This is a genomic window from Streptomyces sp. AP-93 (assembly GCF_022808175.1).
GTDB lineage: Bacteria > Actinomycetota > Actinomycetes > Streptomycetales > Streptomycetaceae > Streptomyces.
The window spans coordinates 1-57,671 of record NZ_JALGBX010000033.1 but is presented as its reverse complement, the minus strand read 5'-3'; the positions used below and the strand labels follow the sequence as shown (position 1 = coordinate 57,671).

At 70.2% G+C, this 57,671-nt stretch carries 43 protein-coding genes and 6 pseudogenes (1 of these 49 running past the window's edge); 25 read left to right on the top strand and 24 right to left on the bottom strand.

What is annotated here, in order from left to right; genetic code table 11:
* The 6 genes from MTF69_RS37705 to MTF69_RS37680 all read right to left on the bottom strand — a co-directional run.
* Window positions 1–344 carry the 5' portion of a hypothetical protein gene (locus tag MTF69_RS37705; protein WP_243341088.1) on the bottom strand. It extends 313 nt beyond the left edge of the window, so 344 of the gene's 657 nt are visible here — the first part of the coding sequence; its start codon is at window positions 342–344; its stop codon lies beyond the left edge, outside the window.
* On the bottom strand, window positions 341–844 hold the full coding sequence (locus MTF69_RS37700; protein WP_243341086.1) for a DUF6114 domain-containing protein: 504 nt from the start codon (window positions 842–844) through the stop codon (window positions 341–343). The genes MTF69_RS37705 and MTF69_RS37700 overlap by 4 nt, the downstream gene beginning before the upstream one ends.
* Complete coding sequence (locus MTF69_RS37695; RefSeq protein WP_243341084.1) at window positions 835–1,464, bottom strand: DUF6230 family protein; 630 nt, start codon at window positions 1,462–1,464, stop codon at window positions 835–837. Before MTF69_RS37695 ends, MTF69_RS37700 begins: the two co-directional genes overlap by 10 nt.
* 119 nt (window positions 1,465–1,583) lie before the next feature.
* The gene (locus MTF69_RS37690; protein ID WP_243341081.1) at window positions 1,584–2,348 is read right to left on the bottom strand and encodes a MerR family transcriptional regulator; all 765 of its coding nucleotides are present in this window, start codon (window positions 2,346–2,348) and stop codon (window positions 1,584–1,586) included.
* Between the two features lie 98 nt (window positions 2,349–2,446).
* Entirely contained in the window at window positions 2,447–3,643 is a 1,197-nt protein-coding gene (locus tag MTF69_RS37685; RefSeq protein WP_374325236.1) for a methyltransferase, read from the bottom strand.
* A gap of 145 nt (window positions 3,644–3,788) precedes the next feature.
* On the bottom strand, window positions 3,789–4,148 hold the full coding sequence (locus MTF69_RS37680) for a tetratricopeptide repeat protein (protein WP_243341077.1): 360 nt from the start codon (window positions 4,146–4,148) through the stop codon (window positions 3,789–3,791).
* Window positions 4,149–4,344: 196 nt separating this feature from the next.
* Here MTF69_RS37680 and MTF69_RS37675 point away from each other — a divergent pair, with 196 nt between their 5' ends.
* Window positions 4,345–5,310, top strand: a complete 966-nt coding sequence (locus MTF69_RS37675; protein ID WP_243341076.1) for a pirin family protein — start codon at window positions 4,345–4,347, stop codon at window positions 5,308–5,310.
* Between the two features lie 579 nt (window positions 5,311–5,889).
* Here MTF69_RS37675 and MTF69_RS37670 read toward each other — a convergent pair.
* A complete protein-coding gene (locus MTF69_RS37670) occupies window positions 5,890–6,177 on the bottom strand; it encodes a hypothetical protein (protein WP_374325216.1) in 288 nt (95 codons plus the stop codon).
* Window positions 6,178–6,483: 306 nt separating this feature from the next.
* On the opposite strand from MTF69_RS37670, the pseudogene MTF69_RS37665 reads away from it, so the two are divergent.
* Window positions 6,484–7,110, top strand: a pseudogene (locus MTF69_RS37665) (TIGR02677 family protein); the annotation flags it as partial.
* Window positions 7,111–7,237: 127 nt separating this feature from the next.
* Window positions 7,238–7,990, top strand: a pseudogene (locus tag MTF69_RS37660) (class I SAM-dependent methyltransferase).
* On the opposite strand, the gene MTF69_RS37655 reads toward MTF69_RS37660, so the two are convergent.
* The 3 genes and pseudogenes from MTF69_RS37655 to MTF69_RS37650 form a co-directional block, all read right to left on the bottom strand.
* Window positions 7,983–8,585, bottom strand: coding sequence for a hypothetical protein (locus MTF69_RS37655; RefSeq protein ID WP_243341074.1), 603 nt, complete (start codon window positions 8,583–8,585; stop codon window positions 7,983–7,985). The pseudogene MTF69_RS37660 and the gene MTF69_RS37655 sit on opposite strands and share 8 nt — an antisense overlap.
* Before the next feature lie 100 nt (window positions 8,586–8,685).
* Window positions 8,686–8,940: pseudogene (locus MTF69_RS43940) on the bottom strand (Gfo/Idh/MocA family oxidoreductase); the annotation flags it as partial.
* 3 nt (window positions 8,941–8,943) lie between these two features.
* Window positions 8,944–9,741: an inositol monophosphatase family protein gene (locus tag MTF69_RS37650; RefSeq protein WP_243341071.1), complete on the bottom strand. Its 798-nt coding sequence runs from the start codon at window positions 9,739–9,741 to the stop codon at window positions 8,944–8,946.
* Window positions 9,742–9,972: 231 nt separating this feature from the next.
* On the opposite strand from MTF69_RS37650, the pseudogene MTF69_RS37645 reads away from it, so the two are divergent.
* From MTF69_RS37645 to MTF69_RS37630, 4 genes and pseudogenes are all read left to right on the top strand, one after another.
* Window positions 9,973–11,158 (top strand): annotated as a pseudogene (locus MTF69_RS37645) (IS1380 family transposase).
* Window positions 11,159–11,697: 539 nt separating this feature from the next.
* A complete protein-coding gene (locus MTF69_RS37640) occupies window positions 11,698–12,150 on the top strand; it encodes a VOC family protein (RefSeq protein WP_214934354.1) in 453 nt (150 codons plus the stop codon).
* Window positions 12,151–12,158: 8 nt separating this feature from the next.
* Window positions 12,159–12,914, top strand: a complete 756-nt coding sequence (locus tag MTF69_RS37635) for a thioesterase II family protein (RefSeq protein ID WP_243341069.1) — start codon at window positions 12,159–12,161, stop codon at window positions 12,912–12,914.
* A 29-nt stretch (window positions 12,915–12,943) separates the two neighbouring features.
* A complete protein-coding gene (locus tag MTF69_RS37630; RefSeq protein ID WP_243341068.1) occupies window positions 12,944–14,161 on the top strand; it encodes an aminotransferase class I/II-fold pyridoxal phosphate-dependent enzyme in 1,218 nt (405 codons plus the stop codon).
* Here the strand turns inward: MTF69_RS37630 and MTF69_RS37625 are convergent.
* The 4 genes from MTF69_RS37625 to MTF69_RS37610 all read right to left on the bottom strand — a co-directional run bounded on the left by MTF69_RS37625 (window position 14,148) and on the right by MTF69_RS37610 (window position 19,357).
* Complete coding sequence (locus MTF69_RS37625) at window positions 14,148–15,467, bottom strand: condensation domain-containing protein (RefSeq protein ID WP_243341066.1); 1,320 nt, start codon at window positions 15,465–15,467, stop codon at window positions 14,148–14,150. The two genes, MTF69_RS37630 and MTF69_RS37625, sit on opposite strands and share 14 nt — an antisense overlap.
* A complete protein-coding gene (locus MTF69_RS37620; RefSeq protein ID WP_243341064.1) occupies window positions 15,464–16,975 on the bottom strand; it encodes an amino acid adenylation domain-containing protein in 1,512 nt (503 codons plus the stop codon). Before MTF69_RS37620 ends, MTF69_RS37625 begins: the two co-directional genes overlap by 4 nt.
* 4 nt (window positions 16,976–16,979) lie before the next feature.
* A complete protein-coding gene (locus MTF69_RS37615; protein WP_243341063.1) occupies window positions 16,980–17,273 on the bottom strand; it encodes a phosphopantetheine-binding protein in 294 nt (97 codons plus the stop codon).
* 110 nt (window positions 17,274–17,383) lie between these two features.
* A complete protein-coding gene (locus MTF69_RS37610; RefSeq protein ID WP_243341061.1) occupies window positions 17,384–19,357 on the bottom strand; it encodes a prolyl oligopeptidase family serine peptidase in 1,974 nt (657 codons plus the stop codon).
* 465 nt (window positions 19,358–19,822) lie between these two features.
* Between MTF69_RS37610 and MTF69_RS37605 the strand changes: the two genes are divergently transcribed.
* The 7 genes from MTF69_RS37605 to MTF69_RS37575 are packed head-to-tail and all read left to right on the top strand — an operon-like array spanning window position 19,823 to window position 29,233.
* Window positions 19,823–21,679 carry a non-ribosomal peptide synthetase gene (locus MTF69_RS37605; RefSeq protein WP_243341116.1) on the top strand — a complete coding sequence of 619 codons (1,857 nt, stop codon included), beginning with the start codon at window positions 19,823–19,825 and terminating at the stop codon, window positions 21,677–21,679.
* Window positions 21,676–22,416, top strand: a complete 741-nt coding sequence (locus MTF69_RS37600) for a thioesterase II family protein (protein ID WP_243341059.1) — start codon at window positions 21,676–21,678, stop codon at window positions 22,414–22,416. The genes MTF69_RS37605 and MTF69_RS37600 overlap by 4 nt, the downstream gene beginning before the upstream one ends.
* The gene (locus MTF69_RS37595) at window positions 22,413–23,744 is read left to right on the top strand and encodes an aspartate aminotransferase family protein (protein ID WP_243341058.1); all 1,332 of its coding nucleotides are present in this window, start codon (window positions 22,413–22,415) and stop codon (window positions 23,742–23,744) included. Before MTF69_RS37600 ends, MTF69_RS37595 begins: the two co-directional genes overlap by 4 nt.
* Entirely contained in the window at window positions 23,741–25,096 is a 1,356-nt protein-coding gene (locus MTF69_RS37590; protein WP_243341056.1) for a thymidine phosphorylase, read from the top strand. The genes MTF69_RS37595 and MTF69_RS37590 overlap by 4 nt, the downstream gene beginning before the upstream one ends.
* A 23-nt stretch (window positions 25,097–25,119) precedes the next feature.
* The gene (locus MTF69_RS37585; RefSeq protein WP_243341055.1) at window positions 25,120–26,073 is read left to right on the top strand and encodes a TauD/TfdA family dioxygenase; all 954 of its coding nucleotides are present in this window, start codon (window positions 25,120–25,122) and stop codon (window positions 26,071–26,073) included.
* Window positions 26,070–27,896, top strand: coding sequence for an alpha/beta hydrolase fold domain-containing protein (locus MTF69_RS37580; RefSeq protein WP_243341052.1), 1,827 nt, complete (start codon window positions 26,070–26,072; stop codon window positions 27,894–27,896). Before MTF69_RS37585 ends, MTF69_RS37580 begins: the two co-directional genes overlap by 4 nt.
* A 17-nt stretch (window positions 27,897–27,913) precedes the next feature.
* On the top strand, window positions 27,914–29,233 hold the full coding sequence (locus tag MTF69_RS37575; RefSeq protein WP_243341051.1) for a condensation domain-containing protein: 1,320 nt from the start codon (window positions 27,914–27,916) through the stop codon (window positions 29,231–29,233).
* Between the two features lie 69 nt (window positions 29,234–29,302).
* Here the strand turns inward: MTF69_RS37575 and MTF69_RS37570 are convergent, their stop codons facing one another.
* Window positions 29,303–31,345: a translation factor GTPase family protein gene (locus MTF69_RS37570; protein WP_243341049.1), complete on the bottom strand. Its 2,043-nt coding sequence runs from the start codon at window positions 31,343–31,345 to the stop codon at window positions 29,303–29,305.
* A 177-nt stretch (window positions 31,346–31,522) separates the two neighbouring features.
* On the opposite strand from MTF69_RS37570, the gene MTF69_RS37565 reads away from it, so the two are divergent.
* Window positions 31,523–32,518: a BadF/BadG/BcrA/BcrD ATPase family protein gene (locus MTF69_RS37565; RefSeq protein ID WP_243341047.1), complete on the top strand. Its 996-nt coding sequence runs from the start codon at window positions 31,523–31,525 to the stop codon at window positions 32,516–32,518.
* Window positions 32,519–32,526: 8 nt separating this feature from the next.
* Here the strand turns inward: MTF69_RS37565 and MTF69_RS37560 are convergent, their stop codons facing one another.
* On the bottom strand, window positions 32,527–33,678 hold the full coding sequence (locus MTF69_RS37560; RefSeq protein WP_243341045.1) for a glycosyltransferase family 2 protein: 1,152 nt from the start codon (window positions 33,676–33,678) through the stop codon (window positions 32,527–32,529).
* A 102-nt stretch (window positions 33,679–33,780) separates the two neighbouring features.
* Here MTF69_RS37560 and MTF69_RS37555 point away from each other — a divergent pair, with 102 nt between their 5' ends.
* On the top strand, window positions 33,781–34,533 hold the full coding sequence (locus MTF69_RS37555) for a PIG-L deacetylase family protein (RefSeq protein ID WP_243341043.1): 753 nt from the start codon (window positions 33,781–33,783) through the stop codon (window positions 34,531–34,533).
* Between the two features lie 13 nt (window positions 34,534–34,546).
* Here the strand turns inward: MTF69_RS37555 and MTF69_RS37550 are convergent, their stop codons facing one another.
* The 4 genes from MTF69_RS37550 to MTF69_RS37535 form a co-directional block, all read right to left on the bottom strand.
* Window positions 34,547–35,473 (bottom strand): TauD/TfdA family dioxygenase, encoded by a 927-nt coding sequence (locus tag MTF69_RS37550; RefSeq protein ID WP_243341040.1) that lies wholly within the window; start codon window positions 35,471–35,473, stop codon window positions 34,547–34,549.
* Window positions 35,474–35,511: 38 nt separating this feature from the next.
* Complete coding sequence (locus MTF69_RS37545; protein WP_243341039.1) at window positions 35,512–36,174, bottom strand: HAD family hydrolase; 663 nt, start codon at window positions 36,172–36,174, stop codon at window positions 35,512–35,514.
* A gap of 12 nt (window positions 36,175–36,186) precedes the next feature.
* Entirely contained in the window at window positions 36,187–37,473 is a 1,287-nt protein-coding gene (locus tag MTF69_RS37540) for an MFS transporter (RefSeq protein ID WP_243341037.1), read from the bottom strand.
* 199 nt (window positions 37,474–37,672) lie between these two features.
* Window positions 37,673–40,606, bottom strand: a complete 2,934-nt coding sequence (locus MTF69_RS37535) for a type I polyketide synthase (protein ID WP_279346755.1) — start codon at window positions 40,604–40,606, stop codon at window positions 37,673–37,675.
* A gap of 99 nt (window positions 40,607–40,705) precedes the next feature.
* On the opposite strand from MTF69_RS37535, the gene MTF69_RS37530 reads away from it, so the two are divergent.
* From MTF69_RS37530 to MTF69_RS37495, 8 genes are all read left to right on the top strand, one after another.
* Window positions 40,706–43,864 carry an amino acid adenylation domain-containing protein gene (locus MTF69_RS37530; RefSeq protein ID WP_308401506.1) on the top strand — a complete coding sequence of 1,053 codons (3,159 nt, stop codon included), beginning with the start codon at window positions 40,706–40,708 and terminating at the stop codon, window positions 43,862–43,864.
* A gap of 6 nt (window positions 43,865–43,870) precedes the next feature.
* Window positions 43,871–45,055 carry a cytochrome P450 gene (locus MTF69_RS37525; RefSeq protein ID WP_243341034.1) on the top strand — a complete coding sequence of 395 codons (1,185 nt, stop codon included), beginning with the start codon at window positions 43,871–43,873 and terminating at the stop codon, window positions 45,053–45,055.
* A gap of 126 nt (window positions 45,056–45,181) precedes the next feature.
* A complete protein-coding gene (locus MTF69_RS37520; RefSeq protein WP_243341032.1) occupies window positions 45,182–46,435 on the top strand; it encodes a 6-phospho-beta-glucosidase in 1,254 nt (417 codons plus the stop codon).
* A gap of 77 nt (window positions 46,436–46,512) precedes the next feature.
* A complete protein-coding gene (locus tag MTF69_RS37515; protein WP_243341030.1) occupies window positions 46,513–47,409 on the top strand; it encodes an aminoglycoside phosphotransferase family protein in 897 nt (298 codons plus the stop codon).
* Window positions 47,410–47,446: 37 nt separating this feature from the next.
* Window positions 47,447–48,199, top strand: coding sequence for a phytanoyl-CoA dioxygenase family protein (locus MTF69_RS37510; RefSeq protein WP_243341028.1), 753 nt, complete (start codon window positions 47,447–47,449; stop codon window positions 48,197–48,199).
* Between the two features lie 590 nt (window positions 48,200–48,789).
* On the top strand, window positions 48,790–49,974 hold the full coding sequence (locus MTF69_RS37505) for a tyrosine-type recombinase/integrase (RefSeq protein WP_243341025.1): 1,185 nt from the start codon (window positions 48,790–48,792) through the stop codon (window positions 49,972–49,974).
* The gene (locus tag MTF69_RS37500; RefSeq protein WP_243341023.1) at window positions 49,964–52,120 is read left to right on the top strand and encodes a tyrosine-type recombinase/integrase; all 2,157 of its coding nucleotides are present in this window, start codon (window positions 49,964–49,966) and stop codon (window positions 52,118–52,120) included. The genes MTF69_RS37505 and MTF69_RS37500 overlap by 11 nt, the downstream gene beginning before the upstream one ends.
* Complete coding sequence (locus tag MTF69_RS37495; protein WP_243341021.1) at window positions 52,117–52,563, top strand: DUF6262 family protein; 447 nt, start codon at window positions 52,117–52,119, stop codon at window positions 52,561–52,563. The genes MTF69_RS37500 and MTF69_RS37495 overlap by 4 nt, the downstream gene beginning before the upstream one ends.
* Window positions 52,564–52,639: 76 nt before the next feature.
* On the opposite strand, the pseudogene MTF69_RS37490 reads toward MTF69_RS37495, so the two are convergent.
* The 3 genes and pseudogenes from MTF69_RS37490 to MTF69_RS37480 form a co-directional block, all read right to left on the bottom strand.
* Window positions 52,640–52,906, bottom strand: a pseudogene (locus MTF69_RS37490) (ATP-binding protein); the annotation flags it as partial.
* Window positions 52,903–54,141, bottom strand: a pseudogene (gene istA, locus MTF69_RS37485) (IS21 family transposase). The pseudogenes istA and MTF69_RS37490, both read right to left, overlap by 4 nt.
* Before the next feature lie 162 nt (window positions 54,142–54,303).
* A complete protein-coding gene (locus MTF69_RS37480) occupies window positions 54,304–55,884 on the bottom strand; it encodes an ISL3 family transposase (RefSeq protein WP_374325232.1) in 1,581 nt (526 codons plus the stop codon).
* 136 nt (window positions 55,885–56,020) lie between these two features.
* Here MTF69_RS37480 and MTF69_RS43200 point away from each other — a divergent pair, with 136 nt between their 5' ends.
* Complete coding sequence (locus MTF69_RS43200) at window positions 56,021–56,146, top strand: hypothetical protein (RefSeq protein WP_279346750.1); 126 nt, start codon at window positions 56,021–56,023, stop codon at window positions 56,144–56,146.
* A gap of 93 nt (window positions 56,147–56,239) precedes the next feature.
* Here MTF69_RS43200 and MTF69_RS37475 read toward each other — a convergent pair whose 3' ends face one another.
* Window positions 56,240–57,304, bottom strand: a complete 1,065-nt coding sequence (locus MTF69_RS37475; protein ID WP_243341015.1) for a GNAT family N-acetyltransferase — start codon at window positions 57,302–57,304, stop codon at window positions 56,240–56,242.
* Window positions 57,305–57,671 lie beyond the last annotated feature (367 nt).

Below are 57,671 nucleotides of genomic sequence, written 5' to 3'. Positions count from 1 at the left end.
CCGCTGGTGGTGACCGTGGGGGTGACGCCCCACATGCTGGAGGTGCAGGAGCTGTAGGTGGGCGGGGAGATCGGGGAGGAGACGGGACCCGCCGGGTTGTTGTTGCCGGGGGCGGCCGGTACCGCGCCGGTGGACACCGAGACCGTACAAGTGACGGTGACGGGACCGGCTTTGAGGGTGGCCTTCCCGCTGAGGGTGGCCTTGAAGGCGTGCCCGGCCGGGGTGACGGTGGTCGACCCGGCCACGGGTAAGGGCAGGGCGGTGGCGGAGACCGGGGCGAGGGACATGGCTGCTGCCGCGGCGGCCGCGGCGAGCGCGAGCGTGGTGGTGCGCGTACGGCTCATGGCTGTGCTCCTTGGGGATCGTGGTGCGGTGGGGGAGCGGAGGTGGGGGACGTGGCTGTGTGGGATGCGGCCGTGTGGGATCCGGCCGTGTGGGATGCGGCCCTGGAGGTGCCGGGCCCGGACGGCTCCGGGTCCCGGGCGGCGCCGGGGCGCGGAGCGGCGTACGGCTGCCAGGCGAACATCAGGCCGCCGCCGAGGATGCCGAGCAGGGTGCCGATCAGGAACCCGCCGAGGTTCGACAGGACCAGCGCGGCCGTGGCGATGAGGGTGGTGAGGACGCCGGCCAGGGCGCGCTGGGGCGGGGAGAACCAGGCGGTGAGGCCGAGCACGATCATGACGATGCCCATCAGGACCGACGGGATCCCCGCCACCCCTTGCTGGAGCATGATCTTCAAGGGCGCGAGCGGCAGGGCGCAGATCTCGGCCCCGGCCAGGATGGCGAACAGCCCGCCCCAGAAGGGCCGGCCGCGCCGCCAGCGCCGCCAGCGGCTCAGAAGCATTCCTTCTTGCCCTTGCTGATGTTCATGTTCAGCCCGGAGAGCTTGAAGGTGCCCGCATTGGTGGCCCAGGCCGTCTGGCGGAGATCGGTGATGCTGACGGTGTCGGCCTGCTGGGCGAAGAGGTCCTGCATGCCCACCGCGTCCGCCGGCCCCTTGTCCAGGGTGGAGGCGTCGCGGCCGATCTCGATGTTGGTGAAGACCGCGTCGCCGGAGAGCTGGGTGGCGTCCACGAAGAGGTTGCTCGCCTCGACGGGGGCCTTCTGGCCCGCGGTGAGGTTGAGCGAGATGTCGCCGATGATCGGGAGGGTGGTGACCACCGACTGGCAGAGGCTGTGGAGCTTCGCCTCCCTGATGGCGGTGACCGCCACCGGGATGAGCTCTTCGCGGGCGTTGACGTCCACGCTGCCGTACTGGGCGAAGCCCTCGCCCTCCAGGCTCTTCGCCGACACCTTGAACTGCTGGCCCGAGACGGCGAAGGAGGCGGCGAGCGCACCCTCGGCGAGGGCGATGCCGAGGCCGGCGGTCACGGCGACGGCGGGGAGGGTCAGTACGGCGAACCGGCGCCAGCGGACCCGGCCCGCATCGTCGGCCCTCTCGGATAACTTCGGGGAATCTGCCATGAGATCGTCCCTTGTGTTCGGCTGCGCACCGTTGTTACCGACGAGTTGAATGTAAGAGTGCCAATGGGGGTTGGCAAGGTTGCTCGGGCGTACCTTTTCGGCCGAGTCCTACTCGCCAGTCACGCCCCGGGAGACTCCGTGTGCAGCAGCTCGGCGACCTCGGCGTCCACCCGCCGGGCCATCGCCCGGGCGAACTCGGCGGCCACGACCTCGCCCGCCAGTGGACGCAGCGCCGCCACCGCCTCGGTGATCTGCCGCAGGCGCGTGGCCGAAAGCTGCTCCAGCCCGTCCGCTCCGATCACGTGCGCGCGGAACAGCGCGACGAACCGGTCCGCGACCGCGGCCGCCTGCGTCTGTACGAAGTCACCCGCGTCCAGGACCTCCGCGAGCGGAACCCCCGCACGCACCAGCGTCACCGTCGCCGCCAGCAGCCGCCTGCTGCGGTGCGTGACCAGGTCGCCGTCGATCGTCACGTAGCCCAGCTCGGCCGCCCGCCGGGTGTCCTCGGGGGAGGCCGTCGGGCCGAACAGCTTCCGCAGCTCGGCGCGGGACATGACGACCGGGTCCTCTTCCTCCCAGTCGCGGGTCATCTCCCGCTCGAGTCCCAGCAGTTGGGAGAGTCCGCCACCCTGTTCCCAGGCGGCCAGCAGCTCGGCTATGCCGTTGACCGTGTAGCCGCGCCCCAACAGGTCGTTGATCAGCCGCAGTCGGGTGAGGTGGTCGTCGGAGTACCAGGCGATCCGCCCCTCCCGGCGCGGCGGCGGGAGGAGCCCGCGCTCCTGGTAGTAGCGCAGGTTGCGCACCTTGACCCCGGCCGCACGGGCCAGTTCCTCCCGGCGGTAGTGCCCGCCGACGGCCGCGTCTTGATCCACCTGACTGCTCACGCGGCCGAGTGTAGGACGTGCTGACGGGCCTACCGGCGGGTTAGCCCGGGGCAGTTGGGGGCAGTTGGGGGGAGCGCCGCGCAGGGTGTAGGGGCAGGTCACGCGTCGCGGGGCTGCTCGCGCCGCTTGACCGCCCGCAGGACCACGAACTTCGGCTCGCTCGCGGCGACTTCGCTGTTGCCGAAGAGGCGGCGCAGGTGGGTGTGGTACCCCATGTGGCGGTTGGCCACCACCCACAGCTCGCCGCCCGGCCGCAGCACCTTGCGCGACTGCGCGAACATCCGCAGCGCCGTCGCGTCGGTCGTCGCCTGGTGGGAGTGGAAGGGGGGATTGCAGAGCACCAGGTCCACCGAACCGGGCGGCAGCATCGAGACGCCGTCCCCGACGATGAACTCGGCGCGGTCCAGACGTCCTTGGATGTTGGCGCGGTACGTCGCCTCCGCCGAGGCCACCGCCTGGTACGACTCGTCCGTGAAGACGACCTCGGCGTCCGGGTCGGCCACCGCGACGGCCGTGCCGACGATGCCGTTGCCGCAGCCCAGGTCGACGACGCGGGCCCCGTCCGTGTTGGTCGGAATGCTCTGCAGGAAGAAGCGGGTGCCGACGTCGAGGCGGTCCGCGCAGAAGATCCCCGCGTGGTTGACCACGGTCAGACCGGAGCCCGATCCCGCGTCCTGGTCGACGGTGTACGTCACCGGCCACGGACCGTCGGTCCTGGGGTGCGCGGCCCCGGGGTTCCCGGGCGTGCAGAAGATCAGCCGGGCCTTCTTCTCGGCCAGCGAGGTCTTCGTCGGACCGAGGATCTTCTCGAAGAGCCGCAGCGTGGAGGTGTGGATCTCCTTCACCATGCCGGTGCCGACGACCACGGTGCCCGCGTGCACGTGCGGGGCGACGCGGTAGAGCTGGTCCTCCAGGAGCGCCAGGCTCTTGGGCACCCGCACCAGCAGCACGTCGATCCGCTCCGGCGGCGCGTCCTGCGTCGTCAGGAGGGTCACGGTGCTCTTGGCGGTCCCGATGCCGTTGCGGTCCAGATTGGCCGCGGTGGCGGAGCGGGTCAGGCTGGAGTCGGTGATCTGCGTGGGGTGGTACGCGGCCAGCGCCGTCGTCAGCGCCCCCCAGCGGTCACCGATCACGGTGATCTGCCCGGCGCCGGCCAGATCCACCGGGCCGCGTTCACCCGTACCGGATTCGAGGTGGCGGAGCAGGTACTCGTCGGCGGCGTCCCATGCGAAGAGCCGGTCGCGCGGGTCCTCGGGGAAGCGGGCGAGCTCGTAGGAGCCGAAGGGCGTGGTCAGACGGTTCATATTGCCCCCAGGCTAACCGAGGGACCGCCCCGGTCCCGCACGGGCGGGGCCGGGAGAGTGGGCGACGCGGCACACGGCCGCGCCACAGGCCCGGCCCGGACCCGGTCCCGTACGCCCCTCCGGCCCTCCGGTACTGCTACTCCGGGAGGTCCCCGGCCATCGCGGCGGCGATCCGCAGATGCGGAGCCGCCTCGGCGGCCCGGCCCTGGCGCTGCAGGGTCCGCCCGAGCATCAGCTGCGCGTAGTCCTCCACGGGCCAGCGGTCCAGAACGGCACGGAGCTCGCGCTCGGCCTTGGAGAGCTGCGCGGAGTGGTAGTAGGCGCGGGCCAGCAGCAGCCGCGGAGCCAGCAGCTCGGGGGCCTCGGCCGCCACGCCGTGCAGGACGCGGGCGGCGTTCGCGTACTCCTTCGCGTCGAAGAAGAGCCGGCCACGGTCCCAGCGCTCGGCGGCGGTCCCGTGCTCCAGGTAGCCCTGCTGCGCGTCGATCGCGCTCATCGCGCCCATCATGTCCATCGGATCCCTTCCACCGCACAGGTGCTGTACCGAGCCGAGCCCCAATGCTCGGCCGGCCGGCCGAGCCCCAACGCTCGACCGGCCTGCTCCGCTCGTCTTCCGTCCGGCTGCTCAACACGTGGATCCGTACGCACATTCCCATGACCCTGGCGGCGGCGCCGGGACTAAGTTGTGCGGTATGAGCAATCTCGATCGCCAGCCCGCTCTCTCCACCTGCGGCGGCCGCGGGTTCGTCGTCGCCGAGCCCGTGCGCGAGCTCCTGAGCCCGCGCACCGTCAAACTCGGCGAGTCCACCGAGGTCCGCCGGCTCCTGCCGAACCTGGGCCGCCGCATGGTCGGCGCCTGGTGCTTCGTCGACCACTACGGCCCCGACGACATCGCCGACGAGCCCGGCATGCAGGTCGCGCCCCACCCGCACTCGGGGCTCCAGACCGTGAGCTGGCTCCACGAGGGCGAGGTGCTGCACCGCGACAGCGTCGGCAGCTTGGCGACGATCCGCCCGCGCGAGCTGGGCCTGATGACCTCCGGCCGGGGCATCAGCCACTCCGAGGAGAGCCCGCGCCCGCACGCCCGCTTCCTGCACGGCGCGCAGCTGTGGGTGGCCCTCCCGGACGCGCACCGCGACGTGGACCCGCACTTCCAGCACCACGCGGAGCTCCCGCAGGTCAGCGCCCCGGGCCTGACGGCGACGGTCATCCTGGGCACCCTGGACTCGGCGACCTCGCCCGGAACCGCGTACAGCCCGATCGTCGGCGCGGACCTGACCCTGGCGGCGGGCACGGAGACCCGGCTCCCGCTGAACCCGGACTTCGAGTACGCGGTCCTGTCGATGTCCGGCGAAGCCCACGTCGATGGCGTCCCGGTCCTCCCGGGCGCCATGCTCTACCTCGGCTGCGGCCGCACGGACCTCCCGCTGCGCGCGGTCTCGGACACCGGCCTGATGCTGCTGGGCGGCGAGCCGTTCGAGGAGGAGATCGTGATGTTCTGGAACTGGATCGGACGGTCACACGATGATATCGCGAGGGCTCGAGAAGACTGGATGAACGGGACGCGATTCGGTGAGGTGAAGGGCTATGACGGCCCTCCGATTCCGGCTCCCGAACTCCCGCCGACGCACCTGAAAGCGAGGGGAAGGGTGCGTTGACCTGCTGCTCTGTGTGAGGCGAGGGCCAGGGGAGGTGCTCGCTCCTGGCCTCCCGGTTTTGGCTTTGCAGGGGAGGCCGCCGGGCATGGTGCGAGAGCCTTCGACACCGGCGGTCGACTCTCATGTGTTGCAGGCTGTTACCAAGTTTGGTCGAACGAATGCTGACCTTTTGCTGACTTTACTGACGAGTAGTTAGATCTGGCCGCTGGCTGGTCGAGTTCTCTTGCCTGCCAAGGACAGTGGTGGTCGCCACTGCGCCGCCGGCTCCTACGATCGGGCCTTCGGGCTCGGCCGGGGCGTGTGATCCGTGGATGGAGTGTGCGTGGCGGATCTTGTGCACAAGTGACAGCGCCCTCGCCTGTTCAGTCCCCTCCGCCAGGCTGTGACGAACGTCGTGCGCGCGCCGGCGGCCTACGGCTCTGAGGTGACCGGATGCCTCAGGGGCGCCCTCGCTGAGGAATCGAGCGGCCGCGTCCAGAGGTCCTGGAGCCCACCAGGGTGCGGGTCGCCGTGAGAGGGCACCGCGCCCATGGGCTGCTGCTCCGGGGTGCAGAGGCATTCTCGTCCTGGTTGGCGTGGTCAAGATCGAAGGACGACGTCCAGATGTCGCTGGACCGGCTCGAAGAGTCCGTACGGGATGTACTGCGGGATTTCCGACAGGGTCGCCCATGCGACCTCGGCGATGTCGTCAGCGTCCGCCACGTGCGCGGCCCCGCCGACCACCTCGCTGGCCGTGTACGACACTTGCCGGCCGGTGATGGGATGGACCCGCTCGCCCAGCGGAACCACGGCCACCACGTCCAGTCCGGCCACTTCGAAGTGTCCGACGCGGTACGCCTCGGCGTACTGGACGCGTGCTTCTTCCATGGCGGCTTCCCAGCGGATGCGCTTCTGGCTTGCCGCTTCGATATCGCCGAGACGTCTGTGTTCGGCAGCTTCGCCGCGAAGAGTGACTCCTGCGCGATCTCGGCGACTGGTCTCCCATCCGTCGGCGGGACACCCCGCCGCCACCCACTCAAGTACCGCAAGCTGACGTTTGTTGACTGGCCGTTCCAATGGTCCGCCCGGGACCTATGACCTACCTGACGGGGACGGATGGTGTCAGTGATCGTGGGGCGCTAGTTCCGAGCCTGGGGTCCATTTCATGCCGAGTCGGTACGCGCGGGAGATCACGTCTTGGACTCCGGGGCCGAGTCCCGGCGCCGCCCCTCCAGCGCCGTGCAGGACTTCCGGGAGCTCGCGCGCTGGTTCGCTGCGGCTACCGGCGAGGAGGACCTGCACCGGCTGTGGTCGGCCGCCTTCGGCCTCGGCCCGGCCCGCCATGCCCACCTCGCCCACCCGGACCCGGAGCTGATCCCCTCGTCCCACTCCTGGTCCGAGGCGCCGCCGGTACAGGTGTCGGCCCTGCTGAGGACCAGTGGACGGGCCGAACGGTTCACTCGTACTGTCACCGTGCGGAACGCTGCGGGGGTCAGGGGGGAACGAGCGGAGCCGGCGCGCGCCTGGCCGGCGCTGGAGACGGACGGCCCCGTACGGCTCTGCTCCTTCAGTACCCTCGACCCCGCGGCCTTCGAACGTCTCCTCGATCTGCTGGGCCGCGCACCGGCCACCCGGCCGAACGCGGGTGGCCGGCGACGGGCCACGACCGGCGACGGCCGGGTGGAGGTGGCGCTGTCGCCGCCTCCCGGCGGGCGCGCCGGTTGTCGGCATCGTCCGGACGCGGTAGCCGTCGACGCCGGTGTGGCGGGCGAGGGACGCAGCTCCGGCGGAGCAGATCCGATGAGGTGGTGTTCAGCATGAGTCCGCCTCCGCCGAGGACCGCGCCCGCCCTCGCCCCGTGCCCCCTCGTCCTCCCGGGCGGGCTGCCACACCAACGGGCGTGCGTGTGGGCCTGGTTCGGTTGTCGTCGAGGCGATGCGGTCGGCTGATGATCGACGCGGACGGCTGCTTCTCGAAGCAGGTGGCGGAGCGGTACGACGATGGTCGTGGTCCCGAGTTTCAGGAGGAGGTCATCGGGCGGACCGTCGACATTCTGGCTGAACTCGCCGGGGACGGGCGGGCTTTGGAGTTCGGAGGCGGGACCGGGCGGATTGCCTTGCCTTTGGCGCGGCGGGGGGTGTCGGTGCACGGGATCGACATGTCCCGGGCCATGTCGATCGCATGCTCGCCAAGCCCGGGGGAGAGCGAATCGGGGTCTCGATCGGGGACTTCGCCACGACCTCGGTGGATATCGAGCGTGACGGCGGCTTCTCCCTCGCCTATCTCGTCTTCAACACCATCATGAACCTGACGAGCCAGGAGGCTCAGGTCGCCTGTTTCCGCAACGCCGCCGCGCATCTCGCGCCCGGCGGATGCTTCGTCGTCGAGGTGTTGGTGCTCGAGCTGCGGAAGATTCCCGCGGGGCAGAACTTCGTCCCGTTCCGGGCCGGGCCGAGGGAGCGGGCCTATACCGTCTACGACCGTCCCCCAGGGCGCGACCTGCCATTACATCGAGATCACGGAGGACGGGCGGGGCGAAGCCCGGAGCATTCCGTTTCGGTATGTCTGGCCCGCCGAGCTGGACCTGATGGCCCAGCTCGCCGGGCTGCGGCTGCGTGACCGCTGGGACGGCTGGACGCGTCGGCCCTTCACCGAGGACAGCGTCCAGCACGTCTCCGTCTGGGAGAAGCCGGTCAGCTGATCAGGTCCTGGGCGCGCTGGAGGACGTCCATGGCGGGGAGGATGGTGTCGGGGCTGATCGCCGCCGGGCGGTTGGCCCTCGTCGCCGCGAAGAACTCGCGGTTCTGCAGCACGCGGTCCTCCTCGTCCTCGGGGTGCTCGTCCGGCTCGTAGGCGACGCCGTCGCGGTCCCGGACGACGTTCATCTCCACGAAGACGGTCCGGCCCGCCCCCGCCAGGTAGTAGTCGCAGACCTGCGGGGTCTCGTTGGTGTACGAGCCGACGACCGTGCCCACGCGGCCGTCCTCCGTCGTCATCGTCAGCGTGATGTCCAGGGGTTTGCCCGATGTCGGGTCGGGGCGGGTGTGCGCCACCTGGACGTCGACGGTGGACGCGTCCGTGATGCCGAGCAGTCCCAGGGTCATGTCCGTCGAGTGGTTCATGTGGTGCCACAGCAGGTCGTCCGTCCACGAGCGGACGTAGCCGCTCGACCCGACGCGGTCCCGGCGCAGGATCAGATAGCGGGCGAGCACGCCGTCGAAGCGCCGGGTGCCCGCCGCCACGTCGCCGAGGAGGCCGCGCAGGCCGGTGAGGTAGCGGTGCGTGTGCGCGACCATGACGGTGACGCCGCGGGCCCGGGCGAGGTCCGCCAGCTCGTGTGCCCCCCGGCCGACATGGCGAGCGGGATCTCGACGAGTACCGGCTCCCGGCCAGGATGCAGCGGCGTGCCTGGTCGGCGTGCACGTCGTTCGGCGATCCGAGGATCACCGCGTCGACCGCGTCGTCTGTCAGCGCCTCGTCGAGTGAGGTCCCGTGGTGGGCGATGTCGAATTCCTTGGCGAAGGCGGCGGTCCGGTCGGGGTCGCGGCCCACTACGCGGTGGAGTATCTGGCTTTCCGCCAAGGTGATTTCGGCGTGGAGACGGGCCACCTGGCCGTACCCCACGACGGCGATCCGCAGTGCGTCGGGCATCTCTCAGAACTCCTCGGTGGTGATCAGTGCCCGCAGCTCGGCGGCTAAGGCCGGTCCGGCGCAGAGGACTCCGGTGCCCCAGGGGGTGCATTCCGCCCCCGCCTCGCGGGAGATGAGCGCTCCGGCGGCCCAGTCCCAGCGCTCCAGCTCGTCCTCCAGGAACGCGTCGAGGCGGCCCGCGGCCACCCACGCCAGGTTGAGGGCCGAGCTTCCTGTCGACCGCACGCTGCGGACGGCCGGCAGCAGTGCCGTGAGGGTGCGCGCCTGACGGGTTCGGCCCTCGGCGGTGTACGCGTATTCCGTGGCCACGACGGCATCGTCGGCGGGGCACGGGGGGCGTATCGACAGTCGTGTGTCCCCCAGCCAGGCCCCGCCGCCGTCCACGGCCCAGAACACCTCGTCGCGGTTCGGGTCGTGCACGACGCCGACGCGCGGTTCCCAGCCGTCCTCGACTCGCTCTTCGAGGGCGATGCTGACGACGAAGTGCGGGATGCCCAGGGCGAGATTGCCGGTCCCGTCGACGGCGTCGACGACCCATCGCAGCCCGGTGTCGCTCGGGCGGTCCGGGTGGTCCTCGCAAACCAGGCCGACCTGGGTGCCGGAGGCGTCGATGACTTTGAGGATCGCCTCGTTGGAGGCGACGTCGGCCGTGGTGACGAAGTCTCCCGGCGCGGACTTCGTCTCGATGATCCTGGCTTCCGCGTGGGCCGACCGGAGAGCGTCCGTCCCGGCTCTCGCCGCTTCCAACGCGCGTTCCAGCCAGGGATCCCAGTCGCTCACAGAGGCTCCCGGCGTGCTCATCGACTCTCCTAATCGGCCGTCCGGTGGCGACTGGCGTATTTAGATCAACTCGCCCGCGCAGACTAGGCGGAGGAACAGAACGGCACAAGCGCGTCAGTTAAGTCCCTAACCTCGCGCTTTCATGAAGCGGGCTGTCCGACGGGTGGTCCCGTAAGCGAGAAGTGTCTCTGACCAGCAAGAATGAGGATTGTCGAGGTCCTTGTTCCTGCCATCGCCGGAGGCATTTCTCAGGTGAAGAAGCGTATCGGGTCATATCCGCGTGTCCGCATCGAGGGCGGTGGCCGGGCCGTGGTGTCCCAGGCCGGGGCCGTGCTGCTGGTCGAGACGGTTCGCAAGGCCGGACTGGACCGGGCGGTATCGGCGGCGCTTGCGCCGTGGCGTCGTCCGAGGGCGGTGCACGAGCCGGGGAAGATCCTGCTGGACGTGGCGCTCGCGGTCGCGCTGGGCGGGGACTGCCTGCCGGAATGTCGGGATGCTGCGTGCCGAGCCGGCCGTGTTCGGGCCGGTAGCCTCCGACCCCACCGCGACCTGGAAGAAGACCTTCGGGCACCATCCGCTGATGGGATTCGTCGATCACGGAAGCGGCGGCAGCGGGGAGCCGGTGGCCGGCCTGCTCAGGCCCGGCAACGCAGGCAGCAACACCGCCGCCGACCACATCGCCACGGCCTGACTGGCCCTGGCCCAGCTGCCGAAGAAGTACCGGCGGGGCCGACGGACGCTGGTCCGTACCGACTCCGGGGGCGGCACCCACGAGTTCGTCGCCTGGCTGGCCCAGCGCGGCCGGTGGCTGTCGTACTCGGTCGGCATGACCATCACCGAGCAGACTCACCAGGCTGTACTCAAGGTCCCCGCCCCGGCCTGGACTGCGGCAGTTGAGCCCGGCGGCGCGATCCGGGACGGGGCCTGGGGCGCCGAGATCACCGGGGACTGCCTCAAGGGCTGGCCGAAGGGAATGCGGCTGATCGTCCGCAAGGAACGGCCCCATCCCGGCGCACAGTTGCGCATCACCGATGCCGACGGACTGCGGCTCACCGCCTTCGCCACCAACACCATCGACCTTCCGATCGCGTCACTGGAGCTGCGGCACCGCCAGCGAGCACGCGCAGAAGACCGTATCCGTGACGCCCGCGCCACCGGCCTGCGCAACCTGCCCCTGCACGACACCGCGCAGAGCCAGATCTGGCTGGAGATCGTCCAGATCGCCCTCGACCTGCTCGCATGGATGCCCATGCTCGCCCTGACCGGCGAAACCCGCAGGTGGGAGCCCCGCCGCCTCCGACGCCGCCTCTTCTCCGCCGCCGCCCAACTCGTCACCATCGCCCGCCGCCGGCACCTGAGGTTCGCCCGCCACTGGTCCTGGACCGACGTGATCACCAACGCCCTGGCACGGCTCGAAGCCCTCCCGAACCCCGGCTGACCAGCACGTTCCCGTCCCCGCAACCAGCACCACCCCGACCGGAGCCGTGGAACCCGGCGCCCACCCGACGCGACAGCCGGGCCACCGCCATACCCGCGATCAGGCCAGACAGCCGAAACGGCCCGCCGAAGAAACCGACGGACCGTCACGAAAGATCGAGGCCAATGATTTCGGATAGTTCGAGACGTGGGGGTGTGGGGGGACGATGGAGTGGTTGGGTGTGGGGTCTTGTAAGTGTCGTGAAAATGGACTCAGTTGTTGTTGTCGCTGGTCGAACCGGCGGTCGCAGGGCGGATGTTGTAGAAATTCGGGGGTCCGCGACCCAGCGTGGCAACCTCGCATGTCATATGATCGCGAACGTATACGCAGGGGGAGGGCGGTCCGAAAGCACACCCCTGTTCGGACGCGGGCGCAGTGACGTTCCTGTCCGAATCCGTGGCGCATCGCCCCCGGTCGCGGCAGTCCCGCTCCGTCGGTTCACGACGCGCGCAGGGCATTCCGTACGCGCCCGTGGTTCTTACAGCGCATGAAAGGTGGACATGACGGCGCTCAGTACTGGCAGTGCGGGACTCAACGTGACGAATCTCGAACGTTCCGTCGACTTCTATCGGCGGTCCCTGGGGTTCGACGTCATTCGGCAATCGACCGGACCAGTGAATCGCTATGCGCTCATGGGATCCGACGGCGTCGTCCTGCTGACTCTGTGGGAGCAGTCCTCCGGCGCGTTCCCGGTGAACCGGCCAGGTCTGCATCACCTCTCCTTCGAGGCGGCCACCCTCGACGACCTGCGGGCGGCGGAGAAGCGTCTCCGGACGGCCGGTGTGGCTCTTCGGGATGATGACGGCAGCAGTGAAGATGCCGCCTCTGCGGGGCAGTTGTTCTTTGCCGATCCCGACGGCATCCGGCTGGAGATCTACACCGACGATCCTGCCGTGCCGCACGGCCCCACCCCTGCCCTTCCCCGCTGCGGCTACTTCGACGACGGTGCGTGAGGGGGCCCATGCCGAGAAATCCCTGGTTCCCCTATCCCGTACGCGAGGGCGCGCTGCACATCCTCTGCCTTCCGCACGCGGGAGCCGGCGCCTCCTCCTACCGGTCCTGGGCCTCGACGGCCCCCGAGGGGCTGTCGGTCTGTCCGGTCCAGCCGCCCGGTCGGGAAGGGCGCGGTGCGGAGGCCGCGTACGACGACGTGGCCGCCTTCGTCCGTGACCTCGCGCCCGTCCTGCTCGACACCGTGCCCCGTCCCTTCGCGCTGTTCGGGCACAGCACCGGTGCCCTGACCGCGTACGAGCTGGCGCGCGAACTGCGCCGTCTCGGCGCGCCGATGCCCCGGCACCTCTTCGTCGCGGGCCGTCGCGCGCCGCACATCCCCATGCCCCGGACGAATCTCGGGAACGCGTCGGTCGACACCCTGCGCGAGACCCTCCGGAAACTGGGGGGAACCCCGGAGGCGGTGCTGGAGCAGGACGGGCTGCTACGGCACCTGCAGCCGCTGCTGGCCGCGGACTTCCATCTGAACGAGTCGTACGAGTTCCCCGGCGACGAGCCGCTGGACGTGCCCATCACCGCCTTCCCGGCCCTCCATGACAGCGGGGCGGGGGTCGCTGAGATGGGGCCGTGGAATCTGCACACCACGTCCGACTTCAATCAACTGGAGCTGGACGGCGGGCACTTCGCCGTGTTCGATCAGGCCGCTCGTGTCCAGGCCCACATGATGAAGCAAGCCGAACCGAGCCGAGAGCAGGTTGTGCGATGAGGTCGTCCATCGGGGACAAGATGTGTTCCATGTCGGGGCTGCGCGTCATCATGGACGACATCGCGGCGGTGACGAGCCATTCGCCCCACAACTGGCTGAACCTCGGCATCGGCAACCCCGCGCCCCTCCCCGAGCTGACCGCCTTCTGGCAGCGGCACGTGCGGCAGGCGCTGGACGCCGACTTCGAGGGGCTCAGCTGCAGCTACGGGCCGTCCCGGGGGCTTCCGGTGCTCCTCGACGCGGTCGTGGAGTACTTCAACCAGCGCCTCGGCTGGGACATCGACGCCTCCAACGTCATGGTCGGCCCCGGCAGCCAGATGCTCTGCTTCATCGCCGGAGCGCTCTACACCGGGCAGTCCACGGCCGGTGAACGGTCCCTGGTCCTACCCGCGCTGCCGGACTACACCGGCTACGAGGCGTCGAGCCTGCACAAGAGCCTGGTGGGCATACCCAGCGACGTCGTCCACTCCGGCGACCACCGCTTCCGCTACGTGCTGGACACGGCGGCGGTGGAGCAGACGCAGGGTGCCGGCGTCTTCCTCGCGTCGAATCCCAGCAACCCCACGGGCCGTTCGCTGACCCAGGCGGAACTCGACACGATCATCAAGGTCGCCGGTGCGCAGGACGCGCTGACCATCGTGGACAACGCCTACGGAGAGCCGTTCCCCGGCATCGCGGTCACCCACACGCCGCCGCCCCCGGAGAACGGTGTGCTCAACTGCTTCAGCTTCTCCAAGGCGGGGCTGCCCGGCGAGCGCCTCGGGATCGCGATCGGACCGGCCGAGGTCGTCAAGGACATGGTCGCGTTCCTCGGGAACACGGTCCTCCACGCCCCCCGGCTCGCCCAGTACGCGGTGGCGCAGGCCCTGAAGAGCGGCGACGAGCTGGGAGAGATCGTCTCCGGGACCATCCAGCCCTTCTACACCGCGCGCTGGGAGCTGGCCTCCGAGCTGTTCCGCGAGGACCTTCCCGCGGACCTGCGCTGGTACCTGCACGAGGGCACGCGCGGCATGTTCTCGTGGCTGCACATCGACGAGCCGTGGTTCGACGACCTGCGGCTCTACGACCTCATGAAGGACCGGCACACCTTCGTGGTCCCTGGCTCGTACTTCTTCGCGGGGACCACGTCGCCGGAGGCCGTCGAGCACGGCCGCCGGTGCGTGCGGATCAGCCTCAGCGCCCGGGAGGCGGACCTGCGTCAGGGCATCGCCCGACTGGGCGATGCCCTGAGGGTCATGGCGTCGTAGCGGGAGAGCCGAGGAGCTCTCCGAGCCGTCCCGGAGTCACCGTGGTGTCGGCGGTCACCGCCGCCACCACGGTCGCCCACTGGGCCAGCATCCGCTCGGCCTCCTCCGGCGTGAAGCAGCCGGTCGCGTAGTCGGCCCGTACGAGGTACTCGTCGCCGGACTCGACGACGTACTGGCACCAGTCGAACTTGGGCCAGGCGGCACCGACGTACACGCGCTCGCACCGCAGCCCGGGGAGGACGAGCTCGCCCGGGTCGTCGTCGATGACGAGGACGACCCGGGCGAGGTTGTCGCTGGAGCGCAGGCTTTGCGCGGACCGGAGGTTGCTGCTGATCGCCGCGTACGGCGTCTGACGGTGCCGGAGCGTGGTGAGGACGTTCTTCTTCGTCGTGGCGCAGGCCTCGGCGAAGGACATCGTCCGAGGCACGTGCACGCGGAGCGGCATGAGGTCCGTCAGACAGCCGAACATCCGGTCGAGCTCGGCCGCGCCTCGGCGCGAGGTCGGCGTGCCGAGGACGACGTCCTCGACCTCCACCGTCGCCGAGAACGTCATGGCCATCGTCGCGGCGAACACCACGTGCGGCGTCGTCCGCAGCGCCCTGGCCGTGTCCCGTACCGCCTTGCGCGTCTCCGCGGGCAGCACCACGCTCACCATGTCGGTGCCGGGTCCCCGCCGGGGAGGCTGCGGACGGGGGTACGGCGGGAGCTGCGGCAGCGGCGTCACGTCCGCGAGGTAGTCCGCCCAGAAGTCCAGCGCCGCCGGGGAGACACCGGCGGCGCGCTGGGCGACCGCGTAGGCGCCGGGGTCGCCGGCGAGCGGAGGAAGCGCGGGCGGCTCTCCGGTGACCTGCGCGTTGTAGAGAGCGCCGAGCTCCTCGGTCAGGATCGACAGCGAGACGTCGTCGACGATGATGTGGTGCACCTGGACCAGCAGGACGTGGTCCAGCGGGGAGCGCTTGTAGAGCGTGGCCCGGTACGGCGAGCGGGTGAGGTCCAGCGGACGGCGCCCGGCCTCCCGCAGCACCGCTTCGAGCTCACCGCCCGGCCACTGCTCCCGTTCCATCTCGCTCGGCGGCTCCGGCGCGAAGCGCTGGACCGTGCCGCCGTCCTCCAGGAGGAAGCGGGTGCGCAGTGCCGCGTGCCGCAGGACGAAGGCGTCCCAGGCCCGCCGCAGCGCCTCCGGGTCCAGCGGTCCTTCGATCCGCTGGGCCCAGGTCTCCAGATACGGCGAGCGCCGCCGGAAGAGCTGCTCCGAGATCCAGATCGACTCTTCCTCGAACGTCAGCGGATAGGCCTCGCCGGTCACCGGCGGCCCCGCTCGCCCAGGGCCCGCAGGTCGACCTTGCCGTTCGCGCTGATCGGCAGGGCGTCGAGGCGCTCCATCGCGGTCGGGATCGCGTACGCGGGCAGCATCGTCGCCAGCTGCTTCCGCAGCTCGCGCGGGGTGAGGCCGGCGTGGTCCGCGTCGGTGCTGTAGTACAGCGCGATGTGCTGGACCTGGCCGTTGTCGTCCCTGACCGCCACCGCCGCGCAGGTGCGGATGGCCTCGACGCGCCGGGCGGCGCTCTCGATGTCGCCGAGTTCGATCCGGTTGCCGTTCAGCTTGATCTGGCGGTCGATGCGGTCGCGGTAGTGCAGCACTCCATCCGAGTCGAACAGGCCCATGTCGCCGGTGCGGTACGCGCGCCGGGTCTCGCCGTCGACCTCGATCTCGATGAACTTCGTCCCGGTCAGGACGGGGTCGTTCACGTACCCGAGCGCCAGCCCGCCACCGGTGACGAGGATCTCGCCGGTCTCCTCGGCGGAGGCGGGGCTGCCGTCGTCCCGGACCACGACGACGTCCGTGCCGGGCACGATCCGCCCGAGCGGGATGCCGCCCGGCACCGACAGGTCGGCCGGGCCCATTCGGTGCAGCGTCGTCAGCATGCAGTTCTCCGCCGGCCCGTACCCGTTCCAGACCGGGACGTCGGGGAAGCGCTCGAGGTAGCGGCCCACGTGCGCGGGCGACTGCTTCTCCCCGCCGACGTAGAGCCGCTTGAGGCCCGCGAAGCTGTCGACGTCCTCGTCGACGAAGAGGTTGAACAGGGAGGTCGTCAGCCACAGCGTGTCGACCCCCTCGTCCGCGACCAGCGCCCGCAGGCGGCGGGGCATGAGGTGGTCCTCGCCGACGATCACACTGGTGCCGCCGGTGGAGAGCTGGCCCCAGAGCTCGAAGGCGTACATGTCCCAGGGCAGCGGCGCCGCCTGCGGGGTCACGTGACCGGGGCCGAAGCCGTCGAGGCCGGCCGTCCCGAACATCCGGGTGACCGCCCGGTGCGTCGTGACGACGCCCTTCGAGACGCCGGTGGTGCCGGAGGTGAAGAAGACCGTCGCGGCGTCGTCGAGCGACACCTCGGGCGAGTTGTACGGGGCCGGGTCCGCGGCGGCGGACATGACGGACTCCGGGGCGATGACCCGGACGGGACGGCCCTCGATGTCGCCGGGCGTGCGGCCCACGACGACCGGGGCGTCGAGCTGGTCGAGGATCGAGGAGACCCGCGAGGCCGGCCAGCGGGGATCGATTCCGGTGTACGCGGCCCCGCACGCGAGCACGCCGAGCTGCACGGCCACCAGCTGGGCCGACCGGGGGAGCATCAACGCGACGATGTCACCTTGCCGGACGCCCCAAGAGGTCAGCAGGCGTGCGTAGTTGTCGCCCGCCTCGGCGAGCGTGCGGTAGGAGACGTGCTCGGTGTCGTGGACCAGTGCGATGGCGTCGGGGTTCGCCGAGGCGAGACGTCGGACGGCCAGATGAAGGGGAAGCCGCGTCGACATGGCGTCAGTTCCCCGTGGCGGCCGTGGAGTTGGCGCCGCGCAGCTCCGCGACGAAATCGACCAGCCGGTCGTTTTCGAGGAGCGTGAGGGGGTCGACGGTCAGGCCGGTCTCCTGCTCCGCACGGGCGCAGATCCGGATCGCCTGCATCGATCCGCCGCCGAGGTCGTAGAAGCTGTCCTCGCGCCCCACCTTGTCGATGTCGAGCACCGAGGCGATGATCTCCGCGACCTGCTTCTCCAGCGGGTCGGCGGGGGGCGTGTAGGGGGCGTCGGTCAGTTCTTCGCGGAGGTCGGGCATGGTCCTTTTCTCTTCTCGTCGTGCCGCTGCGGCGGAAGGCCGGGCGGCGGGCGTACTACCGTCCGGTCCCGGAGCGGAGCGCTCGTGGCTCGCCCCGGGCGGTACGGTGATCAGGCCGGGCTTCCGGCGGGCGCGGGGACAAAACCGAGCGCGTCCCCCAGGAAGTCCAGCGACAGTTCGAGGCATCGGGCCACCGTGTCGGCGCGGCGGAACCCGTGGCCCTCGCCCGCGAACGCGACGTACTGGTGGGGCACGCCGTGGCGTTCGAGCTCGGCCCGGAAGGCCTCGGCGAGCGGGGTGGGCACGATCGGGTCGTCGAGCCCCTGGAGCAGGAGGACGGGCGCGGTCACGCCGGCCACGTGGGCGAGCGGCGAGCGCTCCTCGTACAACTTGTCCGTCTCCGGGAGGGGGCCGATGAGGCCGTCGAGGTAGCGCGATTCGAAGTCGTGCGTGTGCTCGGCCATCAGCCGGGCGTCGGTGACTCCGCAGGAGGAGATGCCCGCCGCGAAGACGTCGGTCGTGGCGAGGGAGGCGAGGACGGTCCAGCCGCCCGCGCTGTGGCCCTGGACAGCCAGGCGCCTCGGGTCCGCCTCTCCGGCTTCGGCCAGACGGCGGGCCGCGAGCGCGGTGTCGGCCACGTCGACGACACCCCACATGTCCCGCAGTCTCTCGCGGTACTCACGGCCGTAGCCGGTGGAGCCGCCGTAGTTCACGTCGAGCACGCCGACGCCCCGGCTGGTCCAGAACGCGATGCTCGCGGTGCCCAGGACGGTGGACCGGGCCGTCGGACCGCCGTGCGCCATCACGACGTACGGGGGCTGCTCGTCGGCCGGGCCCTGGACCGTCGGGTGATGAGGCGCGTAGACGATGGCGTGGACCTCGCGGCCCTGCTCGTCGACGAACGTCCTCGGCTGGGCGGGGGAGAGGTACGCGGCGGACGGGAAGCCCTCGGTGAGCAGCCGCACCGGGGTGACCGCGCCGGTCTCCAGGTCCACCTGGCGCAGTCCCCGTGGCTCGCGGGCGCCGCCGCCGACGATCAGGGCGCGGCTGCCTTCGGCCTCGACGTCGACCAGGGTCACGGTCTCCAGACCGGGCAGGTCGAGGTCGCGGACGGTGCCTGTGGCGAGGTCGACGAGGCAGAGGGTGTCGACGCCCCGGGTGCGGACGGCGAGGAGGCGGTTGCCGGGAAGCACGCCGAACCAGCGGGGGCGGAGCTTCCAGAGGGGGCCGCCGACCTCGTGCTCGCCGGGGTGCAGGGCTTCGGGCCGGTCGGGGTGCGGGGCTTCGGGGCCGTCGGATCCGAGGGTGAGCCGGTAGAGGTTCCACCAGCCGGACCGGTCGCTGATCACGGCGAGCGATCCGCCGTCCAGCCATTCCGGCTGGAGAACCGATTCCGTCGTCGAGCCGAGGACGACGCGCGGAGCGCCGTACCCGCCGTGCTCGTCACGCTCGGATATCCGCAACTCCGTCCCGTCCCAGGGCATTTGCGGATGTTCCCAGGAGATCCACGCGAGACGGGAGCCATCGGGCGACTGACGCGGGAAGGCGACGAACCGGGAGCCGCCGGCCAGGTGCTCGACCTTTCCGGAGTCACCGCCGTCGCCGTCGACCGGTATGGACACGATGTCGCGGACCACGTCCTGCGCCGCGAGCGTCTCCCGCACGCAGATGACGTGAGATCCGTCATGGCTCGCGGACAGGTCGCCGAAACGCACCGAGAGCGCCGGGTCGACGGCCGGAGTGATCGGTTCCGGCGAGCCGCCCGGAGTGAGGCGGTAGAGCCGCTGGTCGTCGTACTGGACGAAGACCAGGGTCTCGCCGACCGCCGTCCACGCGCCGCCGCCGTATTCGTGCACCCGAGAACGGGCGTCCCACGGCGCGGCGAGCAGTTCCTGGGTGCTGCCGTCGGGCGACTGGCGGCAGACCGTCACCCGGCCGCCCTCGTCGGGGCGGCTCTCCGCCCACCACGGCCGGCCCAGGACGTACTGGGCGCCGTCGCCGAGCGAGGCCGAGGCGGCCGCGACGCCCCTCGGGGTGACCGGTGACGGCCACGATCCGTAGGGCAGCGCCTTGCCGATCTCCATGCTTCCCCCAAGTAGCATTTGGACCATAGTTGTTGTACGTAGGTGATCGGCAGATCCTTGGCGGGACTCATGTCAAACCTGCGACTTGGGCGCCGACTTGGACCGGTCGATTCGGCCGAAGGTTCCGGCCCGTTCAACTGGGCCTAAACCTCAACGTGTTCGCACTTTGAGAAGGTAGCCGACTTGCGTGAGGCTTTGAAGTATCGCATGGGGACGCGGCGTTGACACTGTCGCTGGCGGGCGGGAACCTGCAGCTTCAGGGCAGTCCTTGACCTCGAACAGTACGCTGATGCGCGTTCGTTCGTGTCCTCGCGGCGGCCGTGCATCCTTCTTCGGATTGCTGACGCTGCGTCAAAAGTTGTGTGTTCAAGCCGTTTTGACCGAACAGATTGCGGCTATGCCCTCTGGATCTTGCGCGCTACGATCTGGATTGGCAGTGTGGATCGTAACGGGGGTGTGACCACCATGGCCGACAGTAGGCTTCCCGAGGGCTGCGCCAGTGCAGACTCGGTTCTCGACACCTTGAGGGCGGTTGCCGTACGGAATCCGGCTTCTTTCGCCGTCGTGGGCGAATCGGGACAACTTACTTACGAGGAGCTGCTTGAGCGCTCCGGAGCGCTCGCAGCAGAACTAAGCGCCATAGGAGTGGGCCCCGGCGACCGTGTCGTCGTGGTGCAACCGCCGACGCTGTCGATGATTGTGTCGGTGGCCGCCGTGATGGCCGCCGGTGCGGCATACGTTCCGGTCGACGCCTCGCAGCCCGAGGAGCGCATCCGCGCGATCGTCGAGGATTCCGGGGCCGTGGCCGTCTTGTCCGATATGGGGGAGGCGCTGCCGTATTCGGCGAATTCCGGCGTGCCCGTCGTATCCGAATCCATGGCGGCGGCGAACCGGCGACAGCCGGAATGGAAGAGTCCCGAGCCCGACGGTGTGGCATACGTTGTCTATACCTCCGGCAGTACCGGTGAGCCCAAGGGCGTCCCGGTCGGCCACGGCCAGCTCGCTTACTCCACGGCAACCCGCCGATCGGTGTATCCGGACATCGACCGTTTCCTTCTGGTGTCGCCCCTCGCCTTCGATTCGTCGGTGGCGGGCATCTGGGGCACCCTGACCTCCGGTGGATGCCTGGTCGTCGCATCCGATCAGCAGCGTCGCGACCCGGCCGAACTGGCCGCGGTCATCGGCGAATTCGATGTCACGCATACGCTGATGATTCCCGCGATGTACCGCATGGTCATCGACTCCGCGGCCTGCGGGCTGGGGAATCTGACATCCCTGCGGTCGGTCACAGTGGCCGGCGAAGCGCTGGACGATTCGCTGATTCAGCGGCACTTCGAGGCCGTTCCCGGCGCCGAGTTGGTGAACGAATACGGCCCGAGCGAAGCCACGGTCTGGGCGACCTTCCGCCGGTACACGGAGCCCGCCCCCTCGACGATCGGACAGGCCGTCCCCGGTACCCGGTTGTACGTGCTCGACAAGCAGCAGAAGCCGGTTGCCGAAGGCGAGTCCGGAGAGTTGTGCGTCGCCGGTCCCGGAGTGACGCGCGGATACCTGAACCGCCCGGCCGCCACCGAAGCCGCCTTCCTCGCGGACCCGTGGGGCGAGCCGAATGAACGCCTTTACCGTACGGGCGACTTGGTGCGCCGGAACGAGAGCGGCGAGCTGGAGTTCCTCGGCCGCGTCGACCGTCAGGTGAAACTGCGCGGCCAGCGTTTGCAGCTCGAAGCCGTGGAACTGGTTCTGCACGCTGTCGACGGCGTCGCGGACGCCGCGGTCCTCACCGATGCCGAACGCACCACGCTCATCGCACATCTGCGGCTGGACGAGGGCGCCGACGAGGCGGCCGTGCGCAAGGCCGCCGCGGAGGTCTCGCCCGCCGAGTACCGGCCCGACCGCATTCACCTTCACGCGCACTTCCCCGTCACGACCAACGGAAAGGTCGACCTGGCGCTCCTGGAACGGAGCGTCCGGGAAACCGGGGCGAAGGAGAGCGAGAAGGCGAATGAGGAACGGCAGAATTGCGAGGACCTCACCGAGCGGGTCATCGCGGCCTGGCGCGAGGTCCTCGGCGTCGAGACCGTTCCGCCGGACGTCAATTTCTTCGATCTCGGCGGCAGTTCGCTGACCCTCATGAAGTTGCAGGGCGCGCTCGAACGACATACGGGACGACACGCAACCGTCGTGTCCCTTTTCCGGCACACGACGGCCACCGCGCAGGCAAAGGTCCTCCTAGAGGGCGGCAACACCGGAATGACTGACCGTGGTGACCGCGTCCGGCGGCAGGCGCGGCGCCGGGTACGGTCGGAGGGAGACCGCATATGACCGTCACACAGGACTGGCTCCGGTGCGTGACGCCCCGGCCGGAGGCCGCCGTCCGACTGATCTGTCTGCCGCACGCCGGCGGATCGGCGTCCTTCTACGCCGGCTGGGGCGCGCTGCTCCCGCAGGCCGAGGTGCACGCCGTGGCCTACCCCGGCAGGGCGCACCGCTTCGACGACCCGCTCGCCGAGGACCTGGTCGAGATGGCCCGCGAGATCGCCGACGCGATCGCCCCGCTGGCCGACAAGCCGCTGGCCCTGTTCGGCCACAGCTTGGGCGCCGCCGTCGCACTCGAGACGGCACGGGCCCTGGAAGCGGCCGGCATCCCCGTAGTGCACCTCTTCGCCTCCGGATCGCGCAACGGTCCGCTGCCCGGCCCGCTGCCGCCGCCGTCCGAGGACCCGGCGGAACTGGTCGAGCAGCTCATCCGGCTCGGCGGCACCGACCCTGAGCTCGCGAAGGACCCCGACTTCCAGGACCTCGTCCTGCCCTACACCCTGGGCGACGGCAAGCTGTTCCACGCGTACCGCATGAGCGAAGAACCACAGCTGTGCTGCCCCGTGACCTGCGTCGTCGGCGATGCCGACGACGACGCCGACATCCGTCCATGGGCGAAGATCGCCCCCGAGGGCTTCGTCGAGCACATCGTCGCGGGCGACCACTTCTACCTCTCCGAGTCACCCCCCGACGAGATCATCGCGGCCACCTTGGGCGGTCACGGCGAAGGACAGGACGCATGAGCCAGACCACCCAGCACACCGACGCCACCGAGAACGACGCGGCGCGCGTCCGCGACTCGAGGTACGTGTGGCACCCCTGGTCGCGCAACGAGGCCGAGCGCGACCGGCTGATGATCGTCCGGGGCCAGGGCTCGCGCGTCTGGGACGCCGCGGGACGCGAGTACATCGACGCCTCCTCCCTCAACTCCACGGTCGGCTACGGCAACGAGGACGTCATCGCCGCCGCGACGGAGCAGCTCCGCACCCTGCACGGCGTCGACATGTCGGCGACCAACCACCCGGTCGCCGGCCGTCTCGCCGAGGTCCTCGCCGGGCACATGCCCGAGGGTCTGTCGCGCACCCTGCTGCTCAACAGCGGCTCGGAGGGCATCGAGGCCGCCCTGATGATCGCCTCCTGCTACCGGCGGATCACCGGCGACCCCCGCAACCGCGTCATCACCTTCGCGCAGGGCTACCACGGCTCCACGGTCCTCACCCGGACGCTCAGCGGGCTCGTGCCGACCGGCCACCCGTTTCAGCAGCCGATCGAGGTCACCCGGGTCACGCTTCCGCTGCCCGCAGCGGAACTGCGCACCCCCGAGGCCGCCAAGGTGCTCGCGGCCGCCTTCGCCGAGGCCCTCGCCGACGGCGACGCCCCCCTCGCGGTGGTCATCGAGCCGTTCCTGAACGTCGGCGGAGGCATCGTGCTGCCGCCGGGCTTCCTCACCGAGCTCCGCGCGCTGTGCGACGACGCCGGCGCCCTGCTGATCTTCGACGAGATCTTCACCGGCTACGGCCGCACGGGGAAGATGTTCGCCTTCCAGCACGAGGGCGCCGCACCGGACATCCTCGTGTCGAGCAAGGGCCTGGGCGCCGGCTACGCCCCCATCTCCGCGGTGACGGCACGCCAGGACATCTACGCGGCCTTCGCCGACGACGAGATCATCGGCGGCCTGCGGTACGGCCACACCACCGCCGGCCACGCCACCGCCAGCGCGGTCGCGATCGCGACCCTCGGCGTCATGGAGCGCGAGGGCCTCGTGGAGAACGCCGAGCACCGGGGCCGTGAACTCCTCGAGCTGATCGAGCCGCTCCGTACCCTCCCCGGCGTCGTGGACACCCGTGGCCTCGGCCTCGTCGGCGTCGTCGAGATGGCCGACATGGCCACCGCGGCCGCCCTCGTCGTCAGCTGTCAGGAGAACGGGCTCATGGTGCGCCAGCAGGCCGCCTCCGTCCTCATCTGCCCGCCGCTGACCCTCACGAGCGCCGAGGTCGAGGAGATCGCCGAGCGGATCACCACCGCGACCCGCGCACTCGCGCCGGAGCAGTCCACGGAGCAGTCCATATGAGTGCGGGCATCGATCCCGAAGCCTCGCTCCACGTCCAGGCGGCGATCAGCGCCAAACGCGAGGGGCGGACACTGACCGAGGAATCGGTACGGCGCCTGGTGCACGACTTCGTCGACGGCCGGATCGCCGACCACCAGATGTCGGCCTGGCTGGCGACCGTCGCCTGCACGGGCATGGACCTCAGCGAGACGGCCGCCCTCGCCCTCGCCTACGTCGACACCGGCAAGCGGCTCCAGCTCGGAGACCCGGCCCGCCCGGTGGTCGACAAGCACAGCACGGGCGGGGTGGGCGACAAGGCCACCCTGATCGTCGCCCCCGTCGTCGCCGCCTGCGGCGTGCCCGTCGTCAAGCTCAGCGGACGCGGCCTCGGATACGCCGGGGGGACCGTCGACAAGCTGGAGTCCGTGCCTGGCCTGCGGCTCGCGCTGGACGCCGACGAGCTCCGCAGCGTCGCGGCCGAGGCCGGCATGGTGATCGCCGGACAGAGCGACGACCTGGCCCCGGGCGACGCCGCCACGTACTCCCTGCGCGACGTGACGGCGACGGTGGAGAGCATCCCGCTGATCGCCGCCAGCATCATCAGCAAGAAGCTGGCGGTCGGCGCCGACTGCGTCGTCCTCGACGTGAAGTACGGCGACGGCGCCCTCATCGCCGACTACGACGCGGCGGCCGAACTCGCCCGCACCATGGTCGCTCTCGGCGGACGCCTCGGCCTGCGGTGCGAAGCCATGCTGACCGACATGACCCAGCCCATGGGCCGGGCGGTCGGCAACGCTCTGGAGATCAAGGAAGCCCTCGCGGTCCTCGGCGGACAGCACGTCAGGGGAGTCTCCGAGACCTGCGCCCTGCTCTCCCGCGTCATGCTCCAGAGCGCCCTCCCGGAGCTGTCGGACGAGGCCGCCGACGAGCGGGTCGCCGAGGCGATCTCCTCCGGCGCCGCGCTCGAACAGTTCCTGCGCTGGGCGGAGCTCCAGGGCGCGGACCGAGCCTCCCTGGAAGACCCGGAGCTCCTCCCGGCCGCGCGTGACGTCACGGAGGTCCGTGCCGACCGCGACGGCTGGATCCACGAGGTCTCCGCGCGCCGCATCGGCGGGGCCGGGCTGCGCGTCGGCGCGGGCCGGATCTCGGCTGACGCCCCCCTCGACCACGGGGTGGGCATCCTCGTGAACCACCGCATCGGCGACCACGTGACGGCAGGCACCGTCCTGGCGGAGATCCACCACAACGGCGGCGACGTGCGTCAGGCCGTCGATGAGGTCACCCAGGCCTTCGTCATCCGTGATCAGCAATGCACACCACCCCTCGCGGTGCGGGACCGCATCCGGTCGAACGACGTGGCGGACGCTACGTGAACGAGCCGAGGGATGCCTTGACCATGCACGACACCGAGACCACGCACGACACCGAGATCTCGTACGGCTCCGGGACCGCGTACGGCTCCGAGGCGTTCACCGCTGAGCTGACGCGTGCCGCCGCGCACGTCACCCCGGCCTTCGCCGACCTCCCGGACCGGCCGCTGACCGTCCGGGGCGCCTCGGAACTCTCCGGCACCGCGGGCGACGAACTGGCCCGCCAGTACGACGCCCACGGCTTCGCGCTCGTCGAATTCACCGACGAGCGGGTCACCGAGGACACCCACCTGCTGGCCTGCAAGGCGCTCGGCCTCGGCGAGCCCTTCGTCCCGCAGCTGTACACCCTGGGCAACCGCGTCGCCCCGCCGGTCTCGGTCATCTCGGCCAGCGCGAACGCCGGTACCGAGGCGGGGAACCATCCGTCCTTCGGCCGCTCCGTGGGCCAGGAGCTGCACGTCGACGGCACGCTCCAGCCCATGGGGATGATCAAGGCCACCCTGATGTCCTGCCAGACACCGGCGGTCCAGGGCGGGGTCAACACCTTCTTCGACTCGGTCGGCGCCTACGCCGAGCTGCTGCGCACCGACCTCCCGGCGGCCCTCGCCCTGGCGAACCCCCGGGTGCTGGTGCGACGCGCCAACATCAACGGCAGCAACGAGGCGAAGACCGGCCCCGTGTACGCGGTGATCGAGGACCGGCTCGTCGGCCACTACTGCCTGACCGACACCGACTCCTTCCAGACGGTCGAAGACGTGTCCCCCGAGGACTTCGCGCGCGGCCTCGCGGCCCTCGCCGAGGCGGCCCGGCCGGGATCGCCGTACTTGCGCACGGTCACGCTGCGGGAGAACCAGGCCGTCATCTTCGACAACACCCGCCTCTCCCACGGGCGTACGGCCTACGAGGACTCCTCCGGCAACCGTCGCTGCCTGTTCCGCACGCTGCACGTCCGCCACCCGCAGACGGAGTCGGCGTCATGACGGCCGCCGAGAACCTCAGGGTCCCGCCCGTCGACCACGAACTGGACGGGCCGCTGCGGGACATCCTGAGCCGACGCCCGTCGTCCATCACCCCCGACCGCATCCTGACCGACCGCAAGCACATCGACGAGGCGCGGCTGACCGACGCGGAGATCACCCGGGACGGCGCCTTCACGCTCACGACGGAGAAGCTCCTCGGACGCGACCCATCGGGCGCGGTCTCGGTACTCATCGCGCGGCCGACGGGCGCGACCGGGCCGGTGCCCGTCGCGTACGCCATCCACGGCGGCGGGATGTTCGCCGGGCACAACCGGAGCGCCGAGCTCAGCCGCGATCTCGACCAGGCTCAGGAACTGGGCATCGCGGTGGTGAGCATCGACTACCGGCTCGCCCCCGAGCACCCCGACCCGACGCCCGTCGACGACTGCTACGCGGGCCTGGTCTGGACGATCGCGAATGCGGATCGGTTCGGGTTCGACCCGGAGCGCGTCTTCGTCACCGGCGCCAGCGCCGGAGGCGCCCTGGCCGCCGGCGTCGCGCTGAAGGCACGGGACACCGGCGAGGTGTCGGTCATGGGACAGCTCCTGCTCTGCCCCATGACCGACGACCGGGTCGACTCCCGCTCCTCCCGCCAGATGGACGGACACGGCATCTGGGACTCGACGTCGAGCGTCACGGGCTGGACCGCCCTCCTTGGCGACCGCAGGGGCGGACCCGACGTCTCGCCCTACGCGGCCCCGGCCCGCGCCGCGTCCCTGGCCGGGCTGCCGCCCGCGTACGTGGAGGCCGGCGCCTTCGAGGCACTGCGCGACGAGACCATCGCGTACGCGGCACGCCTCAGCGCCGAGGGCGTCGACGCCGAACTGCACGTCTGGGGCGGGGCGTTCCACAGCTTCGACGAGTGGGTGCCCGACGCGACGGTCTCCCACACGGCCCGGCGCGCACGGGCCGACTGGCTGCGGCGGCTGTTCGCGGCCGCGGACCGTACGGACCACATGAACGACACGAATCACGTGAACGAGTTGAACGACAGAAATGTGAGTGCGATGACTGACGCCGAGAACAACAACCGCCCCGTCCTCAAGGGCTTCTGGGAGATGACCGACGGGTCGGGCAGCAGCGTCGCCGACTCCTCCGGCAACGGCCTGACCCTCACGACGGCCGGCGAGCCGAACTGGGTGAGCGGCCCGGAGGGCACCGCGGGTGCCCTCTCCTTCAGCGCCTCGATGAGCTTCGCCAGCGAGAGCGGCGCCGTGGTCACCGACCAGAGCTTCAGCGTGGCCGCCTGGCTCCGCCTGGACAGCGCCCTCGTCGGTGCCGAGCTGCGCTTCCCGAAGGACTGGTACGCCTGGACCGCCGTCGCGCAGAGCGGCTCGTACCACAGCCCGTTCTACCTCGGTGTGCGGAACATCGAGTACGGCGGTGAGGGCACCGGCGACTTCCACATGCACTGGAACTTCACCGCCTCCCCGATCGACGGCTCGGACGACGGCCCGGTGGACTGGGTGCACGCGTACTCCTCCAAGGAGCTCACGCCGGCCGAGGTCGACCAGTGGGTGTTCGTCGTCGGCGTGTACGACTTGGAGGCCGGCGTCGCGCGCATCCATGTGCCGACGCACGCCGACCGCGGCGAGGAGAAGCTCCCGGAGGGCTGGCCGACGTGGAACGGCGACCTGAGCGTCCAGCTCGGCCACGCCTGGTTCCGTGACGAGTACGTCGACCAGTGGCCCGGCTCGGTCGGCCCGGTCCGCATCTACTCCGGCGTCCTGACCGAGGCCGACGCGACCAGCCTGTACGAGCGCGGCCAACTCGCGGGCGAGTAGTAGCGGAGACGTACGAAGTGAGCAACGACGCAGGCCGTCGCCTGGCGCTTTCGCGCGGGGCGACGGCCTCCGGCCGTGAGGGGCCGCTGTCCTGGCAGCAGGAGGGCCGGCTGCGCCGGGCCGTCCTGCGCGGCGGCGAACGGCCGCTGAACCTCGTCACGGCCCTGCCGCTGGGCGAGGACCTGACCGACGAGGAGATCCGCCGCCGTCTTGAACTGATCACGGCACGGCAGGACGCCATGCGGATCGTCGACCTGTCGCTCGACGAGGGACGGCTCTTCTACGCGGACGACATCGAACTGCCGCTGACGTCGGCCGGCCTGGCCTCGCCCGAGGAGCTGAACGCCTTCGTCCGCCAGGGCGAGCGCACGCCCTTCGACGGCTCGGGCGTACCGCTGTGGAACGCCACGCTGGTCACCCTCCCGGACGGCTCGGACGGCCCGGCCAGGTACCTGGTGGCCGGCATGGACCACCTGATCACCGACGGCCTGAGCCAGCAGGCGTTCACCGATCTGCTGCTCGCGCCGATGCCCGGCGCCGAGGTGCCGTCCGGCTCGCACCACGACTGGGTGCGCTGGCAGCGCGAGACCTTCCCGGACCCCGCCGAGGGGATCGGGCCGTCCCACGAGTTCTGGGCCGCCCGGCTGAAGGACACCACGCCCGACCAGGCCCTCAAGGTGCCCTTCTGCATCGCCCCGGACGGGGAGCCGAGCGGCAGGGTGTGGAGCCTGCGGCGGCCGGCGCCGGTCCCGGCATCCCGGCTGAAGCGGGCGGCGGCCAAGCTCCGTACGACGCCGTTCGTGCTCGTCCTCGGCGCGGTGGTCTCCACGGCCGTCGCGATGGGCGCCGAGCCGGACGTCACCTTCCGGGTCAACATGACCGGTCGCCCGATGGCGCACCTGGACACGCTGGGCTGCTTCTCCGACAACATGCCGGTGCGGCTGAGCGGCCAGGACCTGAGCGACCCGCTGACCGCCGTGCGGCACGCGCGGGAGACCTGGATGAGTCTGGTGCCCCACCAGACGACCCCGTGGGACTACCTCCTCAAAGCCTTCGGCGGGCCGGGCGACGACACGCTCACCCGGCGTCCGGCGCAGTGGCTGGTGAACTACATGCCGTGGGAGCAGCCCTCACACGGGCTGCCGCCCGTGGAGACCTCCGGCGAGTACGAGTCGTTCATGGGGACGTTCCAGGTCGTCGCCATGATGTACGACGACGACACGTGCCGTCTGGAGTGCGAGTTCGATCCCACGCGGTTCGACGTGGCCGCGGGCGAGGAGTTCCTGTCCCGGCTGTGCGCGACGCTCGCGGACCTCTGCGAGCAGCTGACCGGCTGAGCAGCCGGGCAACGAGAGGGGGCTCCCCGCCGTCATGGCGGGGAGCCCCCTCTCCTTCTGTTCTCCGGATCAGCGCGGCATCGCCTGGAACCACAGCGCTCGCTCGCGGGGGTCGGTCCCGGCGCGCTGCCGCGTCGGCACCTCGTCCCCCTGGAACGCCGAGTAGTGGTCCGGGCGGCTGGTCAGCACGCCCTCGCCTCCGGTGATGTTGGGCAGGGTGGCGGCGAGTTCCGCGATGCGCGCCGAAGGGATGAAGCCGACCAGGCGGGTGTAACCGAGGGAGTCCGTGACGGACTCCGTGGTCGCGCCGAGCCGCCCGAGCGTCTTCATGAGCATCCGCAGTGTCGGCTCGGGCGTCTCCAGCTCGAAGCACTCGATCGGCTGGCAGACCCGCGTCCTGGCCTTCTCGAGGCAGGCCATGACGACGACGGGCGCCAGGTTGCGGAAGTCGGCACCGACCGTGGACATCGCCTTGTTGAAGCTCTGGTGTGCGTGGCTCTGGCGCGGGCAGTATCCGGAGGCCGTCATGGTCACCTTGCAGTCCGTGACGGACCAGCCGTGCAGGCCCTGTTCGAGGGCCCACCGCACGCCCTCCTCGCAGGCGCTGATGAAGGCCGCGGGCATGTTTCCCCGCTCGATGCCCGGGTGGAAGGTGATCCCGCTGCCGGTCTCGCCGGCCTCCAGCCGCAGGCCGAGCGTGGCGAGGTAGGGGTTCCCGTTCTTGTCCATTTCCTCGACGGCGGTCGCCGAGCCGAGCACGCGCTCGATGCAGATCACCGAGGTGTCGCGGAAGACTGTGCGGACGCCGAAACGCTCCTCCAGGACGGCGACGACGACCTCCTTCTGCACCTCGCCGTGGATGCGGATGCGCGCGCTGCCGTCGAGCTCGTCGAGCCTCGGCTCGATGAGCGGGTCCTCGTCGCCGAGGACGCTGAGCGCGGTGAACAGCCCGCCGCGCTGGGTGGGGTCGACGGGCTCCAGCGCCGCGACCATCGTCGCCGGGGGGAACTTCGGGGGGAGCCTCGGCGGTGGGGTGCCGATGACGTGCCCGATGCGCGCCGTCGACAGACCGCGTACCGCGACGATGTCGCCGCTGAACGCCCGCCGCGCGACGGCGAGTCCGCCCGGACCGGGGATACAGAGCTCGGTGACGCGCTCGGCCTTGGTCGCCGACACCGGGATCGTGTCGCGGATCGCCAGTTCGCCGCCCCACAGGCGCATCCAGACCCGCCTGCCGCGCGCGTCGTGGTCGACGGAGAAGACGGTGGCCGACCGGGCGGTGCCGGGCCTGCCCGTGGACTCGTCGGCGTACCCCTCCTCGGCCCCTTCCGCCGTCCGCGCCACGGCCCCCTCCGCGGACCCGCTCACGTGCTCCTGCGAGGGCTTCAGGAGCGAGGTGATCGCATCCTGGAGGTCCTCGATCCCCGCGCCGGTGAAGGCCGAGCCGCAGAGCACCGGGAACAGCGTCCCGGCCGGGACCGCGCGCCGAATCGCCGCGCGGATCTGCTCCGGTGCGATCTCCTCGCCCTCCAGCCACGCCTCCATCACCGTGTCGTCCACGTCGGCGACCGTCTCCACCAGGGACGCGTCGTCGAGGGGCAGCGCCTCGGCGCGGGCCTCCGCACCGCCCTGGCCGGTCGCCCGGCTCAGCGGCAGGGCGGCAGGGGAGAGGCGGCGGCGGATCTGCTCGACGACCCGGTCCGCGTCGGCGCCACCACGGTCGATCTTGTTGATGAACAGCACGGTGGGCACGTTCATGCGGCGCAGCGCCCGCCAGAGGATGACGGTCTGCGGCTGCACGCCCTCGACGCAGGACAGCACGAGCACCGCCGCGTCCAGCACGTGCAGGGACCGCTCCACCTCGGCGATGAAGTCCGGGTGCCCCGGCGTGTCCAGGATGTTGACGGGCACGTCACCGATCCGGAGCGAGGTCACCGCGGCACGGATGGTGATGCCCCGGCGGCGTTCCAGATCCATGGAGTCGGTACGGGTGGTGCCGTCGTCCACGCTGCCGATGTGGTCGACCACTCCCGCCTCGAACAGGAGACGTTCGGTGAGACTTGTCTTCCCGGCGTCAACGTGCGCCAGGATTCCAAGATTGATCGGGGGCATAAAGCTCCATCGATGGATGTGAACTGGCAGTCACATGTCTTCAGGACAAGGATAGTTGCTCGCTGACGGGCTTCCGGCTTCCGTAGTGTGTGGGTGGTTCCGGATTCTCTCTTCTTCCTCTTCCCGTGTCCGCCGGAACCGCCATCGATCTCCCGCGACTCCCACGAGGATGGTTCCGTGCCCCAACCGCTGCAGCACCCCGCCGAATTCAGCAAGGTAATCGGCATAGACGCGGGGGGAACGAAGACGGACGTGGCTCTCGTCGACGCGCGGGGGACCGTCCTGGCGACCGCCCGCGGCGCCGGCATGCGGGAGGACGAGCCGAGGTCCGTGTGGCTCGATCGCCTGGAGGACCTCGTCGTCCGGGTCGGCGGCACTGACGAGCGTACCGTCGTCAGTGCCTGTATGGCGCATCTTGATCTCCCCGAGGAGGAGGACGAGTTCGCCGCCCTGCTGCGGACGAAGCCCTGGGCGGGCGACGTGCTGGTGCGGAACGACACCCTGGCGGTGCTGCGCGCCGGCGTGCCGGGCGAGGGGGTCGCGGTGGTCTGCGGCACCGGCATCAACTGCGTCGGTGTCGGGGCGGACGGACGGCAGGCCCGGTTCCTCGCGTTCGGGGACCGGTCCGGTGACTGGGGCGGCGGCAACGACCTGGGCATGGCCGCCCTGTGGCACGCGATGCGGGCCGAGGACGGCAGGGGCGAGCCGACGGAGCTGGTCCGGGCCCTGCTCGACCATCTCGGCCTCGGCTCGATGCGGGAGGTGGCCCTCCGGCTGCGCGACGACCGGCTCACCTCCCTCGACGTGCGCCACTGCACGCCCGTCCTGCTCGACGTCGCCACGAAGGGCGATCCGGTGGCGACGGAACTCGTCCGCAGGCAGGGCGAGGAGGTCTGCTCCATGACCCGGGTGGCCATGGAGCGACTCGGCGTCACGGAGCGGGGGACGACGGTGGTCCTCGGCGGGAGCGTGCTGGCCGCGCGCAACCCCGTCCTGCTGTCGGTGATCGAGGAGGGCGTCGCGGCGTTCTCGCCCTCCTCGACGGTCGTCGTGACCGACACCGACCCCCTGACGGGCGCCGTCCTGCTCGGACTCGACCGGCTGGGTGCCGGTCCCGAGCCGGAGCAGGCGGTACGGCGGGCCGTCGCCCGGGGCGCGGTGCCACGCCACTGATCGGGCCATCACGCCGCTGATCGGGCCCTCACGTTCCCCGAGCGCGTCACCCGCTCCGCCTCCGTGACCACACCCGACCGGTACGGCTCCGGCAGCCGCTGGAGGGATTCCTCCAGCCACACGGTCGCGAACTCCTCCGTGCGGAAGGGCGTCGAAAGCCCGGTCAGCGGGAGGACGGTGACGTTCTCGGGGGCGTCGAAGCCCGTGGTGTACCCGTCGTCCAGCGGCTTGCCGGCCCGGTCGAGCGGGACGCCGAAGCGGGCCGACCGCTCGCCCTTGACCGCGCCCACGGCCACGCCGAGCGTCGCGGCGCCACCGGCGGTGGCCAGCGCGTCCAGGTACTCCGGCCATGCCGAGTTGGCGCGCGTGTCACCGATGAACCGGCACAACTCCACATCCCGGAGCGGCCACTTGGCGAGGAAGCGTTCGTAGTTCCGCTCCTCCGTCCGCTGGTTGGCCAGTGCGTCCCGGGTGTGCGGCAGGTGGAGCGCGTACACCTGGGGGGACAGGGTGATGGGCAGACCGCTGGCGCAGACCCTGAAGCCCCACTCCAGGTCGTCCACGCCCCAGCCGCGGAAGGTCTCGTCGAAGTACAGGTTCCGGGCGACGACGGCCGCCCTCGGGACGGCGATGAGACCGGTCCAGGCGAAGGCCCACGGGATGTTGTGGGGGACCTGGAAGCGCGGGTCGGCCGGCCAGCCGGGCGCCGAGGCGAGCTCTTCGAGGGCGGCGAGATGGTCGCCGTACGACCGCAGTTCGACGGTCTCGACCTGGCCGTCCTCGTTGTTCGCGTAGCCGACGACCTGCCCGATCACGCAGATCTGCTGCCCGAAGGCGAAGTGCCGGTCGAACAGGTCGCGCAGCGCCGACGGCGGGAGCAGGGTATCGGCGTCCATCTGGACGACGACCTCTCCGGTCGCGCTGCGCATGGCGAGGTTGCGCGCCAGCGGAATGTGGAATTCCCGCGACGAGTTCACCGTGATGATGTCCAGACGGCCGTCGAACTCGGCGCACAGTTCCGTCAGATCGGTGCTGTATTCCATTGCGCCGATGACGACCTCGAACTCGGAGGAGTCCATCGTCTGGTGTGCCAGAGCTTCGAGCGCGATACGGAGATTGTCCAGTCGCGCCTTATAGGGTATGCATACGCTGAGTTTCATCAATTCTCTCTCGTCTAGCCGCTGTTGTGTGTGGAGCGGTGAGTAGAATCAGCTGTCCAAAGCCGATGACCGAATCCGGAGTCAATGATGAGTGCCCCGAGCATGGATCTCAGCCGCTATCGAACGGTCGTGGTGTCGCCGCATTTCGACGATGCCGCCCTGTCGCTGGGCGGGGTTCTTCAGGCCGCGCCCGGACCGGTCGCCGTCGTGACGGTGCACGGTGGTCGGCCGCCGGCCGGGGTGGAGGTGTCGGAGTGGGACTACGACTGCGGATTCCCGGCGGCCGAGGACGCCTACGACACGCGGGTACGGGAGGACGCCCTCGCCTGTAAGGCGCTCGGCGCCGACCAGATCCTCCTGGCGAACCCGGACGGCCCCTACCGGGAGAAGGCCGAGCCGCTCGTCGGCCTGGACGAGCTGGTCCGCCAGGTCGCCGCGACGGCCGACCTCTACCTGCCCGCGGGGATCAACCAGCCGGACCACGCCCGCGTCCGTGACCAGGCGATAGCCGCGCTCGGGACGGACGGCGGCATCCGCCCGTACTTCTACGCCGACCTGCCGTACACCGCGGCCCTGCCCGGTTACGCCGACGAGGGAGGCGCGTACCTCACCTCGCCGGAGGCGTGGCCGTCCGAGGTGACGGAGCTCGGGCAGCGGTACGGGCACGGGCTCGACCTCCCGCGCGGCGTCCCGGTCACCGGGAAGCTGTGGGAGGCCAAGCGTCGTGCCGTGCTGTGTCACGCCTCGCAGCTGTCGCTGGTGGCGTGCATGGACGAGGTGGCCGTTCCCCGGCCCCTGCTCGGGGTCGACGGCCTCCTCGCCCTGGAGGTCGTCTGGCGTCCCTCGGCGGGCTGACCTCCAGGAGGCATCAGGCATCGGCGGCCGGGTCGAGGGGCAAGGAGAGCGCGAACCCCTTCCGGCCGTCGAGCCCGACGGGAGCCTCGCCCTGCACCGTCACCCGGATGCCGCTGCGGTGCTGCGTGCCGTAGTCCAGGACGGCGTAGTGCATGGTCGCCTGGTTGTCCCAGATGGCCACGTCGCCGGCCTGCCACTTCCAGCGGACGGTGAACTCCGGCTGGGTGGCGTAGTCCTCCAGGACGCCGATGACGTCGCGGCCCGCACGCGGGCGGTGACCGGCGACGGACCGCGCGAAACCGCCGAGCAGCAGGCTCGGCTCGCCCGTCTCGGGGTGGACCCGCACGGCCGGGTGGTTCGCCTCGATGGTGTGGCTGATGTACTCGGCGCGGGCCCTCGGGTTGTGCGCGTACGTGGCCTCGGTGTAGTCCGAGTTGTTGGAGTGCACCACGCGCATGTCGTTCGCCAGCGCCCTGAGCTCCGGCGGCAGCGCCTCGTAGGCGGCGGCCGTGTTGGCCCAGATCGTGTCGCCGCCGACCGGCGGGCAGACGATGTTGTGCAGGAACGCGAAGGCCGGCGGCGCCTCGATGAAGGTGAGGTCGGTGTGCCAGTAGTTCGCCCGGGTGCCGTCACCCCGGGAGTCCATCACGCGCACGTGCGGCTGGTCGGCAGGCGCCTGGTAGATGGGGTGCCCGGGAGTGAGCGGGCCGAATTGACCGGCGAAGGCGCTGAGGCTCTCGTAATCGAGGCTCTGGCCCCGCATGAAGATCACCTTGTGGGCGAGCAGTGCCGAGCGCACGGTCGCCACGGCCTCTTCGGAAAGCGGCGCGGAGGCGTCCACGCCCTCCAGCTCGGCGCCGATGTATCCGGTCAGCCGGCGGACCACGATCGGCCCGACACGGGTTTCCGCTTCGGTGAACTCACTGTCCAACAATGACACGGCTGTCGAACTCCATCGGTTGTCGGTCGGATGAGGGGTCAGTTGCTCAGGGAATGCGCGTCGAGGCGCAGAAGAAGGGGAAAGGCCTCCGCGATCACCGGCACGGTGATGTCCGGCGTCGGACCTCCGGCGCGCGGGGCGCGGCCCCCGGAGACCCACAGGGTGCGCATGCCGACGGCGGCGCCTCCGGCGATGTCGGCGCTCAGCGAGTCGCCGACCATCCACGCCCCCTCCAGCTCGGCCCCGGTGCGCTCGGCGACGAGGTGGAACACGCTGGGGTCGGGCTTGCGGGCGGTCTCCTCGTCGGTGAAGCAGTGCGCGTCGAAGAGGCCCTCGAAGCCGGTGCTCATCTTGATGCGCTGCGCGGGCTCCGAGCCGTTCGTCAGCAGCGCGAGGCGCCAGCCCGCCGCGCGCAGCGCGCGCAGGCCCTCGATGGCCCCCTCGTACGGACGGCAGAGCGCCGGCAGGCGGTCGGCGAAGGCGCGGGTGAGCTCCTCGGGCGACTCCGGGAAGCCGAAGCGGTCGGCTATCGCCTTCCAGGACTCCTCGGGGGTGCCGGGCTTCTCCTGCTCGGCACGAAGGAACTCCAGTCCCTCCGGCCCGAGTCCGCGCTCCTCGGCGAGGGCGACGAAGGTGGCGTCGATGGAGCCCGCGTAGTCCACCAGTGTGTCGTCGAGATCGAATACCGCGAAGGGTGTCATGAGCGGCCTTCCTCAAACTGCCTTGACGGGCTCGGCGATGGGCTCGCCCTTGATGATCTGTCCGTTGCGGTCGGCGCGGACCCCGCGGATGGTCGGGTCGAGGACGGTGAGCGCGCAAGGCAGGGCCAGCAGGAGCGCGCTTGCGACCAGGACGTTGGACTGGCCGAACGCCTCCGACAGGGGCCCGGCGAGCGTGTAGCCGAGGGGGAGGGTCGCGAAGGAGATGAGCCAGTCGTAGGAGGAGAGCCGCGAGAGGATCGCCTCCGGGATCAGCTGCTGGACCGCGGAGTTCCAGGCGCCGTTGAGGATCGAGATGGCGAAGGCCGCGACTCCGGCGCCGATCATGATGGCCCAGACCGGCGAGGGCTGGACGAGCAGCAGCAGGCTCGGCGCGTAGAGGACCACGGCCAGGTTGCCGTAGACGATCGGGCGGCGCAGCCACAGCCTCATGACGACCACGCCGCCGATGAGGCTGCCGATCGCGCCCGCGGTGCTGATCAGGCCCCAGCCCGTCGCGCCGCCGTTCCCGCTGACGATGACGGGGCCGAGGACCGAGAAGACGCCGATCGAGAAGTTGCAGCCGGAGTGGCACAGCAGACTGACCCAGTACCAGCGGCGGCGGGTCATCTCCTGCCAGCCTTCCTTCAGGTCGCGGAGGAAGTGCATCGGCTCGGCTGCGCGTTCGGTGGAGACGCGCAGTCCGAGGAGCAGGAGCGCCGAGACGAAGAAGGTGGCGGCGTCGACCCCGAGCGCGATGCCGGGGCTCCCGGCGGCCACGAGGATGCCGGCGAAGGCCGGGCCGCCGATCTGGGCCGCGGACTGCGTGACGGACAGCAGCCCGTTCGCCGCCTGGACGTGGGACGGGTCGATGACCTGCGGCATGATGCCCGTGAACGCGGGCATGTTGAGCGCCATGCCGGCGCCGAAGAGGACTTGCAGGACGACCAGCAGCCAGAGGGAGTAGTTGTCCGTCAGCAGGACGACGCACATCGCCGTCATGACGACGCCCTGGAGCGCGTCGCTCGTGATGAGCAGGAGACGCCGGGGCATGCGGTCGGCGATGACTCCGGCCGTCAGGAGGAGGATCAGGTTGGTCACGGTGCCCGCGCCGAGGACGATGCCGACGTCGACCGCGCTGCCCCCGGCGGCGAGCACCGCGAAGGGTATGGCGATCGGGGCGAGTGAGTCACCGAAGAACGAGATGCTTCGGGCGAGCAACAGGATCCGGAACTGCGGCTGACGGAGAAGCTCTCCCCGACCAACCTGGACTCGTGGCTGAGTTTGATCTTGACCCGTCATGGGGGCATTCAACCATAGGGGTGAGTGAACGGTAGCGGTCAATTTGGCTGCGGGTAAGGCCAGTTGAAGCGGAACGAAGAGGACCGTTTGACGCTTGTTCATGGAGTGCGCGCGCACGTCCGGGGCCGCCGTCGCCCGCGCGATGGGGCGCGGGCAACGGCTGTTCGGAACTCCTCGGAAAAGTAAGGGAGTTATCGCATCAGTCCTGCTTCTGCAGCGTTTCGGCAACGACGGTGACGTGTCCGCCGAGCGTCCGCGCGCGCAGCAGATCGCGGACGGGGATCCGGATGCCGAGGGCCTGGTTGAGCTTTCTGACCAACCGGGTGATGAGGAGGGAATCGCCTCCGGCGTCGAAGAAGTCGGTCGAGTCGGTCAGGTTCTCGTGACCGAAGAGTTCACGCCAACTCGTCCGGACGAGGGTGGCGGGATCCGTCATGACCGGCTCGGCCGGCTGCCCGGCCTCGGCCGCACCGGTCGCGGGGGTGCCCGTGGAGGCACCCGCCGTCGTGATGACGGGGGCGTCGGCGGCCACCTGCGGGACGTGCCGGGGCCCGGCGAACGGATAGGCGGGCAGGTGGACGGCGCGGGCCGGGGGAGTGAGGTCGGCGAGCGCGACGGGGTACCCGCCGGCCCACAGGTCCGCGAGCCCGGTCCGCAGGGCGAGCTCGGACGTCTCCGGCTTGGGCGAGCCGAGCGCGGCCGTCCGCAGGTCCGCCGCCTCCAGGAGGGAGGCCAGGGGCCGCCCGGGGCCGATCTCGACGGCGACCGCGCCCGGGAAAAGTACCGCCAGGGCCGCGAGGGCGTCCCCGAAGCGCACCTCGGACCGGGCCGCGTCGACCCACGTGACCGGGTCCGGGACCTCGCCGACCTCGGACACGCCCGCGCGGAGCCCGGAGGCGAAGACACATGTCGCGGGCAGGTTCGTGAGCCCGGACACGGCGTCCCGCAGCGCGTCCAGCGCCGGGTCGACGAGCCGGCTGTGGAAGCCCCGGGTCGTCCGCAGGACGCGCTGGAACGTCCCGGCGTCGACGCGCTCGGAGAGCAGCTGGATCTCCTCCTCCGTTCCCGCGAAGACACACGCGTCGGGGCCGTTCACGGCCGCGATCTCCAGCTCCGTGCCCGCGATGAGCTCCCGAGCCTGGCTCTCGGAGCAGGCGAGCGCCAGCATCCTGCCCGGCGGGCACGCCTGCATCGCCTTGCCGCGCTCGACCACGAAGGCGACGGCCGCGCCGACGTCGAGCACCCCGGCCGCCGTGGCTGCGGCCAGTTCGCCGAGGCTGTGCCCGAGGACGGCGGACGGCTTCACGCCGAGCTCGCGCAGCGCGGACACGGCCGCGACCTGGAGGCAGAAGACGGCGGGCTGGGCGAGCTCGGTCTGGTCGAGCTGGTCCGCCGGGAACTCGCTGTCGTTGAGGGCCCGGCCCACGCGGTCCCGCAGGGGGAGCGGCAGGGCCCGGAGCACCGAGTCGAGCGCGGCGGAGAACCCCGGCAGCACTTGCTGGTAGGCCTTCGCCATGCCGGGGCGCTGCGCCCCCTGGCCGGGGAAGACGAAGATCAGCGGCGGGGTCGTCGTCGGCTGCGGAGCCTCGTCCGGCCGCCGGCGCAGCAGGCTCGCGGCCTCCTGGACGGTGGACGCGACGACGGCCCGCCGGTGGTTCAGCTCGGCGCGGCCCGTCACCAGGGTCCGCGCCACCTCAGCGAGCGCGGGCTTCTCGGCGTCGAGCCAGTCGGCGAGTGCCTCGGCGGTACGGGTCAGGGCGTCGGCACTCGCGGCGGACACGGGCAGGACGAGGGGACCGTCCGTGCTGTCGGACCGGGGGGCCTCGGCGGTCTCGGGCGACCGGCGCGCGGCCTCCACGATGACGTGCGCGTTGGTGCCGCCGATGCCGAAGGCGCTGATCCCGGCCCGGCGGGGCTGCGCAGCGGTCCAGGGCGTCGCCCCGTCCGGGACGAAGAGCGGCGACGCCGGGTCGGCGATGAGGGGGTTGAGCTCGCGGAAACCGGCGATGGGAGGCACCGTACCGGTCTTGAGCACTGTCAGGGTGGTGACCAGGGAGGCCAGACCGGCGCATGCGTCCAGGTGCCCAACGTTCGCCTTGACCGCGCCGACCGCGATCTGCCCGGGAACGGCACCTTCCGCCGTCAGCGCCGAGCTGGCCGCGCTCCACTCCAGGGGGTCGCCGACCGAGGTGCCGGTGCCGTGCATCTGCAGGTAGCCGAGGGTGGAGGCGTCGATGTCCGCGGTGTGGATCGCCTCACGGATCGCGCGCTCCTGGCCTTCGAGCGAGGGCGCGTAGTAACCGGCCTTGCCGGAGCCGTCGTTGTTGATCGCCGTGCCGAGGATCACACCGTGCGGCTCGACCTCGTCCTCGTTGACATCGCTCAGGAGGCGCAGGACGACACAGGCGGCTCCGGAACCGCCGACGACGCCGTCGGCCTCGCTGTCGAACGGCCGCAAACGGCCGGTTCTGGACTGGACGCCGCCGGGCAGGTGGATATAGCCGGCCTGCGGGTAGTTCATGCCCGTGGCGACCACGACGGCCTGCTCGCAGTCGCCGTTGATCAGCGACTGGACGGCGAGGTGGACCGCGACGAGCGAGGAGGAACAGGCCGTCTGGACGGCCATGGCCGGTCCGGTGAGACCGAGTTTGTAGGAGATCCGGCTGGCGAGGAAGTCCGGTTCGGTGCCGTGGATCAGATCGTCCATGGCACCCGGATCGGGCTGCTCTCGGGCCAGAATCCACCGCAGGTACGTGCTTCCGGTGCTGGAGGCGAACACCCCTGTCCGGAGTGCGCCGCCGTTCGGCCGCACACCGGCGTCCTCCAGGGCCTGCCACGCCACTTCGAGCGCGAGTCGGTGCTGCGGATCCATCCTCTCCGCCTCGCGCGGGCTTATGCGGAAGAAGTCGTTGTCGAACCTGTCCACTCCCTCCAGTACGCCGTGAACCGGGACGTAATCGGGGTCGTCCACGTGGTGAGCCGGAACGCCGCGCCGCAGTAGAGCGTCACGAGGTATCGAGGCCAGGAAGGTCTGGCCCTCGACAATCCCGTCCCACCACTGCCGGAAGTCGCTTGGGCCGGGCAAGCGAGCGGCCATGCCAACCACAGCAACATCGAGGGAGGTATCGCGCATCATGAGTGTTACTGTAACTTAGATCGGTCTATCAACGGCCTTGGCTTATAAGGCAGTTACTACCAAATCCGACATTGCTCTACCGCGGGGGGCGTATCAATGACGCCGGATGACGGGGCGCAAGTCTCAAGTGATACGGCAGAGTTGGTCATGGATGGCGGACTTCACGAGATGGTGGCGCGGGTGGCGGCGAGTTCGCCGCACAGTGTCGCATTGCGTGCACATGGCCGCGACGTGACTTATGCCGCGCTTGATGAGGCATCGACTCGGTGGGCAGCGGAACTCGCCTCGCGCGGCATCGGACCCGGAACGCTCGTTCCGGTGTTGTTGCCGCGCAGCGTGAGACTCGTGACGGCTTTGCTGGCGGTCCTCAAGTCCGGTGCGGCATTTGCCTTGTTGGACCCTCAATGGCCACAGCCCCGTCTTCTTTCGGTCATCCGCGACCTCGAAGCGACGGTGGTCGTCGACGACGATCCCGCCAACTGCCTGGGGCTGTCCGTGTGGACGCCGCCGGACGAGGACTTGACGGACTTCAGTCGTGAATCCGCCGGTGGAACAAGCCGGTCCACCGACTTCCGTCCGGTCGCGGTAGGCTCCGACGAGGCTTCCTGTGTCTTCTTCACGTCCGGAACGACCGGACGAGCCAAGGGTGTTGTCGTCCCGCACCGCTCGATTTCCCGGCTGTTCGTCGACGAAACCTTCGCGTGCTTCGACCGCCGGACGGTCATGACCCTGGCGGCGGCGACGCCCTGGGACGCCTTCGCCCTGGAGCTCTGGGGCAGCCTTCTGCGGGGCGGAACCAGCGTCATCATCGAAGAGCCGTTCCTGACGCCCGACTTGCTGCGCCGGGTCATCTCCGAAGACGGAGTGAACACGGTCTGGCTGACCAGCAGTGTTTTCAATATCGTCGTCGACGAGGACCTCAGTGCCCTCGCCGGACTGTCGCAGGTGATGGTCGGCGGCGAGCGGCTCTCCGTCGACCACGTACGCAGGTTCCTCGAAGCGCATCCGGCAATTGAGCTCACCAATGGGTATGGACCAGTGGAGAGCACGATTTTCGCGAGCGCCCACCGTGTCATGCCCATGGACTATCTCCGCCCCGGCGGGATTCCCCTCGGCCTGTGCGTGCCCGCGACGCGCATCTATGTACTCGACGGCGACCGGGAATGCGGGGACGACGAAGAGGGTGAAATCTGCGTCACGGGTGACGGACTGGCCATCGGCTATCTCGGCGACCCGGAACTCACGGCGGAACGCTTCGCCACGTACGTCCTCGACGGCCGCCCCACCCGCGTCTACCGCACGGGCGACCTCGGGGTCTGGCGCTCGCCGGACGGACTCCTGGAGTTCCTGGGGCGCGCCGACCGGCAGGTCAAGGTGCGCGGCCACCGGGTCGAACCGGCCGATGTCGAACAGGCCGTCCTCAACATGTCGCCCGCCGTCGTCGACTGCCGCGTCGTAGCGCGCCGGACGGCGCTCGACGACGCGTACGAACTCGTGGCCTTCTGCGTACCCCGGGAAAGGGGCGACCGCCTCACCGGGCTGCTCGGCCTGATCGAGGAGCACCTGCCCTCGTACCAGTGCCCCTCCCGCCTGCTGGTGATCGACGAGCTCCCTCTCAACGATCGGGGCAAGGTCAGCGAGGCGCGCCTGCTCGAATGGCTCGCGGACGAGCCCGAGCCGGACCCCACCCGCACGCCGGAGCGGGCGGACACCGGCGCGAAGGCGGTGGAGCCGTCGGGCGACGAGCTCAGGGACATCGTCGCCGGAACGTTCACTCAGGTGCTGGGCCGCACCGACGTCCCCGACGACCTGTCCTTCTTCGGCCTGGGTGGATCCTCGCTCGACGCCGGCCGGCTCTGTGCCAGGCTGGGACAGAGCACCGGCCAGATGATCCCGCTCTCCCAGTTCTACCGCGACCCGAGCGTGTCCGGCCTCACGGCCCGGCTCCGCGAGGCGCGGGAAGCCGCGCGGGACGAGGAGAAGCACGAGCCGGAGCCGGTCGCCGACCTCGAACTGAGCCAGGTGCAGAGCGCCTTCCTCCTCCGCGACGTCGTCCAGCCCGACGGACTCACCAACCACTGCCTCGTCGCCTGGACCCTCACCGGGCAGGTCGACCTGGAAGCCCTGGACCGCGCCGTCGTCGCCGTACACGAACGCCACGAGCCGCTGCGGGCCGAGTACACGCTCGAACCGCGACCGCACATGGCGGACACCGACATCGACGCGCCGCCCCTGCACCTCCTGCGCCCCGCGAACTCCTTCGGAGCCGCCGTCGAGGCCCTCAAGGAGGAACTCGCCCTGCCGTTCGACCCCGAGGAAGGCATCGTCTGGCGCACCGCCATCGTGCCGGTACTCTCCGGCGACGTCAGCGTCTTCGGCTGCAGCTTCCACCACGTGGCCTTCGACGGCTGGTCCGAAGCCGTCCTCGCGGACGACCTCAGCCGGGCCTACAACGGCGAGGTGGAAGCCCCGCCGCCGCCCGGACTCACCCAGCTCGCCCAGCTGCGCCGCACGAAGTCGGACCGGACGCAGATCGAGGGGCAACTCCGGGCACAGGCCGACACCCTGCGCGGAGTCCCCGAGATCACCTGGCCCGAAGTCCCGCCCACCACCACCGGGTCCGGCATCGAGGCCATCAGCGAACGGCTGACTCCCGAGGAGTACGCCACCGTGTCCCGGGCGGCCCGCGAGCGGGCCACCACGCCCTTCACCGTGCTCCTGACGGCATGGGGATGGACGCTCGCCGAGACCCTCACCGTCACCGACACCGCGGTCGGCGTCCCGGTCGCGGACCGCGCCTCGGTGGGCGACGAACGAGCCATGTGCTGCCAACTCACCGTCGTTCCGATCAGGTTGAACGGCCCGTCCCTCTGCGACGGACACGACGTCTCGTTCGCCGAGGCCGTCGACTTCACCGCGCGGCGGATCGAGTCCGCGCTCGCCTGCCTGGAAGCGCCCTCGGACCGGCTGGCCGAACTCGTCGGACCGGCCTCCCGGGGACGTACACCGATCTTCCAGATGATGTTCGCGCTCCAGGACAACCGGACGGCCGACCTGCGGCTCAACGGACTCACGGTCTCCCGCCTGCGCCTGCCGTACCTCGACGTGCCCATGGAACTGCACTGCGAGATCTGGCCGACCGAGGACGGAGGCCTACTCGTCGAAGTGACGTACCACGTCACGGCGGTGTCGGCCTCGGTCGCCCGCACCCTGCTGAGCGGCTTCCTCGACCACATACGCAAGACGGAAGGCTGAGACGCCGTGACGCACCCTTCGTACGCGGCAGCCGACGCGCTGCTCGACCCCCGGACCCACGCTGACGGACGCGCGGACGGGATCTGGCGCGAGATGCGGGCCGCCCACCCGTGGGTCCGCCACGAACCCGACGGATACCCGGCGTTCTGGTCCGTGACGCGCTATGACGACGTCCGCTCCGTCTACGCCGACCCCGAGAGCTTCAGCTCCGAAGGGGGCGTCCTGCTTCGCCCGTCGGTGAACGGCGAGGACCCCGGCACCGGACTCACCCTCGCGCTGACCGACCCGCCACGCCACAACGGCCTGCGCTCCATGCTGGCCCCGCACTTCAACGAGCGCAGCGCCCGCGCCCTCGCGGACCGCCTGCGCCAGGACGTGGGCGACGTGCTGGCTCGAGCGGCGGACAGCGGGGAGTTCGACTTCGCCCACGACGTCGCCGGACGGCTGTCGAGCCTGCTGATCGCCCGCCTGCTCGGCGTGCCGGACGCGGATCTCGACACGGTCGTGCGGTGGATCGAGGAGGCCTTCGCCGCGGCCAAGCCGATGACCAGCCACGTACCGCTGACCAGGTACGTCATCGACCTCATGGAACAGCGGGACGAGAAGCCGGCCGACGACGCGATCAGCCTCCTCCTCGACGGTGAGGTCGACGAGGAACTCCTCACCGAGACGGAAGTCCTCCTCAACTGCGAGAACCTCCTCGGCGCCTCGGAGAACGCGGGCCTGTCCATCGCCGCGGGAATGGCGGCGCTCCTCGACCACCCCGAGCAGTGGCACGACCTCCGCGAACACCCCGAGATCCAGACGAGCGCCGTCGAGGAGATCCTCCGCTGGGGCAGCAGCGCGACGCACAGCATGAGAACGGCCACGAGCGACATGGAAAGGGACGGCCAGCGGATCAGGAAGGGCGAAAGGGTCGTTCTCTGGGTGCGTTCCGCCAATCGCGACGATAAGGAGTTCGACCGGCCGGAGGAGTTCGACCTCCGCCGTAAACCCAATCGTCATCTCGCTCTCGGATTCGGTCCGCACGTCTGCATCGGCCAGACGATGGCGCGCCACCAAAGTCGCATTCTTCTTGACGAGTTGGTGACGTCCGTGGCCTCCTTCGAGCAGGCCGGACCCGTCACTCCACTGGCGTCGATAGCCGTCAACGGGCCGGCCCGACTTCCCATGCGGCTGAAGTTGAAGTAACTATTCCGCATTGCGGTCAGGTGCCGTCCGGTTGCCTTGACAGGCAAAGATGTTTCTTGATTTTGTTTGAATCGGTTTCGTGCCGCGAGGCGACGATCCGCGAGGTGACGATTGCAGGAGTCGGCAATGAAGATCGCAGTTGTGGGCGGCGGTTCCACGTACACACCGGAACTCGTCGACGGATTCGCCCGCCTTTTCCCGCAGGCGGATCTGTGCCTGGTCGACCCGGTCGCCGATCGCCTCGAAGTGATCGGCGGACTCTCCAGCAGGATCTTCGGTGACTACGGCGCCTCGGGCCGCGTCACGTGGACCAGCGACCTCGACGCCGGTCTCACCGACGCCTCCGTGGTCATCCTCCAGCTCCGCGTCGGCGGACAGCAGGCCCGGATCAGCGATGAGACCCTCCCGATGAGCTGCGGCTGCGTCGGCCAGGAGACCACCGGCTTTGGCGGTCTCGCCAAGGCCATGCGCACGGTCCCCGTCGTCCTGGACATCGCCGAGCGCGCGGCGCGCCTCGCCGCGCCCGGCGCCTGGATCGTCGACTTCACCAACCCCGTCGGCATCGTCACCCGCGCCCTGCTGGACGCCGGCCACCGCGCGGTGGGCCTGTGCAACGTGGCCATCGGGCTGGAGCGCTGGATCGCCGGGATGCTCGACGTCAAGCCGTCGTCGGTCCTGCTCGGACACGTCGGGCTCAACCACCTGACGTGGGAGCGGGCCGTGTACGTCGACGGGGTCGACCGCCTGCCCGAGCTCCTGGAGACCCGGCCCGAGGAGCTGGCCGCCGAGGTCGGACTGCCGCCCCGGACCCTGCTCTCCACCCGGTCCCTGCCCTCCTACTACCTGCGCTACTTCTACTGCCACGACGAGGTCGTCCGCGAGGACACCGGCCGCCCCACCCGGGGCGAGCAGGTCGCCGCGATCGAGTCGGAACTGCTCCGGATGTACGCCGACCCGACGCTCAGCAAGAAGCCCAAGCTCCTGGAGGAGCGGGGCGGCGCCTACTACTCGGAGGCGGCGGTCGGGCTGCTGTCCTCGCTGCTGAACCCGAGCGCGGCGGGCCCGCACGCCGTCAACGTACGCAACAACGGCACCCTGCCGTTCCTCTCCGACGACGCCGTCATCGAGGTGACCTGCGACGTGGACACGAACGGCGCCCGCCCCCGGCCGGTCGCCCCGGTCGAGCCGAGCATGTCCGGCCTCATCGCCTCGGTCAGCGCGTACGAGGAACTCGCCCTGGACGCGGCGATACGCGGCGGCCGCGAGCGCGTCTACGCCGCACTCCTCGCCCACCCGCTGATCGGCCAGCACCAGGCGGCGGAAGAGCTCACGGACAAGCTGATCGCGGCCAATGCCGAACACCTGGCATGGGCTCGCTGAAGCCCGCCCCCATCGACAGCGGACGCAAGGGCCACACGCGGGCCGGTACCACTGACCAAGGATCGGACACACGAAGCATGACGATGCACGACGACGAGATCATCATCGAGGACGAGGCCGTCCGTGAGCTCATCGCCACCCAGTTCCCCGAATGGAAGGCGCTGGAGGTCCGCCGCCTGACGTCGAGCGGCACGGTGAACGGAATCTTCCGCATCGGCGACGAGCTGGCGGCCCGCTTCCCGCTCCAGTCGGTGGACCCCGAGGTCTGCCGGGAGACCCTCCAGCGCGAGGCCCGGGCCTCGCAGCGGTTCGCCGAGCACTGTCCGGTCGCGGCTCCGCGCCCCGTCGCCCTCGGCGAGCCGGGCAGCGGCTACCCCCTGCCGTGGTCGGTGCAGACCTGGGTCCCCGGAGAGGTCGCCACCGCGGGCTTCGGCGGATCCCCGGACTTCGCCCGCGACCTCGCGGGTCTCCTCAAGGCGCTGCGGACCGCCGAGACCGAGGGCCGCACCTTCCAGGGCGAGAACCGGGGCGGCCACCTGCCCGACCACGACGAATGGGTCGAGCTCTGCTTCGAGAAGAGCGAGGGCCTGCTCGACGTGCCCCTGCTCCGCCGGCTCTGGAGCCACTTCCGCGAGCTCCCCGACAAGCCGGGCGACGTGATGACCCACGGCGACCTGACCCCGAACAACGTCCTGGTCGAGGGCGGCCGGCTGGCCGGCGTCCTCGACAGCGGCGATTTCGCCCCGGCCGACCCCGCCCTCGACGTCATCGCCGCGTGGCACCTGCTCGACGACCCGTCTCGCGCGGTGTTCCGCGAGGAGCTGGGCTGCGACGACCTCGAATGGGAGCGCAGCAAGGCGTGGGCGTTCGAGCAGTGCATGGGCGCGATCTGGTACTACATCGACACCAACCCGGCGATGTACAACATGGGTCGTACCACCCTCGCGCACATCGTCTCCAACACCCAGGTCTGATTTTCGAGCACAGTCACCGCGAGGGAGGAAGAACGTGTTGAACCGTACTGCCCTGACGCCCGGGGAACGCGAGCAGCTGGACACCGAGGGATATGTGGTCCTCCTCGACGTGTTCACTCCGCAGGAATGCGACGAGCTGGGCGACGAGATGGACACCTCGTGGGAGAAGTTCCGCCTCCACGAGATCAGCGATTCCGAGGAGGGCGTCCGTTTCGTCGACAACGCCCTGTACTACTCGGCCAAGGTGCAGGACGGCCTCCTGCACCCGCTGCTCCTCGACGCCGCGAGCCAGATGGTCGGACCGCGGCTCCTGCTGAACCTGATCAACGGCCGCTCGCCCGCCGCGGGTGCGGCGGGCCAGCCACTGCACGTCTTGGACCGCCGTCGCGGGCGGCCCTTCGACAAGTGCAACGCGATCTGGTGCCTCGACGACTTCACCGCCGAGAACGGCGCGACGCGCGTCATCCCGGGTTCCCACCTGGACGACACCGCCGCACTGGCCCGGATGGGCGACGCGATGGACGCCCACCCGGACGAGGTCATAGTCGAGGCGCCTCGCGGTGCCGTCATCATGCACAACTCGCACCTCATCCACAGCGGTCGCCCGAACGCCAGCGGCGCCGACCGCCGGAGCATCCACGCGGCCTACACGCACCCGGAGATCCCGACGCACTACGATTGGACGGCGCTGCCGCCAGCCATCGTCGCGGACCTGTCGGAGCAGGCGTTCGACCTGCTGGGCCTGAAGGAGGCGGCGCTGGACGTGGAGGGCCTCGGAGCCCGGGTCTGAGACACGCGGCGCGGGAAGGCGCGGCTCAGCCGGGACACGCCGGCCGCCGCGCCTTCGGCGATCCCGGATAGTACGACGAGACATCCTCCGTACGCCCTTCGCTCGCCCTCCGCACGCCCCTGTGAAAGGCCTTCATGTCGGCCCTGCTTTCTTGGTCGTGGGTTTGAACTGGTCATTCGTAAGATCGGTGGACCCAGAGGTTCCGGGTATGGCTGTCATGTGGGCGCCGTGAGACGGCTGAAGGAGCTTGGCCGCCCGGAGCCCCGCGACGACTCGACCGCCGATTGGGAGATGCGACTCGACCGCTGTGTAGGGCAATGTCGGCGAGGTCGTCTGCTGGGCTGTGAACGCGCGACGAGCTGGCGAAGGTGGCCGTGCCCCGGATCTGGGCCGGAGTGGACATCGGCAAGGAACATCACCACTGCGTGGTGATCGAGAGCCACGGCGGTGTGCGTCTTTCCGACGCCGGGTGTTATCAGCGGGGCGTGAGCCCCTCGATTCTCTGTCTTCGACGAGCGTCACCATGAGCGTTCTGTGTCGTTGATGCACTGCTATCAGTGGGAGTTCTTCAACGAGACGGAACGGCATCAGTGGCACTCAGCTTGGCGGTCCTGCCCTCGGGCGGGCGGCGGACGTGGACCGTGGTCGACGAGAAGTACCGGACGGTCGCTCCGGTGGAGGAGTGGCTGGAGGCTCACCGGCCGTTGTGGTCGCCGAACACCGTCCGGGGCTATGCGACCTCGCTGGCCCAGTGGTGGACCTTCCTCGAACAGCGCGACGAGACGGCGGCCTGGGGTGATGTCGGGGTGCCCGCGGTGGCGGGTTTCTTGTCCTGGCTCCGAAACGGCCGCACAGTCGAGCACGCCCTGGTCGTCCAGGAGGACGCCCCGGCGCCGGAGACGCTGGAGGCCCGGCTGGCCGCCCTGATCTCCTTCTATCGCTGGCAGGAGGCGGTCTTCTCCGTCCCAGTGGCGGGCCGGCTGATGCGCGGGGCCCCGCGTCGGGCTCCGGCTCGCGGTCTGCTCGCACATCTCGATGCCCGCACCGGGCCAGGGCCGTCCTCGCTGGTGAGGGTCCGCCGCCATCGGCACCGCGGGCGGCCGCCGTTGCTGTTGCCGTCCGAGATCCAGGCGGTCCTGGACGGTTGCGCGAGGCCGCAGGCCGGCGGGGAATGGGCGGGCAACCTGCGCGACCGCCTGCTGTTCGCCTTGCTCGCCGAGACCGGGATGCGGCTGGGTGAGGCCCTCGGCCTGCGGATCAGCGACTTCGTCATGGGCCGCGGCGGCACTCCGCACGTCGAGATCGTCCCCCGCGAGGACAACACGAACGGGGCGAGGGTGAAGATGATGCGCCCGCGGCGCGTCTATGTCGGCGCCGACCTGGAGCGGTTGTTCACCGACTACCTCGTCCATCTCGCCGTCCGGGCCGCCGACGCCGGCAGAGAGCTCACCGCGGCCTCGCCGTTGCTGGTGAACCTGGACCGGCCCCCGCTGCTGGCCGCGCTGAAGGAAGGGACGGTGCGGGACAAAACCGCCGCCCTGCGCAAGAAGGGCATCGGCCCCGCCGGGTGGACCCCGCACTGGTTCCGGCACACTCACGCGACCGCGCTGTTGCTGGCCGGGACGCCGGAGTGGGTGGTCTCGCGGCGACTCGGGCATGCACACGTCCAGACCACGCTCGACCTCTATGGCTGGGTGCGCGAGGACGAGGCCCTGCGGGCCGCGGCGAACTGGAAGTCGTATGCCTCCGCCTGGCAGGTGCCCGATGCCCGGTGAACCGCGCCACCTCCACGCACTCCAGGCCGAGGACCCGATCTGGCGGCTGTGGTCACAGCTGCCCGCACCCTGGAAAGGACCGGTGATCGGCGACGGCATCGAGGACTGGAAGAAGATCACAGAGAACGGCGACCGCCGGATCGACCTGCGCGGATTGCCCGATCCGATGCCGGCCGAACTGGCCTGGATGGCCCACTGGCAGGCCCTGGACGGAACCCGCTCCTCGGTGCTGGGCACCAATCAGCTCGCGAACATCCTGCGTCGGGCGACTCGGGAGAAGCACCCATTCCCAGCTTCGATCCGGGCGATGGACGCCGAGACGGCCCTGGCTTTGCAGCGGTGGTTCTATGCCACCCGGTGGGGCCGGCTCCCGCCCCACGGCAGCGTCGCCCGACTGCGAGTGATCTTCCGGTTCTCCCGCCTGGCCCTGCTGGCACGCTGCACGGATGCGACCTGGTGGCAGCTGGACGAGTGGCACCCCCGCTGCGATCCCCGGATCCCGCTCGCCAAGCACGAACCCCAGGCCCACTACGGCTGTTCCCCCTCGACGATCAGCCACCGATGGCTACGGGAAGCGGTCAAGTGGCATCTCGGCACCCAGCTCGAGGCCGGAGTCCTGCGCTGGTCCACGGTGAGCCAGGAGCGCATGCGCTGCTTCACCCGCTTCGGCCGGTGGCTGGAGACCTTCACCGACCCACTGGACGTCCTGGGCGACCCCGCTCACGCGGTCGAGCTGGCCGCGGCCTTCCGCCGCTGGGACTCCGACCCCGCAAACCGGCTCCTTCGCCTCTCCGAACAGCGATTCGCAAACCGGCCCGTCCATCCCCGACTGGTCAACGACGACCTACGGGCCGTCGCCGAGCTGTTCGCGTTCGTCGCGGCCAACCCCGCCGAGGCCCGCCAGATCCTCGGCCCCCACCCCTGGTCCCGGGTCACCGACGCCCACGCGGCCGGCTGGTTCCGGCAGGTCTCCCGGATCCCGCACGGGCGCGAACTCAACGAAGACAACTACGTCGACGACCAGGCTCTCGCCCAGATCCCCGCCGCCCTGCCCCTGCTCGGACTCGGCCGCCACGAGCAGATGACGTTCACCCGCGGCGACGGCCAGGAGGTCACCGCCCGCGGCTTCGACGACCCACAGGCCATGCGCATGATCCTGTTGCAGATCCTCACCGGGCGACGCTCCAGCGAGATCCGCACCTGCCGCTCCGACTGCCTCTCGGCGGTCCCCGAGCCGACGGCCGACGCCGCCGAGGGCGAGGAGATCGCACGTTTCCACTACGCCCAGAGCAAGATCGATATCGCGCCGGACACCATCCTCGTCGACCAGGAGGTCGTCGCGGTCATCGAGGAACAACGAGCCTGGGTCCGCGATCACTTCCCCGACGTCACCCCGCGGCACCTGTTCCTCCAGCGGACCGGAAACCGCCAGGGCGACAAACCCTATCCCTCCGGCACCTACAACTGGATGCTCCGCGAGTTCAGCAAGCTCGTGAAGATCACCGACGGCCAGGGCAAGCCCATCGGCCTCAGCCACACCCACCGCTTCCGTCACACCAAACTGACACGCCTCGCCGAACTCGGCCTGCCCGTCCATGTGTTGATGCGCTATGCCGGACACGCCACCCCGACCATGTCGATGCACTACGTCGCCGCCCGCCAGGAACACGCCGAGCAGGCATTCCTGGCCACCGCCAAGCTCCGCGCCGACGGCAGCCGCGTCGCCTTCTCCCGCGACGACCACGACAGCCTCCACCTGTTCAACCGGGCCGACCGCTTCCTTCCCCACGGCTGGTGCATGCTGCCGCCGCTGCAGACCTGCGACAAGGGAAACGCCTGCCTGACCTGCTCGGTCTTCGTCACCGACGCCACCCACCAGCCCGCCTTGGAGCGGCAACTGACCGAGACCGAAGCACTGATCGACCGCAGCACCACCGCCTTCGCCCAGCGTCACGGCCGCCCAATGCCCGAGGACAACGTCTGGCTCCTCCAGCGCCGGGCCGAACACGCCGCTCTCACGAAACTGCTGGACACCCTGAACTCCGCCCCCGACCGGGCCGTCCAGGGCGCCGGCTGCGGCGCCGCCCCCACCGGACCTGTCCCCGTCCGCCTCGACCTCGACCACCACCGGAGGAACCGGCCGTGACCGACTCCCGCACCAAGCGCACCCAGACCCTCGCGGCAGCCGCCCAGGCGAAGTCCCAGGCCAAGACCGAGGCCGCCGAGAAGGCGATCCGCGTCCTGGTCAAGCGCGGCGAGCCCGTCACCTTCCAGGCCGTCCAGCGCGAGGCCGGCGTCTCCCACGCCTTCCTCTATAACCACCCCGACCTACGAGGCCGCATCGAACGCCTGCGAGCCCAGGCCCGTCCGATTCCCGCACCGGCACCCGCGGCCGACACCGAAAGCTCGCTCGTCCTCGCCCTCACCGGCCAGCTCACCCGACTCAAGAAGCAACACCGCCAGGAAATCCAGACCCTCCGCGAAGCCCTGGAACAAGCCCACGGCGAGAACCTCGACCTCCGCCGCGAACTCGCCCGCCGCGGAGGCACCGCCACCCGCCCGCAGACAGCCGTCATCAGCCCCTGCTGACCACGTCACATCGATCGCAGGAACAACCTGACCAGTGACAACACGACAAGAATGCGATCAAACCGTCGATAACAGCTGGTCCCAGCAGGGCTGCGTTGGCTTTGGCCTCGACGAAGGCGAGGGTGGCCAGATCTTTGATCTCGCGGGGGTCGAGTTCGGGCTGGAAAGCGAAGTCGTACTCGTCCAGGGTCTTGTGGTGCGGCAGTTTGGAGAGCCGGAGGCCTTGGCGGAAGCGCCGGTCGTCGCGGACTGCGAGTTCTTCGGCGAGGACGAGGTCGAGAAACTCGAGGTAGCCCATCTTGGCGGCCGTGCTGCGGATGCGGGTGCTGACCAGCTCGCTCAACTGAGCTCCTCCGGCGTGGGGTGGGTTGTGAAGGGACGGGTCCCGGTCGGTTCGTCATAGACGGACAGCGGTCTGCGGCCGACCTCGACTCGGACGGCTCCTGCCCGGTTGAGGAGAGCCATCAGCGAGCCGGTTTCCTGGCTCAAGGCGTCTTGGTGGCGGAGCCGGGGTGGGATGATGTCGCCGGTGGTGGTTCGCCGGTTCCGTCCGTCGGGAAGACCGTCCCAGTGCTTTTCGTCGACGACGCGGGCCCCGCGGCCGACGGCCCGCCCGACATGGCGAAGGTGTCGCTGAGTGACGACATAGGGCGTCGCCGGCAGCGGACGCAAGGCCATGTGGTCGCGGATCGCGCGGTGGCCAATGACTTCACCGTGGGTACCGTGGGATTTGGCTCGGCGGAGGGGTACCCAGGCGTTGAACGCGGAGTCCAGTTCCTCGGTGGAGGAGAAGGCCCGTCCGGCCAGGACGTGGTCGCGGACGATCAGGACTTGCCGCTCGACCCGGCCCTTTCCGGTGGGGCGGTAGGCGGCCAGGACGTCGATGTCGAAGTCGTAGTGCCCGGCGAATCCGACGGCTTCGGGATGCAGAGGGACCGCCTGGCCCGGTGCGACGTGCCGGCGTACGACGGTCTTGGTGCGCTCGTAGACGATAGACATCGGCACCCCGCCGAAGTGGGCGAACGCCTGGCGGTGGCAGTCAAAGAATGTGGCAAGGTCCTGGCTGGTGGTCAAGCAGCAGAACGGATCCCGCGAGTAGCACAAGGTCATGTGGAACGAGTAGACCTTCGGGATCCCGACGTGGGCGAGGATCTTTCCCTCGTCTCCCCAGTCGACCTGGGCCTGTGCTCCGGGGACCACTTCGAACCTGCGGTGGAGACCGGCGAGCTCCCCTGGGGTAATGCCCAGTTCTTCCGACTCGGGGCCGGGCCTCTTGCATGTAGAGCTTCACCCGCTGGTAGTTGCCGGTGAAGCCGTACTCCGCAACCAGCCGCTCGTGGACCACTGCCCCTTTGATCAGGATCTCCGACCGCAGCATCGCGTCGATCAGTGGCGCAACATCATCCACCATCCGTCCGCGAGCGTGCCCGGTCGATGACCGACGAGGCGGAGACATCGGGGCCCGGGTGGTCAGGTATTTGCGGGGACCGTGCGGCGGTTGAGCCCCGTCTCCCTCGCGATCTCGGACAAGCTCATCGCCGCGGACTCGAACAGTCCGCGAAAACGGCGAACCTCCATCCACCGCTGCGGGTCCAAGACCACGGTGAGCCGCCCTCCACCACCCCGAACAGGCCAGCAGCAGGCTGCCCAGCAGCATCCCTCAGCACGTCAAAAGCTGGGCACGTTCATTCGTACGTGGCTGGGCACGTTCATGGCTCTGGCAAGATTTGTAAGCGGAGATCATCTCGGTGACACGGTCGGCCGGTCCGCATGGCGTCGGCGCAGGTGGGCGATCAGGACGACGCGGTGGCGGAGGAGACGGACGCCGGCGCGTCCGGCCATGATGCGTTTCTGTAGCTTGACGTCGGTGATGCGGCCTTCGTTGACTCCGGAGTTGTAAGGGGTGGTGATGCCCTGGGCGACGGCATCTCGGTCTTCGCGCAGGGCTCTGGCAAGGCCGGTCAGCGATGCGAGTCCGGTGTCGGCGAGGTCTTTCAGCCACTGTGGCATGGAGGTCGCGTCGCGGTTGTCGAGCATGGCGGCGAATCGGCGGACCAGGTCGTGGGCAGTCCTGAGTTCAGGGCAGTGGTCGAGGAGGCGGGGCAGGCGGTCGTTGATGTGCGGGCCGCGGCGGTGCGGGTGGGTGGTGATCCAGCGGGCGGCTTCGCGTGGAGAGGGCGGTCGCTCGCGCGGCTCGTCGATGGGCAGGCCCCGACGGAGGGGTGCGACGGCCATTTTCACGCGCTGGTAGTGGCCGAGGTAGCCCTTGGTCTGCAGTTCTTCGTGCAGGATCTTCTCGCTGTGCTGTCCTTCGTCCCGGCGTTGCCGCAGGTATTCGAGGTAAGGATCCAGCGTGGAGGGCTTGCGGGGCGGCCGGCGCACTACCTCCTGCCAGGTACGGGCTCGGGCGTACTTGCCGACGGTGCGGCGGTCCAGGCCGAGCTCGCGGGCCACGGAACTGTGGCTCCGACCGGTGCGGATCAGGGCCTGGACAGCCTCGAACAGACTCTGGGCATGGCGCCCGGCCCGGGTGTCCGCCGCAGCGTTCTCGGTGCTCTCCTCGACCGGTGGGGGATCGTCTTCACTGACCGTGGGCAGAGCCGCGGGCAGGCAGCCGCGGTGGGCGGCGGCGATGTCCTGAACGCGGCGGGAAAGGTCCTGCCAGAGGTGAAATCGGTCGCTGACCTGCACGGCTTCGGGGGCGCCCGCGGTGATGCCCTGCCGGTAGGTGAGGGAGCCGTCGCGGCAGGCGACCTCGACGCCCGGGTGCTCACGGAGCCACCGGCCGAGCTGTTCCGCGTCGCGCCCTTCCCAGAGTGTGAGCGGGAGCCGGGTGGTGGCGTCGACCAGCAGAGTTCCGTAGATGCCGCCGTAGAGCGCGAAGTCGTCCACTCCCAGCACCCGAGGCGTGACCAGTGGCGGCAGCGGCACTCGCATCAGCTGCGACAGGACGGCGACCCGCGAGAGCCTGATGTTCAAGATCCGAAGCATCCGGGAACCGCCCGTGCCTGCCAGCACCACGCCGACGTCCTCCACCAGGCCTTGCAGTCGTGGTGTCCGCCGCTGGTAGCGCACGGTCAGCCCTGGCACTTGCTCGGCGAAGGTCACCTTCGGGCAGGTCGTGTTTTCGCAGTACAGACGGCGTACGGACAAGTCGACGCGCAGAGGCTTGCCCCCAAGAGCTACGTCCGCCAGCCGCCGGACGTAGCGGCTGTGGCACCACTCGCTTAGCTGCCCGCATCCCGCACATCCCGCAGGAACACCGGATCTCGTGCGGGCACGAACCGCCACAACAGCATCGGAGACCTCGACCGAGACCACCAGAACGTTCGCCAACTCCGGTAACAAACTTGCCAGTTCGACAGAGCACAATGACAGGCTGCCCGCTATGCGGACCGGCCGACCGTGTCACCGAGATGATCTCCACCTACGAAAATCTCGCCAGAGCCACGTTCATGTGTACGCCGACAACTGTCCCGGCACCACGAACCAGTCCCACCAGGCGGCGAGCCTGGTCCTCGCCCAGGACGGGCTCGCGCCCCGGGCCTCGGAATCCGACATAGCGTCCACGCTCGCACCCTAGGCGGCGGCACGACCGGCGGGCGTCCCTCTTCAGTCGCGCGGTCCGACGACGAAAGTCGAGGTCGCGCATGCGCCCGCCCCCGCACACATTCGTTTACCAGTCGACCGCCTCCGCGATCGTCACGAGGCAGGTCTCGCTGATGACCGCGCCTCGCCGCCGCTTGACCGTGGCGGAGGCGAGCCCGAGGTCGATGCTGCGGCAGCCGAGCTCGAAGGCGTACCGGACGGGGCCGTGGATCATCGCCTGGAGGTAGGCGAACTCGCGTCCGGGCACGTCGTCGGCGAGCCCGATCTCGTACCCCCCCAGGACCTCGCCCTGGACGGCGAAGAAGGAGACCGCGACGAGGCGGCCCGTGTCGTCGCGGACGACGCTGGCGTGGCAGGCGTCCTCGCCGAAGGCGCGGACCCATTCCCGGAGCCGGAAGAGGCTGAGGCGGGGGTGGTCGACGACGCCGTACTTCGCCTTGACGGCGAAGACCAGCGGGGCGGCCTCTTCCAGCACGGAGACGGCGGGCACCCGGGCCGCCGGGTAGCCGAGGGCCTCGAAGCGGCGCCGGTCCTTGCGGCAGCGTTCCCGCTGTGAGGGGCTCAGCGCGGCGATGTGCTGCTCCGGGTCGTCGCCGGTGAGATACAGGTTGGCGGTCTCGTCGAGGGTACGGACGAGGGCGCGCGGCCCGATACCGGCGGCGAAGGCCTCGGCCTCCTCGCGGCGGACGTGCAGGGCGACCGGCAGGTCCCCCGCCTCGTCGGCCTCGCCGAAGACCTGGGCGGCGAGGGCCGCCTGCACGCGCGCGGTCTCCTTGTCGTCCAGCCGCGTGTCGGTCACCGCACCGGCGGCCAGGTCGCGGCAGCCGCCGACGACGGCCCAGCGCCGCGAGTCCTTCGGGACGGGCCGCTCCAGCTGCTCGCCGAGCTCGTTCAGGTCGTAGAACCCTCCGGAGAAGCGGGCGGAGGACGGACGGTGGGCACCGAGGACGCCGATGACCCGCCCGCCGATCAGGGCCACGGCCCAGCGGGTCCGCCACCGGCCGTCCCCGTCCATGGAGGCGAGGCGGCGCGGCGAGAGGCTGACGGAACGGGGGCCACAGGTGACGTCGAGCAGCTCTGCGGGGAAGGTCTCCCGGGTCTCGACGGTGAGGGGGCCGCTGTTGTCGGTCACGCCTCTCCCTTGCTTCGGTGACGGCTGATACTCCCCCAACTGTCAGGGGTGTGAAGGATTTTAGGGACTGACACAGGAGGTGTCAGCAATCAAGGGGAAGTTCTCGAATGCGGAGACAATCCCCATTCGGGTTCGGCCAATCGTCGAAAACCAGCCAGGCCGCCCCCGTGTGAGAGGCGCGAGAGGAACGCGAGATGCGCCAGCCGGCGGACGTGCGGCGCAGGTCCGCCTCCCACACACCGCCCACGGTGAACAGCGGGTCGAGGTCCTCGCCGAGCGCCTTGAGGGCGGCCTAGATGATTGATTCCAAGGGGTAGCTGTACGGACGCGAGGGTGCCCACTCTCAGTTTGTGACGACCGAGATAGA

Coding starts and splice junctions, on each gene's coding strand:
- MTF69_RS37655 (WP_243341074.1), bottom strand. CDS start 8,585: ATGGTCGCGCACACGCACCGCTACCTCACCGGCCTGCGCGGCCTCCTC.
- MTF69_RS37590 (WP_243341056.1), top strand. CDS start 23,741: ATGAGTGCGGGCATCGATCCCGAAGCCTCGCTCCACGTCCAGGCGGCG.
- MTF69_RS37585 (WP_243341055.1), top strand. CDS start 25,120: ATGCACGACACCGAGACCACGCACGACACCGAGATCTCGTACGGCTCC.
- MTF69_RS37675 (WP_243341076.1), top strand. CDS start 4,345: ATGAGCAATCTCGATCGCCAGCCCGCTCTCTCCACCTGCGGCGGCCGC.
- MTF69_RS37600 (WP_243341059.1), top strand. CDS start 21,676: ATGACCGTCACACAGGACTGGCTCCGGTGCGTGACGCCCCGGCCGGAG.
- MTF69_RS37580 (WP_243341052.1), top strand. CDS start 26,070: ATGACGGCCGCCGAGAACCTCAGGGTCCCGCCCGTCGACCACGAACTG.
- MTF69_RS37680 (WP_243341077.1), bottom strand. CDS start 4,148: ATGAGCGCGATCGACGCGCAGCAGGGCTACCTGGAGCACGGGACCGCC.
- MTF69_RS37500 (WP_243341023.1), top strand. CDS start 49,964: ATGCCCGGTGAACCGCGCCACCTCCACGCACTCCAGGCCGAGGACCCG.
- MTF69_RS37670 (WP_374325216.1), bottom strand. CDS start 6,177: ATGGAAGAAGCACGCGTCCAGTACGCCGAGGCGTACCGCGTCGGACAC.
- MTF69_RS37570 (WP_243341049.1), bottom strand. CDS start 31,345: ATGCCCCCGATCAATCTTGGAATCCTGGCGCACGTTGACGCCGGGAAG.
- MTF69_RS37595 (WP_243341058.1), top strand. CDS start 22,413: ATGAGCCAGACCACCCAGCACACCGACGCCACCGAGAACGACGCGGCG.
- MTF69_RS37520 (WP_243341032.1), top strand. CDS start 45,182: ATGAAGATCGCAGTTGTGGGCGGCGGTTCCACGTACACACCGGAACTC.
- MTF69_RS37535 (WP_279346755.1), bottom strand. CDS start 40,606: ATGCGCGATACCTCCCTCGATGTTGCTGTGGTTGGCATGGCCGCTCGC.
- MTF69_RS37560 (WP_243341045.1), bottom strand. CDS start 33,678: ATGAAACTCAGCGTATGCATACCCTATAAGGCGCGACTGGACAATCTC.
- MTF69_RS37545 (WP_243341039.1), bottom strand. CDS start 36,174: ATGACACCCTTCGCGGTATTCGATCTCGACGACACACTGGTGGACTAC.
- MTF69_RS37515 (WP_243341030.1), top strand. CDS start 46,513: ATGACGATGCACGACGACGAGATCATCATCGAGGACGAGGCCGTCCGT.
- MTF69_RS37700 (WP_243341086.1), bottom strand. CDS start 844: ATGCTTCTGAGCCGCTGGCGGCGCTGGCGGCGCGGCCGGCCCTTCTGG.
- MTF69_RS37640 (WP_214934354.1), top strand. CDS start 11,698: ATGACGGCGCTCAGTACTGGCAGTGCGGGACTCAACGTGACGAATCTC.
- MTF69_RS37610 (WP_243341061.1), bottom strand. CDS start 19,357: ATGGAGATCGGCAAGGCGCTGCCCTACGGATCGTGGCCGTCACCGGTC.
- MTF69_RS37635 (WP_243341069.1), top strand. CDS start 12,159: ATGCCGAGAAATCCCTGGTTCCCCTATCCCGTACGCGAGGGCGCGCTG.
- MTF69_RS37620 (WP_243341064.1), bottom strand. CDS start 16,975: ATGTCGACGCGGCTTCCCCTTCATCTGGCCGTCCGACGTCTCGCCTCG.
- MTF69_RS37630 (WP_243341068.1), top strand. CDS start 12,944: ATGTCGGGGCTGCGCGTCATCATGGACGACATCGCGGCGGTGACGAGC.
- MTF69_RS37695 (WP_243341084.1), bottom strand. CDS start 1,464: ATGGCAGATTCCCCGAAGTTATCCGAGAGGGCCGACGATGCGGGCCGG.
- MTF69_RS37540 (WP_243341037.1), bottom strand. CDS start 37,473: ATGACGGGTCAAGATCAAACTCAGCCACGAGTCCAGGTTGGTCGGGGA.
- MTF69_RS37555 (WP_243341043.1), top strand. CDS start 33,781: ATGGATCTCAGCCGCTATCGAACGGTCGTGGTGTCGCCGCATTTCGAC.
- MTF69_RS37530 (WP_308401506.1), top strand. CDS start 40,706: ATGACGCCGGATGACGGGGCGCAAGTCTCAAGTGATACGGCAGAGTTG.
- MTF69_RS37650 (WP_243341071.1), bottom strand. CDS start 9,741: ATGAGCACGCCGGGAGCCTCTGTGAGCGACTGGGATCCCTGGCTGGAA.
- MTF69_RS37615 (WP_243341063.1), bottom strand. CDS start 17,273: ATGCCCGACCTCCGCGAAGAACTGACCGACGCCCCCTACACGCCCCCC.
- MTF69_RS37605 (WP_243341116.1), top strand. CDS start 19,823: ATGGCCGACAGTAGGCTTCCCGAGGGCTGCGCCAGTGCAGACTCGGTT.